Raw genomic sequence first — 57,671 nt, 5'->3', positions numbered from 1 at the left:
GTTTCGGCCGTCTGTACGCCGACAAGATCGAGATCGGTCCCACCGGCATCCCGGTGTACGACTCCATCATCCCGACCATGCTGTCCACCTTGCCCGATATCCTCATCGGCATCGTGATCGTGCTCGTGCTGTCCGCCAGCATGTCCACGCTGTCCTCGCTGGTTCTGACCTCGTCCTCCACGCTGACGCTCGATCTTCTGCAGGGCAACGTGGTGAAGAAGATGAGCGAGCAGAGCAAGCTCGGCTGGATGCGCGTCCTTATCGTGGTGTTCATCATCGTGTCCGCGGCGCTGGCGTTGGTGCAGTACAACTCCTCCATCACGTTCATCGCGCAGCTTATGGGCATCTCCTGGGGTGCGCTGGCCGGCGCGTTCCTCGGCCCATTCCTTTGGGGCCTGTACTCCGGGCGCATCTCCAAAGCGGCCGTGTGGTGCAGCTTCATCGTGGGCGTGTGCCTGACCAGCGGCAACATGGTGCTCACGCTGATGGGTACGCCGCTGATCTCCAGCCCCATCAACTGTGGCGCCTTGGCCATGCTGTTGTCGCTGATCATCGTGCCGGTGGTCAGCCTGTTCACCAAGTCCGTTCCCTTCGAGGTGAACCCACCCAGTCCCGAGGGCGCCATCGACCGCGAATACCAACACGAGTTGGCCGCGGAGCGCAAGGGCGCGGAATAGCCTTTCGATTACGGTTTGCCGTTATGGGTTAGCGAATCGCGCAAAACCGAGTGCCTTCAAGGAAGAGGCGGACGAAGCCTATCGTCTGCCTCTTCCTATATATATAGTTGAGTTCGACGTCCGGGGTTCCGTATCCGCCAGCCAGTGCATAAGGCGATGTGGTTCAGCGAGGGTTCCGTTGCGCGAAACGCCTTCTTCGATGTGGGCTCCGCACTGCTCAAAGTGTCCCCTTTCGGTATACCGGTCTGCCGCTCGATCGGGCGGAGAACCCGCCTCCCGACAACCTATTCCTTTTGTTTCACGTGAAACCCCTCCGGCGGAATCCTAGTGCGGTTCGACCGTTGCGCTTGTATACTGATTCGCAATGGACTTTGAGGACCTTATGGAGAAAGGGAAGGGAAATGGAAGAGGCTTTCGAGCTTATCAGCACCGGCGCTTGGTCCATCGTGCCGCCGTTGCTGGCGTTGGCTCTGGCGCTCATCACCAAAGAGGTGTATTCGTCGCTGACCATCGGCGTGTTCGTCGGCATGGTCATCTACCAGTTCACCCTCAACGGTGTCGGCGTCGATCAGCTGGTCACGGCATTCACCGACGTGCCGAACGCGATGGCGCTGCAAATCGCCGATAACGGGGCGTTGCTGTTGTTCCTTGCGTTGTTGGGCGCGCTGACCGTGGTCATCGCCACGGCGGGCGGCAGCCGCGCTTATGCCGAGTGGGTGTCCACCCATATCAAGAACGCGCGCGCCGCGCAGGTGCTCACCGGCTTGCTGGGCATCATCATCTTCGTCGACGACTACTTCAACTGCTTGACGGTCGGCGCGGTCATGCGCCCCGTGACCGATCGCTTCCATGTCAGCCATGAGAAGCTGGCCTGGATCATCGACTCCACGGCAGCCCCGGTCTGCATCATCGCGCCGGTGTCCTCGTGGGCCGTTGCGGTCGGCGGTTACCTGGGAGACGACGGCTTCACCACGTTCGTGCAGTCCATCCCGTACAACTTCTATGCGCTGCTCACCATCTTCTTCGTGTTCTTCATGCTGATCACGAACAAGAACGATTACGGTCCGATGCGCGCTGCTGAGGCGGAGGCGAAGACCTCCGAGGACGCTGCTGCCGAGGGCGGCAAGCTGTTGGAGAAGCTGTCCACCATGGGCCTTTCCGATCAGGCTGAAGCCGATCCCGACGACCATACGAACCTGGAGTCGGTCGTGACCGAGCAGGCCGATATCGAGCAGTCCGCATCGGCTGCCATCGACGAGTACAAGGGCCTTGACATTTCCGAGAAGGGCAAGGTCTACGACCTGATCGTGCCTATCCTGGTGCTGATCTTCTTCTCGATCCTAGGCATGATGTATACGGGCGGCTTTTTCGAGGGCGTCGACTTCGCCACCGCTGTCGGCGAGAACCCGGTCGGCGGCCTGTGCATCGGCGCTACGGTGGCCCTGTGCGTTGCCGGCGCCATGTTCCTACCGCGCGGCCTGACCACGCTGAGCGGTTTCGTGGAGAGCATTTCCGAGGGCGTGCGCTCCATGGTCGGCGCCATCATGATCCTGGTGCTGGCATGGAGCTTGGGCGGTTGCTGCCGTTACATGCTCGGCACGGGCGACTTTGTGAGCAGCTTCCTGAACAGCCTGGGTGTGAGCTTGGCCATCCTGCCGTGCATCATCTTCCTGGTGGCCGGCTTCATCGGCTTCGCCATGGGTACGAGCTGGGGCACCATTGCGCTGATCCTGCCCATCGTCGTCGGCGTGTTCAACGAGGGCGATCCGCTGTTCCTGGTTGCCGTGGGCGCAACGCTGGCAGGTGCCGTGTATGGCGACCATATCTCGCCGATCTCGGACACCACCATCCTGTCGTCCGCGGGCGCGAAGTGCAACCACCTGCGTCACGTGGCTACGCAGCTGCCGTACGCGACCACCGTTATGCTCGTCTGCTTCGTGTGCTACATCGTCGCCGGCTTCACGGGCAATCCCTGGATTTCCCTGGTGCTGGGCGCGGTGCTCATCGTGGTTGCGGTGAAGATCCTGCACAAGTCCAACATCGGCATGAAGAAATAAACGCCGATGCGCGGCGCAAGCCGCAAAAGTGGCAAGAATGCGAAGAGAGAGGGCTCCATTCGGGGCCCTCTCTCTTTTACTGAACAGCTATTTTCGGAAAAAGCGCGGGGTTTGACTTCACCAGAAGGCCTGCTGATTCAGCCTTGTTTTCGGGTGCGCAAGGTGCTCGTCCTTGCTAGCGGGCATCCCTAGAAGATGTAGCGGCCTACCAATGCTATTGCCGTCCGTTCCTTTCCGCGCCATATTGCCATTTTGCCCGCGTCCGCGTTATGCCGAGAAGATGCGGGGAAGGGGGAGGTCGTGAGGTTCGGTGGGCACGCGGTCGACGCGCTGCTCTTCGAATGCCACACCGGCTACGAAGCAGTCATCACGCAGTTTGGGGAGGAACCGGTCGTAATTCCCGCCGCCGTACCCGAGGCGCATGAGGCTGCTGTCAAAGGCCACCAGGGGGATGACGGCGACGTCGAACAGCTGCTCATCGGCTTCCCGCCAGCCTTGGGCATGCAGGTCGTCAAGCAGGTAAGGGCGAGCGGGGTGGTCGAGGAAGGCGGGCCGCTGTTCGGTCAGGTGGTTCTGCTCGATAGGGAAGAACACCATGTGCGCAGGCGCATCTGGAGCGTCCTTGGCCATGCAGGGCAGAAACACCTCCCAGTCGCGTTCGTATGTCGCAAATAGCAGAGGGTGTACATCGACTTCGCTGGTCATGGGCTCGTAAGCGGCGATGCGCAGCTGCTTGACGGAAGCGCATGAGGGTGTTTCGCCAGCAATTCGGTTGTCTATTTCGGCAAGGAATCGCTCGCAAATCAGACGGCTCTTCTCCTCGCGCAAGGCGGAAGGGATCTGCTTGCGTCGGGCGAGGACCGAAGCCCGCGTATCTTGTTTCAAAGTCATATCATATTCCTTGAAAATGGACGAAATCTCAGCATCGTGTGAAAAAGCATAGCAATAAAGTAGAGGTTTATCGCTTGCGCTAGTATGTAAGCATACTCGTTGGGTCTGGCGATGGCTATGGCAACAACGGGGAAACGAGGCGGCGGCGCACCCAGATGAGGCCCTGACAGGCGGCGCTTCACGGTGCAGCTGGGGACCTGGCGCGCATCGCTTCGCAGTACAGCTGAGGCTCCGGCAGGCTTCGCTTCACCGCCCGAGCATGGGCGCGGAATCGCGATGCACTGGGCTTCATTGCGTTTGCGAAAGCCTCTATAGCAGATGACCAGGGATTTCGTTGACGAAGAAAACAGGGAAGGTGTACATCGTCCGTCCCTGTTTGGAGCATCGAACACGAAATAGGAACGAGGGAAACGGTGCACTTCAAGGCTTCGGTCGAATATGGGATGCGTGCGGTGCTGTATCTAGCGGAAAAGGGCTCGATATGCTCGTCTCGCGAGGTGGCCGATGAGATGTCCATTCCGCGCGATTATCTGATCCAGTTGGCGCAGCTGCTGCGCAACGCCGGGATCATCCATGCGCGCCCAGGCAAAAACGGCGGCTATAGCCTTGCGAAGGACGCTTCCGAAATCAGCATGCTCGACATCTTCAACGCGCTGCAGAACGACCGTCTGCGTTCGGAGCGCAAGGAAGCGGAGGATGCGAGCGATCTGCTGCAGGACATCACTGCTGCATGTTCCGCGGTCGAACGCGAAATGGAGGAGTACATGTCCTCAATCACCCTTCAGAATATGATCGAACGCATCCACGGCAAAGAATCCGACACCGCTTCCGGTTCTACCCGATTCCGAACACCTGCATAACGAGCAGAATCGCGGTGAGCACGGAGACGATGCCTACGGTGACCCAGATGAGCACCTTCGTCACGCGGCCGGACTTGAACTTGCCCATGACGCGCTTATCCGACGAGATCAGCGCCATGAACACCAGCAGCACCGGCAGCACCAGGCCGTTGATGAACTGAGCCATGAGCATGACGCCCATGAGGTCGATGTTCGGAATGAGCACGATCACGGCCGAGAACGCGATGACGAACGTGAAGATGCTCTTGAACAGCGGCGCTTCCTTCCACTTGAAGGACACGCCGGCCTCCCAGCCGAATGCCTCGCAGATGACGAATGCCGTGGTCAGCGGAAGCACGCATGCGGCCAAGAATGATGCGGCGATCAGGCCGATGGCGAACAGGGCCTCGGCATATTTGCCCGCGAACGGCGCCAGCGCGGCAGCCGCGTCGGCGGCGTCGCTGATGACGATTCCCTGCGGATACAGCACAGTGCCCGTGGTGACGATGATGAACCACGCGACCAAGCAAGCAGACACGGTGCCGGAGACCACGTCGACCTTCTGTGTGAACAGCTCGTCGGGTTTGATACCCTTCTCAACCACGTTGCTCTGGTTGAAGAACATCATCCAGGGCGCAATGGTGGTGCCGATCATGGATATGACCAGTGAAACGAAGCTTTGCTGGTACACCACATGGGGAACGATGGTGTTGATAGCCGCATCCTCCCAGTTCGGCTGCGCCAAGAATGCCGCGATCACGTAGGTGAGGAACACCAGCGACAAGATGAGGAACACCTTCTCCACGCGCTTGTAGCTGCCTCCTACGATGAGCAGCCAGACGGCTAACGCGGCGACGGGCACGGCGATGTATTTCGACACGCCGAACATCTCCATGCCCGAGGCGATGCCTGCAAACTCGGAGAACGTGGTGCAAACGTTGCCGATGAGCAGCGCGAGCATGGCTAGCGCCGTGAGCCTGATGCCGAAGGATTCGCGGATGAGCGCGGCGAACCCCTTGCCGGTGACGGCGCCCATCTTTGCGGCGGTCATTTCCACCACGATGAGCAACACGCACATGATAGGGATGACCCACAGCGTGGCGAACCCGAACTGCGCGCCAACGGTCGAGTAGGTTGAGATGCCGCCGGCATCGTTGCCGGCCATGGCCGTGACGATGCCCGGGCCCATGGCGGCCAAGATGAGCAGCAGTTTGCTTTTCTGTTTGTTGGAGCCGCCGGTTTGCTCGAGCGCCTGCTTTTCCGCAAGCTGTTCGGCGGACAGCGTAGCCTCGCCGGTGTGGAAGCTGCTGCGCTCTAACGGGTTATGCGAATCGATGTCGACAATGCGCCCGGTCTTGCCGTTCTGCTTCAAAACCACGGCTTACCTCCAATGGAATCCTGCGATTTGCAGTACGACAAGGGTGTAGAGGATCAAGAAGATCACGGCACCGGTCGCAATGCCTACCCACTTCCAAGCGGAAGTCTTCGTTTTGTCGCTGCTGACGTCGTCCTCGATGGCATCCCAGGCGTCGTCGACGGTGACGATGCCAAGCAGCGTGCCGCGCTCGTCTACGACGGGCATGGCGGTCAGGTCGTACTTGAAGATGTCGGCGGAGACGTCCTCTTCGGTTTCATCCGGCGTTGCGGTGATCAGGTCGTCATACATGCACTTCGACATGGGCGTTTTATCATCGGTGAGCACCAAAGTGCGCAGCGAACAGACGCCAACGAGCTTGTCGTATTCATCCAGCACGTATACGAAGTGGACGGAAGGATGGTCCTCCGGAAGCTCGCGAAGCACCTCGATGGCGTGCCCGACGGTGTCGGTGTCTGCGACTGATACGAACTGCGTGGTCATCATGCCGCCGGCGGTGCCGTCCTTGTAGCCGAGCAGGCGGCGGATCTCCGTTGCGTCTTCCACGCCCATAAGGCGCAGGAGCGTTTCGGCACGCTCGTAGGACAGGTCGCGCACGATGTCGGCTGCGTCGTCCGGGTCCATGTTGCCCAGCACGTTAGCGGCCTGCTTGTTGTCCAAGCTTTCGATGAAGTCGGACTGGTATTCGTCCTCCATCTCCGAGATGGCCTCGGTTGCCTGGGCATCGTCGAGGTGTTCGAACACGTTTGCGCGCTGCTGCGGGTCCAGCTGCTCCAAAATGTCCGCGACGTCGGCGGGGTGCAGCTCGTCCAAGCGCTTATGGGTGATGGATAGCTGCACCTCGGACAGGTCGCGGTCCAGCAGATCCATATAGTTCCACGCGATGATCTGCTCGTCGATCTTCTTGCCAAAGACCTTGGCGACGGAGACCACCGAGCGCTCGATCCAAGGGGCTAGGCCGCGCAGGATGCCGCGGACGCCCACCTCGGCGCCAAGCAAGCGAAGCTGGGAGCCGGATACGGAAAGCTTCAGGTCGTTTACACGCACGACCTTCAGGCCCTGCGTGTCGACGATCTGGCGGTTCATAAGATCGCGTGCGAGCAGCACCTCGTCGGGCTGCAGATAGCTGAAGCGGATATCGTGCGCTTCGACCTGCAAGGTGAGGCCGTCGTCGTCGAATTCGTCGACGTACTTGCGCCATGAGATCATGAACGGTATCTTGCCCGGGCCTTGGAAGGCTAGGCTGGTGATACGCGGAAACACCTCGCCCGTGGAGATGGCGAGGTCAGATACGGTGCCGATTTTCTCACCGGTGCAGTCGACCACCGGTTTTCCCAGCATTTGAGAGAGATAGAGCATGATCAATTCCCTTGCTGTCCATGCTCGCGTTCGGCAGGGGCTTTTACAGGTGCCGGATAATGCTACGTCCGCCATGCGGTAATGGCGTTATGGGCACGTAAAGCTTCTGTCAAACGAGAGCGCGCTGCAGCCTGCTCCTTCGGCTGCCAGCGTAAGGGAGGAGTCGAAGGAAGGCTACATACTGTGAGGTTTCGGTTTTCGAACCTTCAACAGGGTTCCTTTCTTTGGCCTACAAAACAAAAAACCGCATGTGCTCGGTGGAGCCATTGCGGAATTTCAAGCTAAATGGTGCGCCGTGAGGGATTCGAACCCCCGACGTACTGATTCGTAGTCAGTCCCTCTATCCAGCTGAGGTAACGGCGCACATTGTCAAACGCGCTGTAAAATGGTGCGCCGTGAGGGATTCGAACCCCCGACGTACTGATTCGTAGTCAGTCCCTCTATCCAGCTGAGGTAACGGCGCACATCGAAACAGCAACGATTATTATGCGCGTATATCGACAATGAGTCAACACCTAATTTCGGCCAATATCAAATTTTTTGCAATTAGCGATGCTGGGCGCCGGTGCTCACCTGGGCGCGCATTCCGCCCTAAAAACCTGAAAGCTACATGCGATCAGCCCCAGATATAAAGAAAGGACCCCGAGCGGGGTCCTTTCTTTATGAGGCAAACGGGAGACGCTTGCCGTTGGTTTTAGTTGCTGGAACTGCCGCCTCCGTTGGTGTTGGAGCTGGAGCCGCCGCCGTTCGTGCTGTTGTTGCCGGAGCCGCCGTTGGTGGAGTTGTTGTTGCCGGAGCCACCGTTGGTGGAGCTGCCGGAGCCCGTGCTGATGACCAGGTGCACGGTCTTGCCGGGATCGAGCTCGGTGCCGCTGGTGGGCGTCTGGCTGATGACGTTGCCCGAGGAGACGGAGCTGCTGGCCTGGTACTCGGTGGTCACCTTAAAGCCTGCGTTGTTGAGCGTGGTCATGGCGCTGCCTTCGGATTGGCCGACGACGCTGGGAACGCTCACGGCCTTGCTCTCCTTGCCCTTCGACACCACGATGTTGACGGTGCCCTCGGCCTTGAGCTTGCTGCCGCTGGACGGGGTCTGGCTGATGACGAGGCCCTCTTCGACGGTGTCGGAGTACTGCTGGTCGACGGTGACGTAGAAGCCGGCGTTGTTCAGGGTTGCGGTGGCGCTGCTGCGGGTCTGCCCGACGACGTCGGGCACGCTGGTGCCCTCGGAGCCGAGCGACAGGTAGTAGGTGACCACGGTGTCCTTGGCGACCTTGGAACCTGCGGCGACGTCCTGGCGCGCGATGCGGTCCTTCTCAACGCTGTCGGAATATTCCGCGGTACCAGCCTTGTACTTCAAGCCGTTGGCTTGCAGCAGTTTCTTAGCCTCATCTGCGGTTTTACCGACCAGGTCGGGAACCTCTATCTCTTGCGAGCCTTGCGAGACGGTCAGGTTGATGGTGGAGCCCTTCGCCTTCTTTGCCTTGGCCGCGGGGTCCTGGCTGATAACCTTGCCCGAATCGACGCTGTCGGAGTAGGACTGCGTGACGTTGCCCACCTTGAAGCCGGCGGACTGGATGGCGGACTTCGCCTGGTCGAGCGTCTGGCCGGTGACGTCGGGGACTTCGATCTGCTCGCCGGAACCGCTGTTTCCACCCAAGGCGAACGCGGCGATGGCGATAAGCGCGACCACGGCTGCGACGGCGGCCACTATAGCGGCAACCTTCTTGCCCTTCTTCTTCGGCGCCGTGTTGTCCGACATATAGGAATGGTTCTGCGAGCTGCCGCCGTGCTGGTTGGCGCCGCCCACTGCGGGCATGACCGCAGTGCCGTCGGGCATGGGGCCGATGTTGGGCACGTTGCCCATGATCTGCGTTTGCGCGCCGGTGAAGCCCGCGCCCAGGGCAACGGGCCGGCCGGCCAGGTAATCGTTCAGGGCAGAGCGCATGTCCTTGGCGGTTGCGAAGCGCTCCATGGGGTTCTTCGACATGGCCTTGAGGATGATGGCCTCAAGGGAGGGGTCGATTTCAGGGTTGAGCTCGCGCGGCGGCACAGGCTCGTCCTGAACCTGCTTCATGGCGACGCTGACCGCATCGGGGCCGTCGAAGGGCAGCTTGCCCGTGGCGGATTCGTACAGCACGATGCCGAGCGAGTAGATGTCGCTGGCGGCGGTGAGCTCCTTGCCCTGCGCCTGCTCGGGGGAGATATAGTGTGCAGTGCCCAGCACGCTGGAGGTCTGCTCCTTCGTGGAGTTCTTCGCGCGTGCGATGCCGAAGTCCATGACCTTCACGTTGCCGTCGGGCTGCACCATGATGTTTTGCGGCTTGATGTCGCGATGAATGATGTCGAGACCGTGGGCGACGGAGAGCGCCTGACACACCTGGCTGCCGATCTCGGCGACCTTGCGCTGGTTGATGGCGCCGCGCTGGTTGATGGCGGTCTTCAGGTCGGAGCCGCGCACGTATTCCATGACGATGTAGTACGTGCCCTCGTCTTGGCCCCAGTCGTACACGTTGACGATGTAGGGGCTTTGCAGGTTGGCGGCGCTAGCGGCTTCTTGCTTGAAGCGCTGCGTGAAGCTTTCATCTGCGGCATATTGGGGCAGCATGACCTTCACTGCCACCAAACGACCCAAGACGTTGTCTTGTGCGCGGTACACCTCGGCCATGCCGCCGATGCCGATGCGCTCGGTGATTTGGTAGCGGTTGTTGAACACCCTGCCGATCATGTTTCCGGTCACGTTTGAACTCCTTTAGGTCACATGCTGGGCGGAATTTTGAGTAAAACCCATAGTACCCCGCTCAGCATACTTTTTCTATATAAGCCCCTGAACTTCCAAAGCTGTTTGCAAGATGTCATGAGCCTTCTGGGTGCCCACGCCTTCGTCGCCGTCCTCGATGACCACGGCAACCACTACGCCGGCGTTGTCTGCGGGCGCCATGCCCACGAACCAGCTGTCGTTGCTGTTGGCCTTCTCGGCCGTGCCCGTCTTGCCGGCCACTTCCACGCCGTTGATCTGCGCGGCGGTGCCGGTGCCTTGCTTGACAACGCCCTTGAGGATATCGCGGACGCGCTTTGCGGTGTCGGAGCTGATGGAGGTGCGCAGTTTCTCGGGTTGTGCCGTGAAGCTGCGCTGGCCGTTGGCGTTGTACACGCCGTCCACCAGGTAGGGCTTCATTTCCACGCCATCGTTGGCGATGGCGCTTCCCACCATGGCCATCTGCAGCACGGTGGCCTGCGGGCCGGCGGGGCTTTCGTGGTTCATGGGGTTCACCGGCTCGCCGGCGGCGGCCCAGGCGGTCTCCCATTCGGTCATCTCGCTCGGGTCGGCCATAAGCGACGTGTACATGACGATGGGGAAGTCCAGGTCCTGGTTGAACCCGAAGCGCTCGGCGCCCTCCACCAGCTTATCGGCGCCCATCTGCACGCCCAGCTGGCCGTAGACGGTGTTCGCCGACCACCATGTGGCCTGCTCGAGCGTTTGCGTGCCGTAGCTGGTCTTGTTGAAGTTCGACACGGTGGCGTTGCCGATGGTGATGGTTCCCGGGGACGAGAACGTGGTGGACTCGCTTGCCACGTCGTCCTCGATCGCCGTGGCCAAGGTGACCATCTTGAACGTGGAGCCGGGCGCGTACAGCGTGCCCGTGGCGCGGTTGATCAGCGAGGTCTCGGCCGTGCCGGAGTTCGCCTGGGCGATCTCCTGCTCGAAGTCCGCGGCGTCGTAGGTGGGCGCGCTGGCAAGCGCCAGGATGGCTCCGGTCTTCGGGTCCATGACCACCGCTGCGCCCTTGTTGCCGGCAAGCGCGTCCTGCGCAGCCTGCTGGATCTTCGAGTTGATGGTGAGCGTGACGTCGTTGCCGGCGGTGCCCACGCCCGCCATGTCGTTGAGCACGTCGGTCCAGCTGGCGAAGCTCTCCTGGCCCTTCAGGGTTTCGTTGTACGAGGCCTCGATGCCCGAGGTGCCGTACTGCTGCGACACGTAGCCGACCACATGGGTGGCCAGGTCGCCGGCGGGATAGATTCGCTCGTAGCTGCCGTCGTCGTCCACGGCGCTGCGCGCCAGCACGATGCCGTCGTAGGTGGAGATGGTGCCGCGCTCGCTTTTCGCTTCCTTGGCGAGCGTGTGGTTGTTGCCCGGCATGGTCTGGTACGAGTCGGCCTGCACCACCATGATCATGGTGAGGTTCGCCACCAGCAGGGCGAACAGCGCGCTGCACAGCAGCATGCCGTTGGTCAGGCGCTTGCCCAGGCTGATGCGGCCGAGCACGCTGTTGGAGTGCAGGCTGGAGGTGGTGCCGTTGAGCATCTCCGTGCCCACGCCCGTGGCCTCGTCGCCCGCGCGCAACAGGAAGCCCACGATGATGAAGCTGCCCAAAAGCGAGGAGCCGCCCTGGCTGATGAAGGGAAGGGTGAGGCCGGTCAGCGGGATGAGGCGCGTGACGCCGCCCACGATGATGAACGCCTGCAGCACGATCATGCCCGTCAGGCCCACGGCCACGAAGCTGGACACGTCGGACTTCGCGCGCGCCGCAGTCAGGAAGCCGCGGATGGCGAAGCATAGGAACAGCAGCAGCACGCCGGCGGCGCCCAGAAGGCCGATCTCCTCGGCGATGTCGGCGAAGATGAAGTCGCTTTCCACGACGGGGATGGCGTTGAAAGCGTCGGTGCCGCCCGCAAGGCCGTTGCCCAGGCCGACGCCGAACAGGTCGCCGTCGGCGATGGAGTAGAGCGCCTGGCACAGCTGGTAGCCGGTGTTCTGCGCATCGGAGAACGGGTCGAGCCAGGTGTTCACGCGTACCTGAACGTGGCCGAATGCCGCATAGGCGGCAAGTGCACCCACGGTGATCAGACCCAGGCCCACCACCAGGTAGAACTTCTTACCCGTTGCAACGTAGAGCATGAGCAGGAACACGAAGAAGAACACCATGGCGCTGCCCAGGTCCTTTTCGAAGACCACGATGACCATGGCCACGCCCCACATGAGCAGGAGCGGCAACAGCGATCGGATGTCGGGCAGGTGGAACGGGCCCATGCGCACGGTGAACACGGACAGCAGTTCGCGGTTCTCGGCCAGATAACTTGCCATGAACAGCACGATGACGATCTTGGCGATCTCGCCGGGCTGGAAGGAGAACCCGCCGATGTGCAGCCAGATGCGGCTGCCGTAGATCTCCTGGCCAAGGCCGGGGACCATCGGCGAGAGCAGCAAAAGGATGCCCACGAGCATGAGGGTGTATTTGTAGTTGGCGATCTTATCGAGGTTGCGGAACAGCGCCAGCACCACGATCATGCAGGCAACACCCACGAACAGCCAGACCACCTGGCCTTGCGCCATGTTGGGCGCGTCCGTGAACGGCGCGATGCGCGTGATGAAGGCGATGCCGATGCCCGATAGGCCGAACGCCAGGGGCAGTAGGGCAGGGTCAGCGCCGGGTGCGAGCTTGCGCACGGCAAGGTGGGCCACCACGAAGGCGGCGAAGATGCCGATGGGCACGCTGAGCGAATCGACGTTGACCTGCTGGCCCTCGTTGATGGCGATCATGACGAACAGCAGCGCCACGACCGGCGCCGCCACCAGCAGAAGGACGAGTTCTATGTTGCGACGGGACATGATGCGCTACCTCTGCGTTCCCGTGCCGCTTTGCGAGGCGACCGCCGGCGCGTTCGCGGCGGCGTCGTTGGTGGTCGCGGTGGCGCTTGCCTGCGTGGATGCGGCCTGCTCGGAGCCTTCCGGCTTGCTGCGCTGAGTCGCTTCGTCGCGATATTGCTGCACCAGGTCATGCGCGGCGTCCATGTTGTCGACGCGGATGCCCTCCTGCAGGCGCGAGGCCGTGCCCGGCTGCAGGCTGTCGACGCTCACGTCGGTGACTTCTTGTTGCTTATATAAGTGCATGCCCAGGAAATTGGCGGGGATGCCCTCGTAGACGGCAACCTTGCCGTTGTCCTCGCCCAGGTACGCGGTGGTGTGGAGCCACGTGTGCACGCCCCACGCGCCGCCGCCCAGGATGGCCAGGAACAGCACGAGGACCAGCGCCACGGAGAACTTCGTCTTGCGCGCCAGCTTGCGGCGGCGCTTCTCGGCGAATCCGGTGACGTTGGAGACGATGACGGTGACGTTGTCGTGGCCGCCGGCGGCGATTGCCTCGTTGACCAGTTGCGATGCGCAGCGTTGCGGGTCGGGCACGCGTCGCATGACGGCTTCGATCTGCTCGTCCTCGATCATGGACGACAGGCCGTCGGAGCACACGAGCAGGCGGTCGCCGGTTTCGACGTTGATCTCGTACATATCGGGGCGCGTGTTGGGGTCGGACCCGAGCGCGCGCGTGATGACGGAGCGCTGCGGATGATGGCGCGCTTCTTCGGGGGTGAGCTGGCCGGCCTCGATCATGTCGGCCATAAGGCTGTGGTCGCGCGTGAGCTGCTGCAGCTTGCCGTGATGCAGCAGATAGGCGCGTGAGTCGCCGACCTGCGCGATGATGAGGCGCTCGTTTTCCAGCATGCAGGCGGTAAGGGTGGTGCCCATGCCCTCGCGGCCGCGCCCGTCGCGCGCCGCGCGGATGATCTCGTGGTTCGCTTCTTCGACGGCGTGCTCCAGGGCTGCGCCGTCGAGGTCCTTCGGGGCCAGCTCGGCCAGCACGTTCACCGCTATCTCGGAAGCGACCTCGCCTGCGGCGTGGCCGCCCATGCCGTCGGCGACGGCGAACAGCGGCGGGGCCACCACCAGGCTGTCCTCGTTGTGGTCGCGCACGCAGCCGACGTCGGTTCGGCTTCCGAACGTGGTGACGACGCCTCTGCGCGTGCGTTGGGTGGAGCGGTAGGAACGTTTATCACGGGACATTATGCAAACCTCACGCGAATGGCCACGTCGCCCACGTTGACGGTGTCCCCGTTACGCAAGGCGGTGGGCTCGTTGATGAACTGGCCGTTTACGGCCGTGCCATTGGTGGACCCCAGGTCCTCCACGAACAGGTTCTGCCCCATGAGGCTGAACCGGGCATGCCTGCCGGAGACGTAGCCCGCGCCGATGACGATGTCGGCCCCGGGGTTGCGGCCCACGATGACCGGGCCGCGTACCACGATGGATACGCCGCGCAGCTCCTTCGGACCCTTTTCGACCGAAAGGCTCCACGTGCGCTCGCGTTTGCGCTGGCCGCGCACCGCTCCGATGCCGGTTTTCATGATGGCGAACAGGAACAGGTACAGCAGCGCGACGAACAGCAGGCGGATGAGAAGCAGCGCGTAATCGATCACGGGGAATCCTCTCGCTTTCGCTTAGGCCAACGTGAAGACGAAGTTCGTGGACCCCATGGCGATATGATCGCCCTCGTTCAGCGGCTGGCTGGCGACGGCGCGGCCGTTGACGTACGTGCCGTTGGTGGAGCCCAGGTCGGTGATAACCCATGCGCCCTGCGGGCTCAGGGAGATCTCGGCGTGGGTGCGTGACACGTTGATGTCGGGGATGGTGATGTCGTTGCGCGACTCGCGGCCGAGCGTGACGCGGGCGCTTGCCAGGTCGATGGCGCGGTTGGCGGCCGTGTCGATCAGGCGGGCGCGGGAGGCCTGCTGCGGCTGGGCGGGCTGCTGGCCCGGCACGCCGGCGCCGGCGAACATCACGGTGTTGGCAGCCTGCTGGGGTGCCGCCTGCTGCGGCATGGCCTGGGGTCGCGGGGCGGCAGCGGCAGCCTGACCTGCAGCGTAGCCGGCAGCGGCTGCTGCAGGGGCGGCACCGGCGGCATAGGCGTTGAACTGGTCGACCGCACCGGCCGCGGCTTGCTGCGCTGCAGCGTAATCGGGGGCGGCAGCGGGCTGGTCCCAGGATTCCTGCGCGGGAGCCTGATAGCCCTGGGCCTCCCAGCCGTTTCCGGCGGGCATCTGCTGATAGCCCTGGTTGCCGTACTGATCGTATTGGTCGTACTGACCGTATTGATCGTGCTGGTCATATTGGTCGTACTGGTTGAAGCGCTGGTCGGGCATGGCTGCGCCTGCGCGGCCGAACTGCTGCGCAGGGTATGCGGCGGCAGCGCCGTAGCCGGCGTTCGCTCCGCCCAGGCCGTAGCGCTCCATCTCCTCGTTGCGCAGCTGGGAGATGATGGGCGCGGCGACGGCTTCGGCGATGACGTCGAACTTGCCGTGCTTGAGGCCTTCGTCGACGATGAAGCGCACGAGCGGCTGGCCGTCCATGGTCAGGCCCTGCTCGGAGGCCTTCGCGGCCAGGTAGGTTTCCGTTTCACCCGCGAGCGTGGGGTAGTAGCCGAACAGACGGCGGTCGTCGTCGGGGTTGACCAGCACGGTGTAGAGCGTGGGCGCGTACTGCTTGCCGGCGCCGACCATCTTCTCGCGGCGCATCTGCTTTTCGGCCTTCTTGGCGATCTGAACGGGGGAGATGGGGGCGTCGAACATCTTGTCCGCCGTGCCCTCGAACGTGTCCTCCATTTTGCCTTCGAACTTCGAGAAGATGCCCATTACCGCTCCTTGCAACGCTGTTCCATATCATGGCGGCGATAAGCCGCGAATTTACCGATGGTCCATCATGCCACAAACATAATGGCGAGATGGCGTCCTTTATGCAATCGTCATTATATTGTAAGCGGGGAAAGCGGGGAATCGCCAGGTGAAGCGCCGGGAAAGCGGGGGAGGGGGTCTAGGGCGCGGGAGCGGTGCTCGCCGAGGGCGTTCGTTGCCGAAACCCTCGTTTGCACGTGGGGCACTGGTTCTGGGCTGTTCTGCAGGAAAAGAGGGCTTTTCGCGCCGTGGTCTCTGGACTTCTGGGCGGTTTTTCGAGCGCCGTAGCACAATCTTTCAGTAAAACCCCAGGTCGCGAACGCCCAGGTTCTCCGTTTGAGCGTTTTCGGCCTCCGAAACCCCCCAGAACTTGCTTCGAGTGATGGTGGGCGCCGTTCGCGCCGGGCGGGCTTGGCCCCGCGTTGCTCTTGCGCCGCTATTCCGTCGGCTGGGCGTTTTCCACCATGCGCATGAGGTCCTGCTGGCTGTGGACGTCGCACTTGCGGTAGATGTGGCGGATGTGCGTTTTGGCTGTGCCCTCCGAGATGTAGAGTTTCTCCTGGATGTAGGCCGCGTTATGGCCCTTGGCCAGGAAGAATAGGATCTCGGTCTCGCGGCGCGATAGGAGGAACGTGTTCGCCACCGTCTCGCACTTGCCGCGGAAGCGGCCGCCGCCGCGTGCGGGCTCGTTGGGTTTCGCGAAGCGCGCTTCGGCAATCGCCGCGGGTGCGGGGTGGGTTGTTTGCCGTTCGCGCGCGGTGGGCAGGGCGGATGACGTTGCGGTCGAGTCCGCCGCGTCGTCGTTCCCGTTCGTGGTTCCGGCAGGTTGCGCAACCGTCGCGCTTTCGGGTTCGCCTGCGCTTCCAGCTGCCCCTGCGCCCATCGCGACTTCGCCGCCTTCACGCGCGGCGCGGTCCGCGGCGGCGTTGCCGGCTGAAGCGGGAACTTCGCAAGAAGCCGCTTCGGCCTCCCCACGGATAGCGGCCGCGGTGACGGCTGCCGAGGAAGCGTCCGCCAGCACGGATGCTTCGCCTTCTGCTGCCAGGTCGTCCGTCGCCCGTTCGCGCTGCTCGGCGCTCTCGGCCACCCCCTGCTCGAGGGCCTCCATGCCCTTGGAGGCACCGCAGTTGCGCAAACCGGCAGCGCGCTGGGACTCCTCTTTGCGCTCGAAGCTGGCGGACACGGCTTTGACCAGGGGGCACGGCATGATGATCGACTCGATCTCGCGCTCGCGGGGCAGCAGCGCATAGGCGAACACGATGACGAGCAGCAGCAAAACCACCAGTGCCTGCTCGCCGAACGGCAGCAGGTGCGCGTAGCTTGCAAGGGCGACGGGCACGAGCGCGCCGAACATGATGGCGATCGCCAGGATGGCGCGGCCGAGCCCGAACACGAAGATGGGCGACAGGCGGAAGCGTTGCGACAGGTCGGCGAAGAAGATCCACATGAGCGACTCGAAGCATAGGAAGCCCACAAGCATGATCACGCTGGTCAGAGCCGTGTTCTCAGTGCTCGCGAGGGGCATGATGAACACGGTGACGGCGATGAACGGCACGAGGGGCTGGAAGAAGCGGCTCCAGCGGTCGCCGCCGCCGAGCGCCATGATGGTCACGAGCACCAGCACGGTGGCGCAGCCGGCTGCCAGCAGCAGCATCGGCTGCGCGCCCACGCTGGTCTTCATCACGAGGTTCTGCAGCGAGTTCGATCGCAGCATGCCCAGGGCGATGCCGAGCACCAGCACGGGGGCGCCGAAGCGCACAACGAACCTGCCGCGGTTGATGGGCAGCGGTTTGAAGATGGGCACCTCGTCGCGCTCATGAAAGGGCTTGGGCGTTTTCTTCAGCAGAATAGCCAGCTCAAGCAGCGGAACGCAGGCGATCGCGATGGCGGACACGGGGAAGGGCGCATAGTGCAGCACGGTCGCGAACAGGCCGATGGCGATGGAGATGGCGATGGCGGTGTTCAGCACGATCGAGGCGCTGTCGGTGCGGGCGAACGCCGTGCCCCAGTACACGATGAGGATGGCGGAGCCGATGCCGGTCATGATGCCGGACGCCGTTTCCGCCAAGGGGGTTCCGAAGAAGGGAACCGTCAAGAGCAGCAGCGAGCCCACGCACGAAAGCGCGGCGCCGATGCAGAGCAGCTTGCGAGATGTGTACAGCTTCAGGAAGCGCTGGTCGGTGGCTGCGATGAGCAGCATGGCGAATACGTAGACGATGGTTGAGATCAGGTAGGGGACGGTGACGCTGCTGCCGTAGAGCCCTTGGAAGCAGGGCATGGGCCCGAACACCGAGGCGGTGCCGAACATGGTGGCGTACACCCACGCCTGATGCAGGCCGTAGCCGACCGATAGCAAGCTCAGCTCGCCGAATGCGCTCTCGTCGCCGAAGTCGGCATTGAGCGTGATCCTTGGAACGCGTACCCCCATACGCAAACCCCTCCCGGTATTGTATTGTGCATCCTCTTCGCCGTCTATGATACCGGGCGATGGGGGGATGATGCACGCGACTGATGGGGTGATTTTGATGTCACCCTGCTAAAGTCAGGCTATTGAACTGCGGAAATGGAAAAATCATCCCAGGAGGATGATGCTGCGGGAGCGTGTCTGCTTCGCATTGGAGGCGTCTTCGTGCAGCCAAGCGCCATCGGTCTGGCCGAGCGCGTTCGCCGGCCTCGCTCGCCCCCGTGCGCGCTGCGTTCTGCCCGTCGGTTCGATTGCGCACGCGTTCGCAGCTGCGTTCCATCGATCTTGCCGCGCCTGCCCGCGTTCGCTGTTTTGCCGCGCGCGGGCCGGCTGGCCGACCGGCCCGTATGCGCGTCGGGCGCTAGGCCACCTTGATGACCACGTTGTCGTAACGGCTGAGCTGGGTGTCTTCACCCGTGGTGCCCTGACCGTCGTGCGTGGTCTGCGTGCCCGGCTTCTGGGTCTCGGCGGCGTACACGGTTGCCGTGTACTGCTTGCCGGCCAGGTAATCGGCCAGGCTGGTGGCGTTGTAGTCGTGAATGGCCTCAAGGCCGTTCTGGTTCTCGCTGGACATGACATCCTCGTTCAGCAGGTCCTTGACCGTGCTTCCCTCGGGAACGATGACCAGCTCGCTACGGATAGCGCCGCCCTGGGCGGTTTCGTCCAGCACGCACGTGACCTCGTGCACGCCCTTGCTTTCCACCTGGACGCCCTCATCGCTGTGGACGTAGTAGAACGCATAGGCCGGCACGGCGATCATCGCGCACGCGCAGCACGCGACCGCGATGGCAAGAAGCTTCTTGCCCCAAGATACGTTTGCCATTTGAGCCTCCCTTCTCGTAAGAGTCGAGGAATGGAAGCCCCGCTTTCGACAACGTGGTTTGCAGTATACGGGCGCACGGTCGTTCAGGCAACCGATTAACAAGCCTGTGACCTGGGGAAACATGGAATCAGCCCCCGCGTATGATGTCGTCGGCGTCCCGGGCGGCGCGTTGGCGGCGACAACTTCGCCATTTTAGGGTTTGCGGGATGATGGCCCGCTTCCCGCGCTTCCTATAATGGGCGGCAGCGAAGAGGAAACACGCCTGCGACCTGGTGGTTCGCAGGCGATTGGCCGCGCGTTCGAGGTGAACGCCGGCCGGCCCTGCGCCGCGCGCCGGGGCCCGACGTAGAACAGGGGGATTTGCGATGGCCGAAAATCAAATTGCTGATTTGTGGGACGAAGAGGACGAGTTCGACCCGCTGGCCGTGGACGATCTGGAAATCAACCAGGAGGACATGGACGACGACAACCCGCTTGATACGGTGGACTATCCCACCATGCGCAATATGCCCGAGGACATGCAGCGCGAGTCGGTGTACAGCCCCGAGCGCCAGGGCGGTGCCGTGCAGGCCGTGCTGGCTATGCTCGATCACAACCCGGCGCGTCGCCCGGTGCTGGTTTCCATTCTGGGTTGGTGCGAAGGCGGTTGCGTGAACAGCGAGCTTACGGAAAAGGTTGACGCGCTGCAGGCCGACAACCGTTCCGTGTACGGCACCACCACGCTGTGCCGTATGCTGGAGCGCGCCGGAGCGCTTGAGCTGGAGATGCCGGAAACGTCCGAAGAGCGCGAGGACGCGGCCGAGGGCGTTGAGTACCTGGAAATCAAGGAGCGCGTTGACCCCACGTGGCGCACCACCGAGGCCGGCAGCGCCGTGTTCGCCCAGATGACTGATGGTTCGGCGTTCCGCGACATGGTGTTCAACCGCGACGTGAAGTACCTAGAGGTATACCGCGCGGTCATGAACTTCGTGGATGCCGCGCCGCGTTCGAAGGACGACATCGAAACGCTGGTGGACGGGTTCGACGTGGTGAAAAGCCCGCGCCGCTTCGGTGGTCACTTCATTGACATGCTGGAGAAAACCGACGCGCTGCATTGGAAAGATCACTCGTGGCAGCTGACCGACCTGGGACGCAAGATGATCCCCGAGGTTGAGGCCGCGTGTGCGAAGAAGGGGGAGTAACCGATGGCTGAGAACATGGCTGCAGCACCCGCTGCTGGGGAAGAGATGGACCTGGCTGCGCTGATGGATGGCCGAGCTCGTACGTACGGCCTGATGGCGCGCCTGTTTCTGAAGGAAGTTGACAAGGCTGCGCTGACGGAGTTGCAGGGCATGCGCTTCCCGGCCGCCACGAGCAGCGCCAAGGTGGACGAGGGCTACCACATGCTGTACGACTACCTGCGCACCAGCTGGGACGACAGCATCACCGAGCTTGCCATCGACTACGTGCGCACATTCATCGGTCACGGCGTGAACGGCTTTTCTGCGGCGTATCCGTTTGAGAGCGTGTACACCTCCGAGCGTCGTTTGATGATGCAGGAAGCGCGCGCCGAGGTGCTGCAAACGCTGCGCGAGAACAACCTGAAGCGTGGTCGTTGGACCGAGGGCGAGGACCACATTGCCCTTGAGCTGGAGTTTATGCAGCGTATGGCCATGCGCACGGCCGAGGCTCTGCGTGCCGGCGACGAGGACAAGGCCATCGAGAAACTGCGCACGCAGCAGAAGTTCGCGCAGGACCACCTGCTGAACTGGCTGCCCATGATGACCGAAGACATGCGTCGTTTCGCGCGCACCATGTTCTACCAGGGTTTGGCCCAGCTGGTCATGGGCTATGTGGAAGAGGACGCTGACCTGCTGGAAGAGCTGCTGGACAGCGTGGAAGAGGCTGCGTAGTGGCGGCGCGTTGCCGCCGCGTTATAGGAAGCGCTGCGCTGTGCGCGGCGCTGGTTGCTGGGCTCGGCGGGTGCGCCGGGTTCAGCCCTGTTTCGGGGGCGGATGCACAAGGTGGTGCGTCGGCGGGTGTCGAGAAGCAGGCGGCGGAGTTGTCGCTGGTGCACGAGGGTGCGTTGACGGTGGCGTGCCCGTTGGACTGCCTGCCGTATTTTCAGGATGCCAACGGCGTGCAAACGGGGTTCGGCTGCGAGCTGATGGATGCGGTTGCGCAGCGGCTTGACGTTGAAGTTGCCTGGTCGAAGGCAGATTCGGCTGATGCGGCGCTTGCGCGTGCGCAGGTGGCAGGGCAGACCGTTCGTGGTGCGCAGGTGCGGGCCGACGCGGCCATGACGGTGGCGGATGCCGTAAGCGGGCAGGTTGGCAGCGTTGTTGCAGATGACGCGTCGGGCATGGTGCGCGTTCCGTTCGTAGACGTGAGCCAATGCTTGGTGGCAAAGAAGTCTTCCGCTGTTGAAAGCGTTGATGACCTGGGCGGATGTAAGGTCGGCGTGCTTGCAGGCTCACCCGGCGCTGCATGGGCGGCATCTTCGCTTGCTGATGTACAACTAGTTGAGTACAACAACGTGGGTGAGCTGTTTTCGGCGCTGCAGGCGCGTAATGTGGATGCCGTTGTGGCTGATGAGCAGGCCGCGAACTACCACTTGCGCGTGTCGTATGGCGATGAGCATGTGGTGCAGCACATCGAAGGGGCCGACGCGGGCTATGCGCTGGCGTTCGACGCTGACAACGAGGCGCTGGCGCAGGCTGTGGCGCAGGCGCTTTGTGCGATGCGGGAAGATAGTTCCTACCAGCAGCTTTGCGACGCGTGGTTCTCCGAGGCCGACAATTCGCGCGGCAAAGTTGAAGCTCGTACGCCCGAACAGGGTGCCCCCGGTCACGACAAAGGCGGCGGCGTGTAGGCGAAACGCTGCGCGATGGTGTAGGCTAGGGCGCGTTACTGTTTTCGGTTGAAAGGGTTTCGCCATGAGGATATGCGCGTTCGGCTCATCGAGCCGGGATCTGGATGCGCTGTACATCGATGCCGCTTACGAGCTGGGACGCACGTTGGCCGAGCACGGGCACGGCCTGGTGTTCGGGGGCTACGACGTGGGCCTGATGGGCGCGGTGGCGCACGGCGTGGGTGACGCGGGCGGTAGCGTCATAGGCGTCGTCACCGAGGGCCTGAACAAGAAGGGACGCCCCGTGTACCCGTGCACCGAGCTGATCTGCGAATCCGACCTTGCCACCCGTAAGACGCGCATGACCTCGCTGGCCGATGCGTTCGTCACCTTGCCTGGCGGCCTGGGCACGTTCGACGAGTTCTTCGGCATCGTCTCCCAGGTGAAGGCCGGCGAGCTGGATGCGAAGAGCGCCATCCTGAACGTGGGCGGCTATTTCGACCCGCTGGTCGAGATGCTCGACCGCGCGACCGCCACGGGTCTCAACTCTACCGACTGGCGCAGCAACTGCGACGTGTTCGACTCCCCCGAGCCGTTGGCGGCGTGGCTGGAAGCCTAAATAGGTAACGAAACGCTCCCGTTTCCCATAAATACCTGCCTGCATCTAGCACTCGTAGACAAAGAGTGCTAACTTTCTTTGGTAGCAAATATCGTTATGCACGTGCTCAAGGAAGGGGCTCATAGCATGGCTAAGGAAATCGCATACGACAACGAGACGCGCGAGAAGCTTGCGACCGGTGTGGCGAAGCTGGCCGACGCGGTGCGCGTGACCATCGGCCCGAAGGGCCGTTACGTCGGCATCACCAAGAAGGGCGAGCGTCATCCCAACGTCTCCAACGACGGCGCTACCGTTGCTGCGCACGTGGGCGCATACGACCACGTGGAGAAGATGGGCCTGCAGGTGGTCCGCGAGGCAGCAACCGCCGCGAACAACGAGGCTGGCGACGGCACCTCCACGGCAACGCTGCTCGCTGATGCCATCGTGCGTGAGGGCGTGCGCTACGTTACCGCCGGCAATGACCCGCTGGCCCTGCGCCGCGGCATCCAGAAGGCCGCCGACGTCGCATCCGACGAGCTGCTGAAGGCCGCCACGCAGGTGACCACGCGCGAGCAGATGGCCGAGATCGCCACCGTTTCCTCGGGCGACCCCGAGATCGGCGCGAAGATCGCCGAGGCCCTGGACGAGATCGGCCAGGACGGCGTCATCTCCGTTGAGAAGTCCACCAAGTTCGGCATCGACCTGGAAGTCAAGAAGGGCATGCTGTTCGACCGCGGCTTCATCTCCCCGTACATGGCCGACGATATGGGCTCCATGACCGGCGAACTTGAGCAGCCCTACATCCTGATCACCGATCAACGTCTGGCTGACAACTTCAAGGACGTCGTGCCCGTGCTGGAGGAGGTCATGCAGTCCGGCCATCCGCTGCTCATCGTGGCAGACGACGTGCGCGGCGAATCCCTGAACTCCCTGCTCATGAACCGCCAGAAGGGCACGCTCATCAGCGCAGCCGTCATGTGCCCTGGCGCCGAGGAGCGCCGCAAGGCGGAACTGGAGGACATGGCCATCCTCACCGGCGGCGAGGTCATCTCCCCCGAGCGCGGCCTGTCGCTGGCAGACGCCAAGAAGAGCATGCTCGGCCGTGCCGCAAGCGTGCAAATCACGAAGAGCCGCACGCTCATCATCGGCGGCAAGGGCAAGCAGGAGGCCATCGAGAAGCGCTGCGAGGCCATCCGTAACGAGCTGAAGAACCCGCATTCCGACTACGAGCTGGACGTCATGCGCGAGCGCTTGGCGAAGCTGTCCGGCGGCATCGCCGTCATGAGCGTCGGCGCTGCAACCGAGACCGAGATGAACGAGATCCGCAGCCGCATCCAGGACGCCCTGCGCGCAACGCGCTCGGCTGCAAGCCAGGGTCTGCTGGCCGGCGGCGGCGTTGCCCTGATCCAGGCGTCCAAGGCGCTTGACCAGGTGGAAGCCGCCAACGAGGAGGAGCGCTTCGGCGTGGACATCCTGCGCAAGGCGCTCGAGGAGCCCATGCGCGCGCTGTGCAGCAACGCCGGCTATAACGGCGACGTCGAGGTTGCCAAGGCGCTTGAGGCACAGCCCGGCTTCGGTCTGGATTGCGAGACCGGCAAGTACGGCGACATGATCTCCATGGGCGTTGCCGATCCGGCCAAGGTCACCGTCACGGCCCTGCAGGCCGCCGCGTCCGTTGCCTCGCTCATCCTCATCACCAACTGCAGCATCACCGAGGCTGACAAGAAGGATGAGGAAGAGAGGTAGCAGTCGCGCAAGCAGTTACTGCGCTGATCGGGGAAGCAGTTCCCCGACGCGAAGCTTCGGCTTCGCCAGTCCTTTCAAATAGAGCACGCTGAACGGGAGCCCTACGGGGCTCCCGTTTTTATACGGAACGCGAAATCGTATAAAGAAGCGCTCGAAAACGTGCGCTAAGTTATACGAATCCCGGAAATCGTATAAAGTAGATGAGATTCCAGGCCCCTTCTTTATACGAATCGCGAAAACGTATAACTGAAAAGTCGAGGGCGGCGGGGCGGACCCTAAGAAGAAGCAGGGGTAGGGAATCGTGTTCATGCTCATGCAATACGAGACGTTCGGGCTCACGCAGCAGTTCAAGGAAGAGTTCGGAGTAGTGCCGGTGGTCTGGCGGAATCCTTTCGAGTAGGGGTTTGTCGTGTGCAGAAGGTTCACGGTCGTTACATGGGATGAGGTTGCGGAAGTTGTGCGCGAGCTGCAGGCGGATTCGCCTGTGAACGCGCAGCCCGATTGGCCTGCGCGTCCGATGGCTGGTGAAGCCGCGACAGCGCAGGTTGAGCCGGGCGAGGATGCGTTCCCTGGCGCGGGCGTTGACGTAATCGTCCGCGGTCCGGAAAGCCAACTGGCTGTTGAACGTTTGACCTGGGGATTCCCTGTTGAATGGCAGCAACGCCCCGTGTACAACACGCGCTTGGAAACGGCGATGGGGCCGAATCCGGGTATGTGGGAGCAGCCGATCGCGCAGGGTCGCGGCATCGTTGTGACGGGCGGTTTCTTCGAAGCGCATGCGACCCAAACGACACGCAGCCCGAAAACGGGGCGGCGAATCAAGCAGCAGTATCGTTTCGAAAGCGGCGAAGATTCGCCGCTGCTGCTGGCGACGGTATGCGGTCAAGGTCGCTTCTCGGTAGTGACCACGCGCCCGAACGCCAACGTTGCGCCCGTGCACAACCGTATGCCCCTGGCGCTAACGCTCGCCGAGGCGCGTTGGTGGTTGCGTGCGCCGTGGCCCAGCCTGGTGGCCAACTGGCAAAAGCTAGCAAATCGCGAAAGGCTTGCGTTAACGGCGGCCCCAGAGCAACCGCCAGCCCCGGTAACGTTCGGGCAGGGGACGTTGTTTTAAGGCGTGCAACGTTTGCGGGGTGCGAGCTAGAGCTTGCCGCTGCGCAATGAAACTTCGCATTGACCTCTTCTGTCGGATTGCTTGTTGTCGAACGGAGCGGACGCTGGCACAATTGCAGTATGGCTTTGAGCGATGGGAACATATCGACTAAGGTGGAAACGGCGGAAGTGCCGTTTCCATTGACGCGCATTGATGGCTCGATGTGCGTTGATGACTTCCTTCCATACACGAACCTATCGATCGAGCGTGCGTTGCGTTTGATCCCTCTTGAAGATGACCCCGAAAGCCATCGAAACCTGTATGCGTGGTTCATGAATGAAACGGGGAAAGAAGGCGCTCGATTCCATGGCAGCACATTGCCTGGAGTTAAGTTTAAGCATGTGGCGTAGCGTGGGATCCATGTGCCGAGCCGCCACAGGTATGCGGCAACGGTGACGGTTGCCTATAACAGCTTATATAGCGAGAACAACGATGGTACCCGAATCGATTTGGGCGATGGGACATGGGTCTTGTACTACTCGGCCCATCAAAACAATTCCGGCGGAACGACCGACATGCAATGGAATCAAAAGCTGGTGAATTGCTTGATGGATGGCGTTCCCGTTGGTGTGTTCCTTCAGCAGAACTCGTCTTCGAGTTCGTACCTGCGCTTTCTCGCGTTCGTTGAGGAGTTCAATCCCGAGAACGAGTTGTTCACCTTGCACGGGCCCGTTACGCCTAAGACCGAGCATTTGTTTGCGAGTGCGGCGCCGCAAGCCGAAATGAGGGAGTCGGCAACGGTTGACGAGGGGCCTCTATCAAACGAGGCAAGCGATCCCGAAAGCATGGAAGAGGATCGCCGCCGTTTCTCCGTTGCTCGTCGTATGGTGCGTCAAGGGCAGCAAACCTTTAGAAAAGACCTGCTCGAGGCTTATGAGGGGCATTGCGCGGTTACGGGATTCGATACGAACGAGGTGCTGCAAGCAGCGCATATCCTTGATTATCGCGGAACCCAAAGCAATGTTGTGGAGAACGGCATTTTGCTGCGTTCCGATATTCACTTGCTATTTGATAGCTATTTGCTGGGTATTAACCCTGCTTCGATGCGTCTGGAAGCAAGTTCACGGATTTCGGACGGATCATACGCAGATCTTGATGGTGCGCCGCTGTTTTTGCCTAAAGAGAAGGCGTTGCGCCCGAACGAGAATTTCCTTATCGCGAAGTACAAGCGTTTTAAGTGTTGCGTTTGATTCCGAAGTAGTGCCGTGGCGTTTCTCTTAGATGAAAGATGAATGCCGCGCCGTTTTGCCTTTCTTTTGTTTCCCTAGCGATTTCTATCTGCTGTGATCCGTTGATAAGCGGCTGCTCGTCGTGCTTCTCGAGGATCTCCCCATGTCAACTTACGGTTTGCAGATGCCGCAGGGGGAGTAGCCTCGGGCTATGAGTTGGTCTCGGGTGCCGGTGAAGTCCTGCTTGTTTGCGTTTGAGATGTCGCTGGCGGCGGAGCAGTCGGGCTTGTGGAACTTCTTGTTCTTCACGTTCAGGATATAGTCCTGCTGCTCGGATGCGCTTTGGTTGCCGGCGCTGTTGCTGCCGGTTCCGTCGGCGTTGCTGGCGTTGCTCCCGCTGCCGGACCCGTCGCCACTGCCGTTGGCGCTGCTGCTGCCGTCGGCATTGCTCCCGTTGGCGCTTCCCGCTGCTGCCTTATCCGCTCGCGCTGCTGCTGCGGTGGTGATGGTGGCGTTGCCTTTGCTGGTGACCTGCGGGGTTTCGGACGATTCCCAGCTTTCGCCGGTCACGTAGTCGATGGCCACGCCTGGCTCCACGTTGTACACGAACACGTTGAACTGCACGGCTTCGCCGTTGTCCTCGACGGACTTCGCTTCCATCTGAACCCCGCGCGCCACCAGGTCGTTTGCGGCGAACAGCGGGGTGACGCGGTAGAGCACGTGGTTGCCCGTGCTGCGCACATAGTCGCCCACTAGCTCCTCGTAATACAGCATGCCTACTGCATTGAACGTGCGCGTGCCCGTGATCAGGTTCTTCTCGTTGGCGTTTTCCCCGCACAGCTGATGCGCGATCAGGTGGCTGCGGTTATACAGCATGCCGTCGTCGACGAAGCTGTATTTGCGCTGCACCCAGCCGCTCGGGTGCACTTGCGAGATGTCGCCGCGCTTCTCGTTGGATACGGTGTCGGGTCCGATGCGTGCGAAAGCGGTGCCGCAGCGGCCTTCGAAATCCAGGTCGCTGAACTGCATAAACGTTCCGCGCGCCTCGTCCTGTGCCGTAAACCCGGGCATGCCGTGGTTGATATCGATGCACAGCGCGCCGGTATACGCAGGGATGTCGGCGATGGTCGCCTGCGCGGATCGCGCGTCGTCGGAGCCACCGTATGTGCCGGCGCTTCCGTCTGAGCTGCTGATGGAGCTGCCGGATCCAGCGGCGTTATCGCCGATGCTGACGGTACAGCCCGTTGCGGGAAGTGCGAACGAGAACGCCAGCGCCAGGGCGGCTAATGCTGCGGCGATGCGCTGGGGAAGCGAAAGCGTGCGGTTATCTTTCAACGGCGGCCTTTCTGTTGTTGCTTAGGCTGCCGATTGTAGCGAATGGATTTGATGTACCTATGGCGCGCAAGTGCCTGCAATATAATGTGCGCATGACTAAAACGCAGCTGATACTCAATCGATACAAGCCCCTTGCCAAGGCGGGGGTCGGCGGCTTCGGTACGGTGCAGGTGGCATGGGATACGCGCATCCAGCGCAAGGTGGCCATCAAGTGCATCCCCCTATCCGAGGCCGAGTTGTTGCGCGCCGCCCTCCCCGGGGCAGATGCGCTTGATATTTTCCCTGATGAACGCGGCGAAAGCTCGGCTGGTTCTCAAGGCCTCGGCCTAATGGGCGCGCATACGGCGGGTTCCGCGGCATCTTCGGCGACCGCCATCGACCCGGCGGACGTTCCCCCGTGGGAGGATTTGCCGGCAGAAACGGGTTTTGCGGGCTCCGAGGATGCTGGGGTCCTCGACGGCTCCGATGCGCCGGCGGAGCCGACGAGCGCTCCTGCCCGCGAAGTTGGGCCCGGCTTTGAGGGATTCGATCCTGCGGACCCGTCGAGCGCCGATTCATTCCCTAGCCAGCTTTTGCCCGGTCAGTCGGTCAGCCTGACGAATGCGGTCGACCCTGCCAGCCGCCCGCTGGTGCGCACGCTCTCGCGCATCCCTGGATTGGACGAGGCCCGCACGGCGGCCATGCTGTCGGACCCGAGCATCGTCGCGGTGTACGACTTCGAGATCCAGGATTCCACGGCGTACCTGATCATGGAATATGTCGAAGGCATGACGCTCACCGAGCTGTTGCGCGACCACGACGATCGGCTGACGCTCGATGTGGTCGCTGCCGTGTTCGAGGCGGTGGCGCATGCGCTTGAGGTGGCGCATGAGAACGGCGTGCTGCATCTTGATATCAAGCCCGATAACATCCTCATCAACGCATCGGGCCAGGTGAAGGTGACTGATTTCGGTCTGGCGACCTTGGCCGACGCGCAGGGATTCGGCGTGGCTGGCGGCGGCACCATCGGTTACATGCCGCTTGAGCAGATGCGCCAGGAGAACCTTGACGCGCGGTGCGACGAATGGGCGCTCGCGTCGGTGACGTACGAGATGCTGGCGGGCGAGAATCCCTTCTTGGCGCCGAACTTGTTCCAAGCGCAGGAGGCCATCGAGGACGGCGAGCTGGTGCTGCCGTCGCTGTGCTGGGACAACCTTGACCCGGCCGCAGACGACCCCGTCTTCTACGCGTTGGACCCTGAGCGTGAGGAACGCTACGAGTCGGTGGCGGATTTTGCGGAGGAGCTTTCGCCGTTTTTGGGCGACCCGGCGAAGGGTCGTGCGGAGCTGGCCGACATCGTGGCCGGTCCGGATGAGGAAGAGGAGACCGAGCCGCAGCCTCGCGAGCCGGGCATCCCGTTGCGCGATCGCATCACCCCCGAGCTGGTGTTCTTCGGCTCGCATGCGTGCGGCGCGGCGGGGTCGGCGCTGCTGGCGTTTTTGTCGCTGCAGAACATCTCGCAGACCGAAGGGTTTACCAACCCCCTGTTCTGGGGGTTGCTGCTGCTCATCACGCTTGCCGGCGCGCTTCGTCCTCATCTGGGCGCGCTGTTGGGGTTCGTCTCCCTGTCGGCCATGCTGGTGATGTGTGGCGTGCCTGCTGCGGGATGCGTGCTGCTGGCGGGCACCGGCGTATGGTGGTGGTACCTGGGCCGTGCGGGCGACGCGACCGCGAACGCCGCGCTGGCGACGCCGCTTGCCGGTGCGATCGGGTTGGGGCCGCTCGGCCCGTTGGCGGCGGGTTTTGCGCTGCGCCCGGTTGCGGCGATGGCGACCGCGGCGTTCCAAGTGCTATGCGGGTTCATGCTGGCAGGCTTGGGAAGCGCCTCGTTCATGGGGTGGGATATGCTTGCCACCTGGCATTTCTCGACGGCGGCATTCGCAAGCGATGCGGTAATCGACCGGATGGCGGCAATGCTGTTGGACCCGGGCACATGGATCATGGCGGCGAGCTGGGTGCTTGCGGCGGGAGCCTGCGCCCTGCTGCGTTGGCGCCCCACGCGGCTGTTCGCGTCCTTTGGCGTGCTGGCGGGTGCAGCGGTGCTGGTTGCCGGGTTCGTTTTGGCGGCGATTTGCGGGGCTCCTTCCGCATCCGCCTTCACCGATCCTGCCGATGTGGCTTCGTTGGTCGTTTCCTCGGGCATTATGCTGTTCGCCGCCTATCTTCTGCCCGACCCCGAGTATTATGACGAGAGCGACGAATAACTTTCGCCCTTGACGTTAGGACGAAGCGGCGTTGCGGGATAACGCAAGAACGGCCGACGGCGCGGTGCCGCGGCCTTACATGGATAGGAAGGAAACCTATGATCGAGCTTAACGACGATAAGACGTTGTTCTTCTTCGACCGCGATCTTGAGCCGGTGCTGACCGTGAAGTCCGGCGAGACGATTCGCATCCGCACGAAGGACTGCTTCAGCAACCAGCTGACCGGTCCTCAGGACACCATGGATGACCTGGATTGGGACGCCGTCAACCCGGCAACCGGCCCGGTGTTCGTCGAGGGCGCGAAGGCGGGCGGCGCGTTGAAGGTGCGCATCGAGAACATCGAGTTCGACGAGCAGACCTGCTCCGCTACTGGCCAGGACGAAGGCGTGTGCGGCAACCGCTTCACCGAGTGGGCCACGCATTATTGCAAGATCCAGGGCAACACGCTGGCCTGGGATGAGCGCCTGAACATCCCGCTGCGCCCCATGATCGGCGTCATCGGCGTGGCTCCCGAGGGCGAGCCGGTGAACTGCGGCACGCCGGGCAGCCATGGCGGCAACATGGACAACACGGCGATCACCACCGGCGCCACGCTATACTTCCCCGTGGCGGTCGATGGCGCGCTGTTCGGCTGCGGCGACATGCACGCGGCCATGGGCGACGGCGAGGTCAGCGTTTCCGGCGCCGAGGTTGCGGGCTACGCTACCGTCACGCTGACGGCCATGCCCGAGCTGAAGCTGGTGAACCCGCTGATCGAGAACGATACGCATTTCGGCATCATCGTGTCCGCGGAATCGCTGGATGCGGCCGCTGAGCTGGCCGTTCAGCAGATGGTCGACCTGCTGGCTTCTCGCACGAACGAGTCCGAGGCCGATCTGGTCATGCTGCTGTCGCTGGTCGCCGACGTGCAGGTGTGCCAGATGGTGGACCCGCAGAAGACGGTGCGTTTCATGGTGCCGAAGTACGTGCTGGACGCCATCGGCTTCGCGCTGTAGCTGCAAAACGGGAAACGAAGAGCCCGCAAGCGTTGTGCTTGCGGGCTCTTTTGCGTTCGGGCAAAAAAGAAACCGCCCCGCGTATTGGCGTTGCGGGGCGGTTCGGCGGCAGGTGTGAGTGAGTGGCCGCCGCGTGGTTATTCCGAGTCTTCCTCGTCGTCATCGTCGAAGAAGGACCAGTCGTCCTTGCCCTTCGGGCGGTCGACGAACGTTTTGCGGGTGCGACGTTCCATGATGATGCATGCGATAAGGCTGATGACAAGACCCGCACCGATCATAATGCCCATGCCGGCATATGTCTCGAAAAGAAAGTGGTACAGGCCAATCCAATCCATGCTGTTCCTAACGGTTCGCTCGCAAGCGCTCGAAGGCGCGTATTACAAAGCCAAAGTATACTACACCGTTTCCGATCCGGTCGCGCCAAGAATGAAGAACAACCGACGATTAGCAACAAACCGCAAGAGTTCGAAGGTCTCGAGGGCCTGACGGGTCGGGCCTGACGGTTTGCTCGGACGGTTTGGGGACGTAGGACTAAGTGTCCGGTTCGGACACTTAGTCCTACGTCCCCAAACCGTCCGACCTGTCCCCGAACCCAAGCCTTCAGGTTTCGGACAGATAAGCCTCCGTCCCCATGTGTCTGTGGAGGTGGCACCAGCAGGTGTGTTGGGGGTTGCCGAACGCCAGCGGCGAGGGGCGGCTGGTGGTGAGCGTGTTGATGCAGCCTCCGACGTCGATGGGCTCGGCGGTGCGGGCGCTGGCGGCCCCGGGTGCGTTTTGCGTGCCGCAGCTTTCCGCTTGCCACCAGGCTCCTTGCGGCATGACGATGGTTCCGGCGATTACGTCGTCGGTGACGTGCGCGGGAAGGCGCAGCGTACCGAAGCGGTTCGATGCCTCCACCAGGTCGCCGGTCACGATGCCCCGTGCGTCGGCGTCCGCGGGGTTGATCGAGATGACCTGCGGCACGCGCCGCGAAACCGCGGGCACGTTGCCCCATGACGAATGGATGCGCGCGACGCTATGGAAGCCGAACACGCGAAGCGGCTGGTCGCAGGCGGGTTCGGTGTTTGATTCGCTTTTGCGACCGCCTATGGGAAGGCCGGCGTCCGATTCGTATTCCTGGCCGCCTGCGGGAAGGAATGCGCTGGATTCACATCCGTGGCCGTCCTCGCGCAGCTCAGCGTCCGGTTTCTGCGCCCCGTCAGTTGCGGGCCGTTCAACGGCGAACTCCGCCGGGCCCCATTCGGGAACGTAGGTGGGGATGGGCGTGATGGCGCCTTCGTCGGGTGTGCCGCGCAGCGCTTCGGCCGCGACGGCGAGCTGTTCGCTGAACAGCTCGATCTTTCCCGACGGCGTGTCGAGCGGGTGCGCGTCGGGGTCGCTTCGCCAATCGGCCAGCGCCACGAACGGCTCGGCGCAATCGGTGCGCCAAGCAAGCCCTTCCTCGAGCAGCCGGTCGAACGTCGGCAACCCGGTGCTACGTTCGCGGTCGCCCTCGTACAGAAGGCGAATCCATCCGCCTTCTGTACGCCCTTCGGTGAACGCATCTTCGATTCCCCAGCGTTTTGCCAGTTCAACGCATACTTCCCAGGCGCCGCGTCGCTCGAAGCGGGCGCCTAGCTCTCCGGTGCTCGCAGCGATGCGCCGGCCCCAACCGTCGGCATCCATCGCGCTTTCCTGCTCCATGCGGAACAGGTCGGGCAGCACGATGTCGGCGTAGCGGGCGGAGTCGGTGAACTCTACATCGATGTTTAGGATGAGCTCGCATTTCGACGGGTCGCCCAGCACGCGATGCGCACGGTTGACGTCGCCGTGCTGGTTGGTCAGGCAGTTGCCGCCGTGGCATATGATCGCCTTGATGCTGCAGGGAAGGTGTGCGGCGCCATTCTGATGTTGTACGGAATATGTTGCACGGTTGCTATGAGAAGTCTTCTCCAAGCTCGCTTTCGCAGCGAGGGCGAATCCCCTTGCTGCGTCGTTTTCTGTCGGGGCTTCCTGTGTGGAGCCTGGTCCTTCTGCATTACCGCAACTTGCTTCTGGCAGCCCGCGAACGCCCTCGCGTGCGCCTAGCGTCTCGCCGTTCTCGATGGCGTCGAGGAACCGATACGCCGGGATGCGGAAGGGAACAGCGTTCCGGCCTGCGGAAACACGCGTGAGAAAGCCGCCGCCCCAGGCGATGTTCATGCCGTTGTTCGTGCCGGGCAGACCCACCTGCCCGAGCGCCGCGGCCAGCATCATGATCATGCCGCTGGTCATCTCACCGTTGCTGCGACGCTGCGGACCCCAGCCCTGCATGATGAACGCGGGCCGTGCGGTAGCAAGCTGTGAGGCCAGTTCGCGGATGTCGTTTGCGGGGATGCCGGTGATCGCCGCTGCCCACGGAGGCGTCTTCGCCATATGGTCGTAGCCGGTGCCGCGCAGGCAATCCATTACGGAAAGCCCCAGGCCGCGCCGGTGCTCGGGCAATGTCTCGTCGGTGAACCCGATGCAACGCTCGCGCAGGAAATCCCAATCCAGCGCGTTGTGCGTAAACGCAAGCTCGTGCAGGAGCGCGGCTGCCAGCGCACCGTCGGTCCCGGGGTTGATGGGCAGCCAGGAAACGGTTTGCCCGCCTGGCGCGGCATCTGCTGATAGCGTGCCGCCGCAAGCGGGTGTCGCTGGTCGTCCCTTGTGCGTGCTGCTGCCTGTCAACGATGCGCCGCAGACCGCCGACGCCTGCCTCTCGTTCTCGTCGCCGTTTGCGGGCCTTTTGCGCTTGGGAATGGAGCCGTTGCGGCGCGGGTCCACCATCACGATGCGCCCGCCGCGTTCGCCCACCTGCTCGACTACGCGGTCCCAGGCGCCGTGCCAGGTGGCGCGGCCCGTCCCCGTTTCCGCTGGCGAAGCACCGAACACCAGCACGAGCCGCGCATCGGCGGCGGCGTCGAGCTCGCTTCCGCCAGGGTAGAGCGCGCCGGGCCCGTACGTGCTGCGGACCATGGCGTTGATCTGCGGATTCGAATAGTTGTTGTAGTGGTCGAGGAAGCCGCCGAAGCAGTTCATCAGCCGCTCGAACGGGTCGGCGGTGGTGCACGATTGGCCGGTGGTATAGGCCAGGTAGATGGACTCGTTGCCGTGTTCGCGGCGGATACGGGCCAGCTGGTCGGATATCTCGTCAAGCGCTTCGTCCCAGGTCACGCGCTCGAACTGCGCGGAACCGCGCGGCCCGACGCGGCGAAGGGGCCACATGAGGCGGTCGGGGCTGTTCGCCCACGCGCGCATGGACAGCCCGCGGTGGCACGCAGGGGCGGCCTTGTTCGCCGACACGCGTGCAAGCTCGCCGTCGCACAGGTGCAGCTCAAGCGGGCAGCGGCCTGGGCAGTCGATGGCGCAAAACGCCGGTGTGCGGGTTTCGGCGGGGAAAGCGGTGCAGGTTTGCGGTTTGGTTTGCGCTCCGGTTTGCCCCGATGTTTCTCCCGCAGCGCCTTCTACAGCCGCCTCGGCAGCTTCGCTTCCGAAAGAGGAATCGACCGGCTCCACCTTGCGGAACAGCCGGTCGGCTATGTTCGTGATCGTCTTCATGCCCCCATTATCGCCGGTGCCCTTCGCGCTCCGTTGCATGCGCTGGTTATTGCGCCATTATCACATAGCTGCGATCCCGCCGCCTTCGCATGCCGCTCCCGTGAAGGCCCCTTATCGCCCGCGCCGCATGCGCGTTCGCTGCGCTATACTGGGAAACTGCTCTACTACAACCGATTCATAGAAGGGGAGCGCGCAATGCTAGATCTTAAGTTCGTTCGCGAAAACCAGGAAGCCGTCGCCCAGGCGATGAAGAACCGTCATGCTTCATGGGACGCGTCGCGCTTCTCCGAACTTGACGAAGCCCGCCGCGCCGCCATCACCGAGGAGGAGGCTCTGCAGGCCGAGCGCAACGCCACGTCCAAGAGCATCGGTCAGATGATGGCCGCCGGCGAGAAGGACAAGACCGAGGCCGCCAAGGAGCGCGTCCGCGAGATCAACGACCAGCTGGCCGCCGTCTCCGCCAAGCGCGAGGTCGCCGATTCCGAGCTGCACGACATCCTGCTGCGCACGCCGAACATGCCGGCCGACACCACCCCCGTGGGCGATGACGAGAACGACAACCCCGAGGTGCGCCGCTGGGGCACCCCGCGCGACTTCGAGGCCGAGGGCATCCAGATGAAGCCGCACTGGGACCTGGGCGCCGACCTGCACATGCTCGAGCCCGAGCGTGCCGTGAAGCTGGCTGCCAGCCGCTTCGTCCTGCTGCGCGGCCAGGCCGCACGCCTGGAGCGCGCCATCATCAACTTCATGGCCGACACGCACACCAGCCGCGGCTACACCGAGTGGTGGTGCCCGGCCATGGCCAACGCCGACACGCTGACCGGCACCGGCCAGCTGCCCAAGTTCGAGGACGACCTGTTCAAAACCCGTGAGGGCCTCTATCTGATCCCCACGGCCGAGGTGCAGCTGACCAACATCCACTCTGGCGAGGTGCTCGAGGCCTCTGACCTGCCGCTTCACTACTGCGCGTTCACCCCGTGCTTCCGCGAGGAGGCCGGTAGCGCCGGTCGCGACACGCGCGGCCTCATCCGCGTGCACCAGTTCGACAAGGTGGAGATGGTCAAGTACGCCAAGCCCGAGGAAAGCTACGACGAGCTGGAGTCCATGGTCAACGACGCCGAGAACATCCTGCAGCTGCTGGGCCTGCCGTATCGCGTGATCAGCCTGTGCACCGGCGACATCGGGTTCTCCGCCGCCAAGACCTACGACCTGGAGGTCTGGCTGCCCAGCTACGGCGCTTACAAGGAGATCAGCTCCTGCTCCAACTGCGTCGACTTCCAGGCGCGCCGCGCGAACATCAAGTATCGAGACCCCGAGAACTTCAAGGGCTCGCGCTACGTCCACACGCTCAACGGCTCCGGCCTGGCGGTGGGCCGCACCATGGCCGCCATCATGGAGAACTACCAGCAGGCAGACGGCACCATCAAGGTCCCCGAGGTGCTGGTCCCCTACATGGGCGGCGTCGAGGTCATCGGCGACCAGGCGTAAAGCCGGCGCGGCATTCTGAAGGAAAACTGCACGTAGATAAGGTATTTTGCACGTGGTAACGAAACGAAAGCCACCGAAGCAGAATAACGAACAGGGCGCGCCGGGCAAACCGGCGCGCCCTTCCGTTAAGGGCAAGGCGGTCGCCCGTCCCGAGGCGCGTCCCGAGGCGGCTGCGGCGGGGTCGAACGACGCCGCCGCGAGTGCGGCGAAGCAGGCCGGCGCCCAGGTGGCGGCACCGGGCAAGCCCAAGCGGCGCATCGCCATGCCGCAAAGCTCGACGCGCCTGAAGCAGAACCAGGCGGCGAACCAGGCGGCCCCAGCTCAGGCTGGGGAAGCGGGTGCAGCGCAGTCAGCGCGGCAGCCCGCCTCGCGGCCTGCAGGGGCTTCTGCATCGCAACCCGCGCGGCAGCCCGTCGCGCAACCCGCGGGGTCATCCGCTGCGCAGTCTGCTGGACCTTCCGCTCCGCAGCCCACCAGGCCTTCGGTCTCGCAACCGTCGAGGCCTTCCGTGTCGAAACGCGGAACCGGCAAGCCGACGAAGGCGCGCAAGCCGTTGAACGTCCCCTCGGTGCAGCCGGGCGGTGACGGGAACGCCCCGGCGTCCGCGTCCGCCGGGGAATCCGCTGCGCCTGCCGAGCAGGCCTCCACGGCGGAAGGCAAAGGCGCCGCGCTGAAGCGCCGTCTGAAGCGCTTCTCGGTCGCAAAGGCCGAGAAAACCGCTTCCGATCAGGCGAAGCAGATGGAGGGGGCCGTCTCCGAGGCCGATGCCGAGCAAACGAAGGACGCCGCTCGCGCCGCCATTGCCGGCGAGGCCGCCAAGCGCAGGCTGGAGCGCCGGCAGCGCATGCTCAAGCGCGCCGGAGAAGGCGAAGGCGCTGATGCTGCAGGTCAAGGCGTTGCCGAAGGCGATGTCGCGCAAGGCGGGGAAGCCGGCGAGGTGTCGCAGGCCGGCGAAACGGCGCGCAAGCTCCCGTTTAACCTGTCCGAGCTGCACCTGACTTGGCCGGTTGTCGCCGTGCTGGTGGCCATAGCCGTGGTGGTGGTCACGGTGGGCTCGTTCTCGTGGGGTCGCTGGCTTCGCTATGACGACGCTGCCGACTTCCAAGGCGCGTGGTACGCGAACGGTACAACGTCCCTGGTCACGGTCGATGGCCAGGAGATCCATCTGACTAGCGACGTCGCTTACGGCTACACGCTCGACACCGGGGCGAAGACCATCACGTTCACGTTCGGGGACCTGCAGGGGCAGGGGCGCTACCGCTTCTCGGCCGACCGCAGCGAGCTGGTCATCACCGATGGCGACAGGTTCTCGTTCTGGGGCAACCTGTTCAGCGATATCGGCTGGCAGTTCGGCCAGCTCATCACCGGGTTGCAGGGCAAGGAGGTCCCGCGCGAGGAGCCCGTCGACGGCGTGACGGTGCTCGACCGCACGCCGGGCGAAGGCGCCGTGGCGGCGCCGGCAAGTTCGGCCCCGGCCCAGGACGTCGACGCATCCTCCGCGGATGACGCGTCGGGCAACACGGGCAGCGGCGAAGCTTCCAATGGCGAAACCGCTGACGGCGAAGCTGCCGGCGCGGATGCGACGGGCGATTCCGCTGATGGCTCCAGCGGCTCCGGTTCGCAAGGGTTCACCGGCGCGGTGGCCGAGGGCGGCATCGAGTCGGCGGGCAGCAACGCGGTGACCCTCGAGCAGCTGAAAAGCGGGTCGCTGCGATGACGCATGATGGCGCCTGTGCGGACGGGGGCGCTTCGGCGGGCCCTATCCGCGTCGAGCGCATGGAGGTGCGGCGCGGGCACTTGGTGTGTCGGGTGGCGTTCAGCGCCGCACCGCGCACAACTTCGCCCCAGCTGATGTCACGCGTGCTGGCCGAGGTTCCCACGCTTGCCCGGCATGCCTGCGTCAACGAGCGCGGTACCGTGTTCGCCGCGGTCATGGATTGCACCCCGCTGCCGCATTTGCTGGAACATCTAGTGGTTGACCTGCAGGTACGCGCGGAGTCGGGGCGGTGGTTCGCGCTGCCCGGCGCCGCTGCGGGAGCTCCGCCGTCCATGGCGGGCGCAACGCACGATCGCCCTATCGTGGGCACCAGCGAATGGCTGGACGAGGCGGCGGGCATCGCCCGCATAGACGTGAGCTTCGCCGACGACCTGGTGGTCCTAAGGGCCGTGCGGGATTCTGTGGCGTTTCTCAACAAGCTGTTGCGCGGGTAACGCGCAACGTACAGGGAAAGGAGGCCCGAAATGGGCTTGAAGATAGCGGTGATCGCAGGCGGCGCGTTCGAGGCCGAGCGCTCGCTTGCCGCGGCGAACGACGTGATGGCGGCACTGAAGGAGGCCGAGCACGAGCCCGAGCTGTTTCAGGCGGACGGCTCCCTCATCGACGATCTGCTGCGCGCACAGCCCGATGCGGCCATCAGCTGCTTGCGCGGCGGCGATGGCGAATCCGGCGACATCCAGGACGCGCTTTCCGCGATTGGCCTGCCATGCGTGGGCAGCAGCGCGGCGGTGTGCCGCCTCGCCTACGACAAGGTGGCGCTCGCCGAAGCGCTTCAGGCGTATCACAACCTCACGGAGGACCTGGTCACGGCAACGGTTCCGCAAACGTTGACGCTTTCGCGCCGCGCGTTCGAGCTATGGGGCATGGAAGCGGCGCTTTCCCAGGTGGAAAGCCGCTTCCCTGGCAGCTTCCCGCTGTGCGTGAAGCCCGCGTCCGGCAGCTCCGCCCATGGCGTTTCCCGCGTCGAGGACGCCGAGCAGCTGGCCGAGGCGCTGCGCGAGGCCTTGAAGGATTGCGAGCGGGCGCTCGTGCAGCCGTGGGTCGAGGGCGTGCAGCTGAGCGTGCCCGTCATCGGCACGGGTTGGAACGCCTTCGCGCTGCCCCCGGTGGAGATCGTTGCGAAAGAGGGCTGGTACGACGCCGCGGCGCGACAGGCCTCTGACGCCGTCGAGCTGCACGTTCCCGTGCGCAACGCGTCGCTGTCCCCGAGCGAGGCAGACGCCCAGGCCATCCGCGCCGAGATCGAGCGCGCGGTGCTGGAAACCTATCGTGCTCTGGGCATGCGCGACTGCGGCTGCATCGACCTGATTTGGGACGGCGCGCAGGCCATCATCTTGGAAGCCGTGGCGAACCCGTGCTTCTCCGCTGAGGCCCCGTTCGCACAGGCGGCCAAGGCTGCGGGCCTTACGTTGCCCAATCTTCTCAACGAGCTGGTCGAAAGCGCGCTGGACGCGTAAACCGCCGATAACGGGGGCCTTTTGGGCCCCCGATTTTTATCCGGGCCCTTCGCAATCTAACAAGAAGGCAACCTTTTTCTGCAGGTATTGGAAAGTCGGCGAGTCCTTGTCGGCTTGCTCGTATAATGGCAGCACAGATGATCGTCCCGCATATTTAGGAGGCCGTGATGAGCAACAAACTTGGTATCTTTCTCGCAGGTGGAGCCGTTGGTGCCGTGGCGGCTTTGCTGTGCGCTCCCCGTACGGGCCAGGAAGCCCGCACCATGGTGGCCGAAAAGGTGAACGAGGCGTGGGGCCAGGCGCAGAGCATCAGCTCCGACGCCGGCGTGAACGCCCAGCAGGTGTACCAGAGCGCCGCAGCTCGCGGCCAGGAGGTCGTCTCCTCCGTGCAGGCCAAGGGCCAGGAAGTGGCCGGTCAGGCCGCTGCCCGCGTGCGGGAGGTGGCCAGCAACCTGAAGCCGTCCTTCACCCAGGACAACGACGAGCTGCGCGACAAGATCGAGGCGGCGCGTCAGCGCATCGCTTCCCAGGTGGCCAAGAACGCCGAGGAAACCGGCCAGGTGGCCGAGGAAGTCGTCGAGGCCGTGGCCGAGGCTGTCGAGCCCGCTGCGGAAACGGTCGCCGAGGCAGCTGAGCAGGCCGAGGAGCCGAAGGCCGAATAGCATCCTGTTCCAATCATGATACCGAAGCGGCGTGTCCGGCCCTAGGCAGGTTTCGGCGCGCCGCTTCATGCTGTATAAGGGGATTTTCATGGCAAGCAAACTCATCACCACCCATGAGCTGACCGGCACGCGCGTTCTGGGCGGCAAGAAGGGCACGAAGCGCATCGGCAAGATCCGCCGCTTCGTGTTCCACCCGAAGGAGAAACGCGTCATCGGCTTCGTGGTGAAGCGCCCCGACCTGCTATGGATGTTCCATCGCGCCGACGTGTTCGTCCCCATCGACGGCTACGACCTGGTGGACGGCCGCGTCATCATGCGCCCCGATGCCGCCGCAAGCGGCAAGGCCTATTGCAAGAAAGAAGGTCTGAACTGGGACGACTGCGTGCTGTGGGTAGGCCTTCCCGTTATGAGCGAGGACGGTGAGTCCTACGGCATCGTGGGCAACGTCACGTTCAACCGCCTTACGGGCACGGTGGATTGCTTCGAAACCGACAACGGCGCAACGTCGAACGCCCTGCTGGGCAAGCGCACCATCCCCGCCGACATGGTGCGTGGCTTCAAACGCGGTATGGGCGCCGCGCTGGCTAACATGGGCGCCGAGGGTATGGAGGGCGAAGAGGTGCAGCTTGGCGCCATGCTCGTTTCCCCCCAGGTGGCCGACCTGAACAGCGAGGGCGGCGTGGCTGAGAAGGCGGGTGCCGCCACTGCCGTCGCCGTCGACAAGGTGCAAACCACCGTCGACAAGGCGAAACCCGTGGTCAGCAAGGCGGCCGTGGCAACCGGCGAGGCGGTCAACAAGGGCGCGTACGCCACGGGCAAGCAGATCAGCAAGTCCAAGCACATGTTCCGGGATTTCAAGGCAGAGTACGACAAGGCCGTGGCTCCTTCGGATGGGCAGAAGGCCGCTTCCACAAGCAAGGCATCTTCTTCGAGCAAGGCCTCAAGCGCTAAGAAGAAGGCGGCCCCGAAAAAGAAGAACATGTTCGCCGCGTTCAAAGACGAGTACGACAAGGCACGAAACGGCGACTAAGCCGGAAAGCGAAGTGGGCTAATTGAAGCGCAAGGAAGCAAGAGCTCAATCGAACACTCGCAAAAGGGGCGCCGTCAAGCGCAAGAACAAGGCGGCCCGTAAGAAGAAGCGCGAGCAAAGGCAGCATCAGGGCCTTCGCGAGCGCGCGCATGAGCGCAAGGAAGAGCTGCAACAGAAAGCCAACGAGGAAACGCAGGTGCGCGGCAAGCCTGTGCGCCGCGGCGATATCTTCAAGATCGTGGGCCTGGCGGCGTTCGTCGGCATCGTAAGCCTGGTCAGCTGGTTGGTGTGGCCCTACATCCACATGATGTTCGAGCCCGGCGGCATCGACCAGGTCATCGATAGCGTGCGCAACGCCGGCCCCATGGGATTCCTCATCCTGTTTGCGCTGCAGTTTCTGCAGATCGTGGTGGCGTTCATCCCCGGCGAGGCCACGCAGATGGCCGCCGGCATGCTCTACGGTCCCTGGATCGGCGGCTTAGTCATCTTGTTGGGCAGCATCTTGTCGAGCGCGTTTGTGTTCATGGTGGTGCATCGCCTGGGCGCGCCGTTCGTGAAGGATATGGTGTCCGAGAAGTGGATGGATAAGTTCGATCGTTTCGAGCGGTCCGGCAAGCTGGAGCTCATCGTGTTCGTGCTGTTCCTCATTCCCGGCATGCCGAAGGACATCTTCACGTACCTGGTGCCGTTGACCGATATGCGCATGCGCACGTTCCTGCTGCTGTCCAACATCGGCCGCATCCCGGGCATCTTGGTGTCCACGTACGCGGCAAGCGGCCTGGTAGATGGAAACGTGTGGCAGAGCATCGTCATACTCGCGGTGCTGGCCGTGGTCGCGGTGGTGTGCGTGATTTTCCGCGAGCAGCTGATGGGCGTGGTCGAGAAGTTGGGAAAGAAAAGGTAAGGGAAACGCTATGGATCCGATGAACGAACGCAGCGCAGCCGACGAGCTGGCCGCCGCCGAGGCGGAGCTGAAGGCCGCGCAGGAACGTCTCGACGCAGCACGTCTGCGCATGACGTCCGAACAACCGCAGCCATACGCGCAGCCTGCGGACGCGCCCGTTGATTCGCAGGGGGCGCAATCGCAGCCGCAGCCGTATGCTCAGGCGCAGCAGGTGTCGTATGCCGCTCAGCCGGCTCAGCCGGCATCGTTTGGCTCGCAACCGCAGTCCCAGCAGCCGACTCAACCGACTGCTGCCTGGCAGCCCGATGCGCAACAGGCGCAGGGCCAGCCCTACGTGCAGCAACCCGGCGCCCAGCAGCCGGCCCAGCCGTACGCCGCGCCGCAGCAAGGGTCGCCGTACGCGCAACCTCAGCCGCAAGCGCAGGCGACCCAGCAGCCGTATGGGGCGCAGCCGGGCTACGGGTCCGTGCCGCCGCAGAACCCGTACGGTCAGCAGGCGCAATACGGGTACCAACAGCCCTACGTCGCGCCCGCGGTCGGCGAAAAGGACCATGTGGCGGCAGGCTTGCTCGCGCTGTTCCTGGGCTGGCTCGGCGTGCACAAGTTCTACTTGGGCTACAACACCTCGGGCTTCATCATGCTGGGCACGTCCATCCTCGGCGGCATCCTCACGCTGTCGGTGGCGTCATGGGCTATTTGGGTCATCGCCATCGTCGAGGGCATTTTCTATCTCTCGAAGTCCCAAACCGAATTCGAGCAGATGTACGTCATCAACAAACGAGAATGGTTTTAACCGTTCCGCTTGCCTGTCGGCAAGCGGACTTACTCGACGCTGCGGGTCCCTGCGGCACGCTGTCTCGCCAACCGTTCCGCTTACCTGCCGGCAAGCGGATTGACTCGACGCTGCGGGGCCCCGTGGCACGCCATCTAGCCTTTCAGCTGCACAAGCATGGCCCGAAGGCCAATGCTTGCTTGCTTCAAGGCGATATGACGCACCACGGGGCCCCTCGCTGACTTTGTTGGCATCCCTGAGGTTTTCGCTTTCCGTCCCCGAGGTCACTGGGGGAGGTGCTATGGCGAACGCTCCTTGCGCCTGGCGTCCTCAGCGGTGGGAAAGGTCCGGCGAGTGGTGGCTTGCCGGGTTGGTCGCGGCTTTTTTCCGTGGATAGGCGCGGCGGGGTTGCCGCTTCGTTAAAATGAACCCAGACATGCGGCGCGTGCTGCGCCGTTTTTCTTGGAACTTGCATCCTATAAGGAGGAACATCATGCCCAAGATCACTCGCGACCAGGTGAAGGTACCTGCCGACGTCCTGGCAGACGTCCGCGAGACGTACGTCGACAACTACATGAAGGCAACCCGTGGCACGGGCCGTCTCATGCTGTTCGCGTGCGACCAGAAGGTTGAGCACCTGAACAAGGACTTCTACGGCGAGGGCATCGACATCGCCGATGCCGAGCCGGAGCATCTCTTCAAGATCGGCGATCAGGGCGTGTGCGGCGTTTTGGCTGGCCAGCGTGGTCTTATCGCGCAGTATGCCGCCGACTACCCCAACATCAACTACCTGGTGAAGATGAACTCCAAGACCAACCTGGTCAAGACCGCTCAGGAAGATCCGTACAGCCCGCAGCTGTACGACCTGGAGGCCGTGCTCGCCATGCGCGACAACGGCGTGAACATCGTGGGCCTGGGCTACACCATCTACCTGGGCAGCGAGTACGAGTCCACCATGCTGGCCGAGGCCGGCGAGCTCATCGCCGCCGCCCATGCCAACGGCCTGTTGGTCGTGCTGTGGATCTACCCGCGCGGCAAGGCTGTCACCGCTGAGAAGGATCCGGACCTGATCGCCGGCGCCGCCGGCGTCGCGCTATGCCTGGGTGCCGACTTCGTGAAGGTCAACCCGCCCAAGCCCGAGGGCGACGACAAGCGCACGGCCGCCGAGGCTCTGAAGGTCGCCTCCATGGCCGCAGGCCGCACCGGCCTGGTTTGCGCCGGCGGTTCCACCGTTGACGCCGAGACGTTCCTGACCCAGCTGCACGACCAGATCCACGTGGGCGGCGCAGACGGCAACGCCACCGGCCGCAACATCCACCAGCGCAGCCTGGACGAGGCTGTCCGCCTGACTAAGGCCATCAGCGCCATCACGCTGGCCGACTACACCGTTGCCGACGCCCTGAAGGTGTTCAACGGTGAGGCCGACTTCGCTTGGGAGGACTAACAGTCCAGCCTAATCGAAGGCAAAACCGATAACGTTGCTGCAAGCGTCCCTGCCGAATCGGCACGGCTTGCGGGCAGGTGGGCCGTTGGTCCCCGACAACGGATAACCAAAAGCCCGGAAGGTTCGCCTTCCGGGCTTTTTGCGTTCACCGGGTTTTGTGCATATGCGCAAAACACTTCGATTTCCAATGTTTGCCATGAATGCTTTTCATCATTATTTTGGAAAATGTGTACCTTTTCGGTCTTTGAAATCCTACTAAAGCACTACAATGAAAAAGCACGCAAGACGCGGAGCTAGGCAAGATGCTGAAGGAGTTTGCGGGTTTTTGAGCGATCGAACGGCTATTCAGGCAAGTGTCAAAGGCACCGGCCATCCAGTCGAACAGACGGATGCTTCGGGAAAATCCAGGTGCAAGGCGGAGGAACAGGCCGCCGTGCGCGTTGGGGAGCCAGCCCTTCGGTCCGAGGAGCAACCCTCCCGGGCAAAGGACGAAAAACACTTGATGCTGAAGCGCATTCTCGCTGCACACGAGCAATGGTTCGATGTGCGACGGGGATACGAGTACGCCGGCCGCATCTTCCCCGGGTATGCCGAGTTCCATTCCTATGGCGAAAAGTACGTGCTGGTCAAAAGCGCGAAGCTATGGGAAGTCGACACGCATGAGTATCTGTTCTTCGTTCTCGCCGATGCCCTGGACGAAACTCAGGTGCGCGATCTTGTGTCGTTCATGGAACATGATGGGCTCAAAAAGGTGGTTCCCAAGCCGAACCATATGTCCTCGGCCATATCCCTGGTGATCGTTGCGGATTCCTGCACCCAGGAAGCGGCGAAGGCGGTGCGCAAAACGCGCTTCCGCAAGAACTTCGCCCTGGGTATCCGCGGCTGGGCCGACCTTCGGGTGGCCATCGCCGACCTCTCTGCGAACCGCGTGATAACGAACGCGGCGGGCAAGCAGCTGAAAACCACGTTGGAGGCAAACCTGCTGCCGCGTTCCTAGCAACGGAAACGCAAAACAGAAGAGGGTTCCATGAACGCATTGCTTATCCTCCTTGTTGCTGCGGTCGTCTTGGTCATCGGCTATATCTTCTATGGCGGATGGCTGGCGAAGCAATGGGGGGTCGATCCTAAGAATCCGACTCCGGCGCACGAACTGGAAGACGGCGTGGACTACGTTCCCGCGCCACCGTACGTGGTGCTGGGTCATCATTTCTCGTCCATCGCCGGCGCCGGCCCCATCAACGGCCCCATCCAGGCGGCCGTGTTCGGCTGGGTGCCCGTGCTGTTGTGGGTGCTCATTGGCGGCATCTTCTTCGGCGCCATGCACGACTTCGGCAGCTTGTTCGCGTCGCTGCGCCATAAGGGCCAGACGCTGGCGGTCGTGGTCGCCGAGAACATCGACAACACGGCGAAGAAGCTGTTCTGCATCTTCGCATACCTGACGTTGCTGCTGGTGGTGGCCGCATTCGCCTCCATCGTGGCGAACACGTTCGCCGTGGTGCCCGACCTGGACGGCACGAAGGCGGCCACGAACCTGGCCAACCAGCAGACGGCCATGATCTCGGTGATCTTCATCGGCGTCGCCGTCGTCTACGGCATCCTCACGCGCGGCCGCAACATCCCCGGCCCGGTGAACATCGCCTCCGCCATCGTGCTGATCGTCATCATGGTGGCCATCGGCTACAACCTGCCGCTCATGGGCATCTCCCTGTCGCTGGATTACAACACGTGGATGATCATTCTGGGCGTGTACATCCTGATCGCGTCGGTCGCCCCTGTGTGGATCCTGCTGCAGCCTCGCGACTACCTGTCCAGCTACCTGCTGTACGGCATGATCTTGCTGGCCGTCATCGGCATCGTGGGCGCATCTCTCACGGGTGCTGCCACGAACCTGCAGATCCCCGCGTTCACCGGCTTCGTCGCCACGAACGCCGCGTTCGATGCCTCCACGGGCCAGGCCCTCGTCGACCAGGCCGGCAAGGCCATTACGAACAAGGCCGCCGCTTCGGGCTTCCTGTTCCCGGCGCTGTTCATCACCATCGCCTGCGGCGCCATCTCCGGCTTCCATAGCCTGGTCGCCTCCGGCACCACGTCCAAGCAGCTGGACAGGGAAGCGGAAGCGCAGCCCATCGGCTACGGCGGCATGCTCATCGAGTGTCTGCTGGCAGCCATCTCGCTGTGCGCCGTCGGCTTCGTGTGGAGCAAGTACGCCGCGGGCGGCTACGCCTCCCCGACCGCCGTCTTCGCCGACGGCCTGTCCCAGATGCTCGCATGCATCCCCGGCCTGGCCGATGTGCAGGGCTTGGCATATGCGCTGCTCATCCTGGCCGTTTCCGCGTTCTGTCTGACCTCGCTCGACACCGCCACCCGCCTGGCCCGCTACATGTTCCAGGAACTGTGGACCCCCGTCGACGTGAAGCACGAGGATCTGACGGGCGTGCGCAAGGTCATGGCGAACCCCTATGTCGCCACCATCGTCACCGTGGTCATCGGCGTGTTCCTGGGCATGACCGGCTACACCATCATCTGGCCGCTGTTCGGCGCTGCCAACCAGCTACTGGCCGCCCTGGCGCTGCTGGCCGTGTGCGCATGGCTGGGCAACGCGGGCCGCAACAACAAGATGTTCTTCGTGCCCATGGGCTTCATGCTGGCCGCCACGCTCACGTCGCTGGGCATCACGTTCTACCAGAAGACCCTGCTCATCATGAAGGGCGGCGACACCTTCGCCCCCGCCGTGCAGGCATTGCTGGCCGTGCTGCTGTTCGTGTTGGCCGTGGTGCTGGCCGTCAAGGGAGTGAAGACCATCGTGGCAACCGCCAAGCGTAACGCCGCGTAAGCCGGTGCTTCGCTAAAGGGAAGGCCACGCGACCCTGCGCCTTCTGAGATCCAAAACCCCGTCGCAGCCTTGGTTGCGGCGGGGGTTTTGCGTTACGGGGCGTATGGGGCGAAGGGGGCAGCTCACAATGGGGAAGCGGGTGAACGGTTTCGCGGGGTTTGCCGGTTGGTAGCGTAGCCTCCTCGGGACTCTCCTACGGCGTGCGATATTGCGCGCGGGGCGTGGCGGGGGGGGGGGCTGCTCCCAGAAAAGCTTCGTGAGGCCGACGCGGGATTGCGTGCCGGTCTTCTGGTAGAGCGAGGTCAGGTGCCGCTGGAGCACGCGCAGGGAGATGCCCATGTCCGCGGCCACACGCTTGAGCGGGCGCTCGTCGGCGGTGACGGCGGCAAGTACCTCGGTCTCGCGCGGCGTGAGCGAGAAGCGGCCGGCGAAATCCGCAAGGTGGGTTTCGGGGTCGATGGCGGCGTCGTCTGCGGAAGGCGCGGTGCTGGGTGCCGGGCGTTCCGTGGTCTCCGGGAGCCCGTTAGCTGCTCTTTGAGCAGATGCGTTGCTGCCATCGGGGTCGGGCGTGGCGTTGTCGGCAGCAGGCGCGTGTTCGCTGACCTCCGCTTGACCAGGCGTGAAATTGCCTGCGGAGCCAGGCACGCCGGCTTGCTGCCCAACACACCCTGCGGCTTCGTCGCCCCTCGGGCGTGGATGCAGGTCCAGCATGCCGGCGACGAAGAGCAGCGCGTTGATGCCGATGATCAGGGGAATCAGGAGCACGACTACGGCCACGGGGCTCGTCAAATCGATTACCAGCAGCGCGGGTGCGCCGATTGCGATGGCGGTCACGTTGTTGAGCGCCCGCCCCATGCTGCACCATAGGTCGGGGGCGCGCAGGAACTGCGCTATCCAGATGAACACCGTGGTGTAGAACGTCATGAACACGCCTGCGCCCAGGAAGTAGACGACTTCCCCGATGACGTACGGCCCGCCTGCCTCAACCCCGAGCATCGCACCGACCGAGAGCAGCATCATCCAGAACATGACGATGCCCAGGTAACGCGCCCGGTGCATGTCGAACAGCACGCCGCCGGCAAAGCCTCCGATGGCCATCAGGATGCGGGGCGTCACGTTGGTGTATTGGCTGGTCCAGGGCGAGTCGATGTCTATAAAGGTGTAGAGCGTGTTGAACAGCACGGAGAACAGCAGCACCAAGGCGAAGATCACGATGACGGCGGTGCGAGGGGTCATATGGTCGAGGCGCCATCCGGCGAGCTCGCTGCATTCGAGGTGATTTCCCCCGCGTTGTTCCCGCTGTGCGGAAAAGTCCGCGAGCGCGCATCGGGGCGGCCATATGCGCGCATTGATCGCACCCAGGGCGATGATGCCCGCGGAAAGCACGGCGGCCTCGATCAGATGATTCGACGTGAATTCGAGCAAGGGGATCTGCGCGAGCACGCCGAGCGCGTGGCTGCCCCCGATCAGCGTTGCGAATCGCGCGATGCTGCGCGACCTTGCGCACGTTGCCCAGTACGCGGTGGCGCCGGCGAGCCCGATAAGGAAGAACCCACCCGCACCCGTGCACGCGATCGCCAGCGGCGAGGATGCGAAAGCGACGCCGACAAGGCACGCGACCCCAAGGACGGTGACGGTTCCCATGAACACCGGTCGGCCTTTTTCGCCGACAAGACGGTTCTTGAGGGGAAAGGCCAGCAGGCCCAGGGTGCTGGCGCCTTGGATGGGGAGCTGCGAGAGGAAGGGACCGTGCCCTCCGTGTTGAGCTAGGTTGGCTTGGAAGAACAGCGTCGACTCAAGGAACACGAAGAAGAACAACGCAAGTGCGCAAAACAGCAGTCTATTTTCACGTTTCGCGTCGCCCATCGCGCCCCTCCTTCCAGGTGTGTCCGCCCCCTTTTCTTCATTGTATCCCGTGTCGCGTTGCCATCGTTTTTCAATTTTTCCGAAGGGGTTAACTTTGGCCGCGAGTTTCTCGGGGAGCGTCCGTAGCTTGGCCATTTTGTCCAGGGGGTCGTTTATACGACCCCCTGACGCCCATCCGTCTATCTGCGAAAACAAATCGTCTAAGTCTCGCGTTCGTAAATACGGCGTGGTTCCGCGTACCCCCTTTGGCAATGATGTTTGCAGGAGGTGCAGCGGCTCGATACCGCTTGCACTGCTGGCGCGATGCGCGGTTACGGGCTGTGCGCGCGTTCGGCGATCGGCAGGGGATGCCGATCATCGGCGGGCGCGATGGCATGGGAGGATTGTGCGGGAAGGAGCGGCCCATGAAGACGTCAGGGTGCCGGAAAAGCCCGAGTGCGCGCGTATGCAAGCGCAAGGGGATACGGAAAGCCGCGATGCGGTGGAAGGAGGCGAGGACATGAAATCGACGAAGCGTTTCAAGGCAGCGTTAGCCGCCGTGCTGGTGCTTGCGTTGTCGCCGCTGTTCGGCGGCGCGGCGTTCGCGGAAGACTCGTCGGCGGCAACGTACAGCGGTAACAAGACCGCCGTCACGGACCCCTCGACCATTTGGGATTGGTCGGGGCTTATCAAGAGCGACACGTCGAGCGTCGGGCGTATCTGGACCGACAAGACCGTGTCAGATGGCGAGATCAGCAAGAACGGCGTCACCATATCAAAAGAGAATGGCGCGGATTTCCTGACCGCGCTCACGGCGTTGTCGTCCACCTCTAACCTGTCCGATACGGCGACCACGCCGCTCGATATCGTTCTGGTGCTCGACGCATCCGGGTCGATGGATAACGCCATGGGCGGCGGCGATGACACAAAGCGCATCACTGCGCTCAAGAGCGCAGCGAACTCGTTCATCGATGAGATAGCCAAGCAGAATGCGACGGTCAAGGATGCCGCCAAGCAGCATCAGGTCGCTATCGTGAAGTTCGCCGGAAGCAAGACCAACAAGGTAGGCAACGACACGTATCGCGATGGCGGGTATCGGTACAACTATAGCCAGGTGATGAAGACGCTGGCTCCGTGCACCAGTGATACGAAAGGCGCCTTCTCGTCCCAGGTGAACGCCATCGAACCCGCCGGCGCAACGAATGCCGCCGCAGGCTTGGAGCTTGCTAAGGGTCAGGCTTCTGGTCGTTCCGATGCCAAGAAGGTCGTCATCTTCTTTACCGACGGCACGCCAACGACCCAGAGCAATTTCTCTCCGGAGGTCGCCTCGAGCGCCGTTGGGCACGCTAAGGATATGAAGGATGCGGGTGCTGCGGTGTACTCCATCGGCATCTTCGAGGGCGCAGATCCGGCCAATTATCCTGATCCCGATGACGTTTCCAATGAGAACAAGTTCATGCATGCCGTGTCGAGCAACTACCCGTCTGCGACGTATTCATATGAGAAAACGAGTTGGTTGTCGGGCGAATACAAATGGAGCTTCGGCGACCGCGCGAAGGGCTCCGACGGCAAAGACGCCGCGTTCTACAAGAGCGCGACCAACGCCGACGAGTTGAAGCGCGTGTTCGACGACATCTCCAAGGAGATCTCGACGGGCGCCGGCTATCCGACGGAGACGAGCGAAGGCTTCGAGCACGAGACCGGCTACATCACCTTTGATGATCAGCTGGGCGATTACATGCAGGTCACCGACCTGTCCAAGCTCGTGTACAACGGAACGGTGTACGGCTGCAAGTCCAAGACCACGGACAAGACCACGGACGGAAGCGTCGACACGTACCATTTCAGCGGCGACGTGCATTCCGGCCTGGCTGCTGCCGACCTGAAGGACGTCGTGATCACCGTCACGCGTTCGGACGATGCTGCGGTGGGCGACAAGGTGCAGGTGAAGGTGCCCGCGTCCTTGATCCCGCTGCGCAACTTCGCAATCGATCTGGCGAAGGATACCATGAGCGTCTCGAACACCACGCCGATCTCGGTGCTGTACTCCTCCGGCGTGAAGCCGGCGGCGCTCGATTTGCTGGAGAGCCCCGATGACGCCATGAAGGCATATATGGAGAAGAACACCGACCCCGCAACGGGCAAGGTGAACTTCTATGCCAACAAGTGGACCGGCAAGGAAACGGGCGACGTGGTCGCCACGTTCGAGCCGGCAGCGGGCAATAGCTACTATTACTTCACGCAGGACACGCCTATCTACACCGATGAGGCGTGCACTATTCCTGCGAAGTCGGTAGAGAAAGGCTCTACGTACTACTACAAGCACAGCTACTACGCCATGGACGGCGGCAAACCCGTTGCGAAGACCGAGCATGTGTCCTTCCCGGGCGACGCCGCTGAGAAGGTCGAGGGCTCCGTCGGCAAGGATTCCACGGGCGCCTGCTACTTCAAGTCCGGCACGCCGCGTTTGACCTACATCAATGAACTGCACAAGGTCAAGGAAGAGAACCGCACAGACACGGCCGCGGACGTTCTGAACCCGAAGTGGAGCGGCATTGAGCAGTCCTCCGCACAAACGCTTATCAACGCTTATCTGGGCAATAACGGCAAGCTGAGCGTCGATGTGCCCGGCACGCTGACGGTGGCGAAGCAGCTGCAGCTGCCCGACGGGTACAACGCGGCTGATTTCGCGGACGAATCCTTCGAGTTTACTATCGCCATGCAAGATGCCGCCGGCAAGAGCTTTAACGCCGTGGTGAAGAACGCGAACGGCGAGCAGCAAGGTGATAAGTTCGTGCTGGCGTTCGGACAGAACGGCGAGGCGAAGCATTCCCTGAAGCCGGGCGAGACCCTGTATGTGTACGGGCTTTCCGCAGGCTGGGACTATAAGGTAAGCGAGACGCCACGCGACGGCTTCACCGCAGAGGCCGCCGATGCGGAGGGTCAGATTGCTGCCGGGGAAACGAGCGCGGTAACGTACAAGAACACGTACGCCGCATCCGGCACGCTGGATGGCGAGACGTACCTCAAGGGCGAGAAGGTGCTGACCGGACGCGCTTGGCTTGAAACCGACGAGTTCACGTTCATTCTGAAGGATGCCGACACGTCCGTTGAGGCGCCGATGCCGCCGACCGACACCCTGGGCGAGACGCGTGTCAAGGTAACGCAGCCGTATGGCACTCCAGCTGATACAAAGGTGCACTTCCAGTTCCAGGACATCAGCTACACGAAGCCGGGCACGTACACGTATGAGATTTGGGAGTCCGAGGCGCTCAGCACTTTGAATCCCGGCGTGAGCGCATCCCAGGCGTTGTACCAGGTCGTCGTGACGGTAACCGACAAGGACCACAATGGTACGCTGACGGTGGAGTCTAAGATGACGAAGCTGGTAGGCGATGACGGCGTGAAATATGAGAAGCCGCAGCCCATCGAGGACGATACGGCGAAGTTCGTGAACGAGTACAACACCTCTGAGGTGAAGTGGACTCCCAGCGGCACGAAGACGTATACGGATGCGACAGGCGAGAACCCCCTTAAGCCGGGCATGTTCCACGTGATCGCCTGCACGGACAACCCTGATGCGCCGTTGCCCCAAGGCGAAGGCGCGATGCGTGTCGATCACGAGTGGGGCGGCAAGATGTGGTATGGCGCCCTGACCGCGGTCGAGGCAGGCGGCGGCATCGCGTTCCCGCAGGCGACGTTCACGTTCGGGAATCTCGATCCCGAAACGCTCGACGCCACCTTCGAGTACAAGATCGTCGAGGTGGTCAAGGTCGGCGATACGTGGCGTGCCGTGCGAGATGTCCTGGCGGACAAGACCTTCGACCCGGCCGGCATGGTGTACGACCAGACGGTGTGGACCGTGAAGGTGACCATCGCGGACGTTGGTGGCACGCTTGAATTGAGCGCCAAGTACTACAAGAACAATAGCGAAGAGCCGATTACCGGCGCCATGTTCAGTTTCGATAACTCGTACAAACCCGATTCCGCTAAGCTCAAGGGCGATACGGCGATTCACGGCACCAAGGTGCTGACCGGCCGCGATATGGCGGAAGGCGAGACGTTCGGCTTCAAATTGAGCGCGGCGGATAAGGCTACGCAGGAGGCCGTTGAAGACGGCAGCATCGTCATTCCGAAGGGTGCCGAAGAAGCCGTGGTGAGCGGCGCGAAGGCGGGCGATGAGACTAGGTTCTCCTTTGGCGAGATGACGTTCAAGAAGCCCGGCACGTATTCGTTCGCGGTGCAGGAGGATAAGTACTGCGGCAACGATCTTGATGCAGCGGGCACCGCAACCGGCGGCATCGTGTTCGATCGCCATGTGCACAAGGTAACGGTCGAGGTGACCGATGGCCATACGGGCAAGCTGGTCGCCGCGGTAAGCTACAACAACGGGCCGGCGAAGTTCGAGAACAAGTACGAGCAGAATGCGCAGTTCTCCGGCATCACCGTCCAGAAGACGCTGAACGGCCGCGATATGGCAGCCGATGAGTTCTCCTTCAGCATCCATGGCGTGAAATCCGATACCGTGTCTGCGGAAGATGCCGAAGCCCGCTTGGCAGATTCCGACCGCAGCTTCACCAGCGCTGCGCGTGCCGATGGCGTCGCGTGCGAGATGGCGAAGATGAACGGCGTCGCGTTCACGCAGGCCGATGTCGGCAAGACGTTCGCATACGAAGTGCGCGAGGTTGTGCCCGCCGATGCTAAGCCCGGCATTTCCTACGACAACAGCGTGCATACGCTCGAGATCGCAGTGGGCATGAGCGGAGATGCCGACAAGCATCTGACGCTGACCACCAAGCTGGATGGGAAGGTCGTCGATTCCGCGACCGTGGCGTTCGTGAACGGCTATCAGGCAACCCCGACCAGCTACGACACCGCCACCGCCGGTCTGAGCAAGGTGCTCGAGGGCCGCGATTGGATTGACTCCGACGAGTTCACGTTCGAGTTGAAGGCGCTCGATGGCGGTCCGCTGCCCAAGGATGCCGCGGGCAACGATGTGACCAGCGCGACGGTGACCAAGGCGAACGCGGGGAGCTTCGGATTCGGCACGATCGAGTTCACGTCCGACATGCTGAAGGATACGCCCGACCATAAGCGCACGTTCACCTACGAGGTGCGCGAGGTCGTGCCCGCCGACGGCCATAAGCTGCCGGGTGTCCAGTACGACGACAACGTGGCCACCATCAAGGTGACGGTGTCCGATGACGGTTCCGGCATGCTCAAGGCCTCTGCAGTTGCGGAGAACACCAGGTTCGTGAACCGCTACGCAGCTGAAATCGATTACACGGCGGCGGGTGGCTTGAACGTGGCCAAGACCCTGACCGGCCGCGATATGGCCGAGGGTCAGTTCACCATCAAGGTGACCCCTGGCGACGAGGCGTCGGCGTATGCGCTGGGCCTGCCGCTGGAAGGCGCCGAGATCGCCATGCCCGCAGCCGCCGATGGCGTGCAAGCCGTGAAGTCCGCGCTGGGCGAGCAGCACGTGGTGCTGCGTCAGAGCGACGTGGGCAAGACGTACACCTATAAGGTGGTCGAGGTGGTAGGCGAAAAGGTTAACGGCTACACCTACGACACGACGGAGTACACGGTAACGGTGACGGTCGAGGACAACCCGGAGAAGGCCGCGTTGACGGTCAAGACCGTGGTGGCCGGACCTAAGGGCGACAAGACGTACGTGTACGGCGCAGATCCGTCTGCTGCCGGCACAGGTCCTGCGGTGGTTCCCTTCGCCAACACGTATGCCGCCTCTACCGACAACCCGGGCGGTGCGGCCGCTCAGGTGACGGCGACCAAGGCGCTCACGGGACGTCCGCTTTCCGCCGGTGAGTTCATCTTCGCGGTGAAGTACGCAACGGGCGGGGACGACCTGCGGACGGCCAAGAACGCGGCCGATGGCACCGTGACGTTCGACGGCCTTCACTACACCACCGAGATGCTTGAGGGCCTGGTGCAGGACGGCAACGCTTACAAGACCTCCGAACAAGGGAACATCTCGTGGACGGTGAGCTACCTGGCTTACGAGAAGACCGACGGCCTGGCTGGCCAGGGCATCACGCCGCAGACGCAGCCGATCCCGTTCACGGTGACGGTCGTCGATAACGGCGATGGCTCGCTTACGGCAACGGCGAACCTTGGCAATGGCCTGAAGTTCGAGAACACGTACTCCACGGGCGGTCCGGTGCAGGTGGGCCTGTCCGGCGTCAAGATGCTGCAGGCGGCACCCGGGCTTGACCCAGCCTCCATCGAGGGTAAGTTCACCTTCACGGTGACCTCCGACGATGCGGCCGCTCCCATGCCCGATCGCACCACCGCCAAGAACACGGCGGACGGCAACGTGGACTTCGGCTCCATCAAGTTCACGTTGGACGATCTCAACCGCGCCCTGGGCGTGAACGGCCAGACGGCCGCCGCGGATGCCGACAAGGCTGAAGCGGATGCCGCGAAGGCCGCTGATCAGGCAGTGCCGGCCAAGGAAGCCGACCAGGCTGCCGATGCTGCGAAGGCTGTTGCCGACGCTGACAAGGCCGCCGCGGATGCGGACAACGCTTCCGCCCAGGCGGCCGACGAGGGCGACAAGCCCGCCGCCGACGAGGGTGACAAGCTCGCGGCAGGCGACGAGCAGCGTGCGGGCGCCGTAGCGGCTCCCGGTGCCGCCAGCGGCACGGTCGACGTGGTCGCTCCCGGCAACCAGCCGGCCGACCAGCCGGCGAACCCGGAGCCCGAGTCCGGCAAGCCGCGTTCCCACGTGTTCACCTATAAGGTGACGGAGAGCGGTTCCGTGCCCGGCGTGACCAACGACGCCGCGGCGACCAAGACGGTCAGCTTCAAGGTGACCGACGACGGCGTCGGCAAGCTGACGGTCGAGCGCCAGGGCGATGCGACGAGCCCGGCGTTCTCCTTCGCCAACACCTACACGGTGGATCCCGCTAACTCTAGCGTGACCGATCAGATGACGATGACCAAGACGCTGACGGGTCGCGATATGGCTGCCGGCGAGTTCGCGTTCGAGCTGCTCGAGGGCGAAGATGTGGTGGCGACCGGCGTTAACGCCGCCGACGGCAGCGTGGCGCTGAGCGCGGTGAAGTACACGCAGCCCGGCACGCACCGCTACACGTTGCACGAGGTCGGGGGCGGCACCGTCGCCAACGGCGTGACGTACGACGGCGCGACGTACACCGTGGTCACCACGGTGAAGGACAACGGCGACGGCACGCTCAGCGTGGCCCATGCGCTGGAAGGCGCGCGCGAGGCGACCTTCGCCAACGCCTACCAGGCGACGTCCACGACCGTGACCATCGGCGCCTCCAAGACGCTGGTGGGCAAGAACCTTGAAGACGGGCAGTTCACGTTCGTGCTGACCGCGGCCGACGGCACCGAGCTGAAGGCGAAGAACGCCGCCGATGGCAAGATCGCCTTCCCAGCACTGACGTTCGACAAGCCCGGCACGTACGAGTTCGCGCTCACCGAGCTCGACGATGCGCAGGCGAACGTGACGTACGACAAGCGTGCGTACAAGGTGACCGTGACGGTAGTCGATGACGGGCTCGGCCACTTGAACGCAACGGTGGCGGGCGATGCCGACGTGCTCGCGTTCACGAACACCTACGCCGAGCCTCCGGCGCCCGCGCAGCCCACGCAGCCTGGCGGCAAGACTTTCACGCCGCGCGGGCCGATCGGCAAGGTGCTGACGCAGACGGGCGACGACGAGCTTGCCCTGGTCCTGCCGCTTGCGGCAGTGGCCCTGGCGGGTGCGGCGTCCATCGTGGCGCTGTGCATCATGCGTCGTCGCGATAAGCGCTAGCGCAGCCGTTCCCGGCGAAGGTCGGATACGGGAAAACCTGCCGTCGCACCTGCGTAGGGCGACGGCGGGATACAAGAAGAGGGCCGGATCGATCCGGCCCTCTTCGCGTTTCGCTATGCTGTGCGTTGTTGCCGTCTCGCGGCGCTGCGTTGCGAGACGGCTGCTGCTCCGTGTGGAGCTGCCCTGCAACGCAGCGTCGCGCGCTGTCACAGCAGCTCTGCGCCACTGACCTGCGGCTTCGTTGCGCGACGTTGCCGTTGTTACACGGGCTTCACCTCGACGCCGGCCTCGGTCAGCGCGGTGCGGATCTTGCCGGCGAACTCGAGAGCGTGCACGTTGTCGCCGTGGATGCAGATGGTATCGGGCTTCACGGCGATCAGCTTGCCTGATGCCGACTCGATGGCGCCTTCCTTCACGGCGCGCACCACGCGCGCCACGGCGAAGTCCTCGTCGGTGATGACGGCGTTGGGAAGCTTGCGCGACACCAGCAGGCCCTCGTCGGTGTAGTTGCGGTCGGCGAAGAGCTCCTGCGCGGTGCGGATGCCCTCCGCCTGGCCTGCGCGGATGAGCTCGCTGTTCGCCAGGCCCACCAGCACCAGGTCCAGGTTGGCATCGTGCACGGCGGCGGCCACGGCGCGGGCAAGCTCCGGGTCCACGGCGGCGCGGTTGTACAGCTGGCCGTGCGGCTTCACGTGATGCATGCGCGCGCCGGCGGCGTGGCAGAAGGCCTGCAGCGCGCCGATCTGATACAGGATGTAGTCATAGGCCTCGTCGGGCGACATGGCGATGTCGCGGCGGCCGAAACCCTGCAGGTCGGGATAGCCCGGGTGGGCGCCCACGGCCACGCCCGCCTCGGCGGCGAGCTTGACGGTGCGGCGCATGACCGCCGGGTCGCCGGCGTGCATTCCGCACGCCACGTTGACGCTGGAAACCAGCGGGATGACCTGATCGTCAAGCCCGAGCGTGTATCGCCCGAAGCTTTCCCCCAGGTCGGAGTTGAGATCGATGCTCGGCATGTTCAAACACTTCCATTTCCATATACATGAG

Annotated in this window: 40 protein-coding genes and 2 tRNA genes (1 of these 42 running past the window's edge); 25 read left to right on the top strand and 17 right to left on the bottom strand. The window is 63.2% G+C overall.

Annotation, left to right across the window (positions count from 1 at the left end):
* Positions 1 to 677 carry the end of a sodium:solute symporter family protein gene (locus DW178_RS01660; protein ID WP_118349391.1) on the top strand. 877 nt of this gene lie to the left of the window's left edge, so the window shows 677 of its 1,554 coding nt (coding positions 878-1,554); its start codon lies off the left edge, out of view; it ends in the stop codon at positions 675 to 677.
* Between the two features lie 401 nt (positions 678 to 1,078).
* Positions 1,079 to 2,734 carry a Na+/H+ antiporter NhaC family protein gene (locus DW178_RS01655; RefSeq protein WP_118349390.1) on the top strand — a complete coding sequence of 552 codons (1,656 nt, stop codon included), beginning with the start codon at positions 1,079 to 1,081 and terminating at the stop codon, positions 2,732 to 2,734.
* A gap of 267 nt (positions 2,735 to 3,001) precedes the next feature.
* Here DW178_RS01655 and DW178_RS01650 read toward each other — a convergent pair whose 3' ends face one another.
* Entirely contained in the window at positions 3,002 to 3,625 is a 624-nt protein-coding gene (locus DW178_RS01650) for a 5-formyltetrahydrofolate cyclo-ligase (protein WP_118349389.1), read from the bottom strand.
* 413 nt (positions 3,626 to 4,038) lie between these two features.
* Between DW178_RS01650 and DW178_RS01645 the strand changes: the two genes are divergently transcribed.
* Positions 4,039 to 4,485 (top strand): Rrf2 family transcriptional regulator, encoded by a 447-nt coding sequence (locus tag DW178_RS01645; protein ID WP_118349388.1) that lies wholly within the window; start codon positions 4,039 to 4,041, stop codon positions 4,483 to 4,485.
* Here DW178_RS01645 and DW178_RS01640 read toward each other — a convergent pair.
* From DW178_RS01640 to DW178_RS01590, 11 genes are all read right to left on the bottom strand, one after another.
* The gene (locus DW178_RS01640; protein WP_286168455.1) at positions 4,460 to 5,842 is read right to left on the bottom strand and encodes an NRAMP family divalent metal transporter; all 1,383 of its coding nucleotides are present in this window, start codon (positions 5,840 to 5,842) and stop codon (positions 4,460 to 4,462) included. The genes DW178_RS01645 and DW178_RS01640 overlap by 26 nt on opposite strands.
* Before the next feature lie 3 nt (positions 5,843 to 5,845).
* Positions 5,846 to 7,198 (bottom strand): magnesium transporter MgtE N-terminal domain-containing protein, encoded by a 1,353-nt coding sequence (locus DW178_RS01635; RefSeq protein ID WP_118349387.1) that lies wholly within the window; start codon positions 7,196 to 7,198, stop codon positions 5,846 to 5,848.
* A gap of 286 nt (positions 7,199 to 7,484) precedes the next feature.
* A tRNA-Arg gene (locus DW178_RS01630) sits at positions 7,485 to 7,561 on the bottom strand.
* 23 nt (positions 7,562 to 7,584) lie between these two features.
* A tRNA-Arg gene (locus DW178_RS01625) sits at positions 7,585 to 7,661 on the bottom strand.
* A gap of 231 nt (positions 7,662 to 7,892) precedes the next feature.
* Positions 7,893 to 9,923 (bottom strand): Stk1 family PASTA domain-containing Ser/Thr kinase, encoded by a 2,031-nt coding sequence (gene pknB, locus DW178_RS01620; protein ID WP_118349445.1) that lies wholly within the window; start codon positions 9,921 to 9,923, stop codon positions 7,893 to 7,895.
* An 87-nt stretch (positions 9,924 to 10,010) separates the two neighbouring features.
* On the bottom strand, positions 10,011 to 12,806 hold the full coding sequence (locus DW178_RS01615) for an FtsW/RodA/SpoVE family cell cycle protein (protein WP_118349386.1): 2,796 nt from the start codon (positions 12,804 to 12,806) through the stop codon (positions 10,011 to 10,013).
* 6 nt (positions 12,807 to 12,812) lie between these two features.
* Positions 12,813 to 14,033 carry a Stp1/IreP family PP2C-type Ser/Thr phosphatase gene (locus DW178_RS01610; RefSeq protein WP_118349385.1) on the bottom strand — a complete coding sequence of 407 codons (1,221 nt, stop codon included), beginning with the start codon at positions 14,031 to 14,033 and terminating at the stop codon, positions 12,813 to 12,815.
* Positions 14,033 to 14,446 (bottom strand): FHA domain-containing protein, encoded by a 414-nt coding sequence (locus DW178_RS01605; protein WP_042432199.1) that lies wholly within the window; start codon positions 14,444 to 14,446, stop codon positions 14,033 to 14,035. Before DW178_RS01605 ends, DW178_RS01610 begins: the two co-directional genes overlap by 1 nt.
* Positions 14,447 to 14,467: 21 nt before the next feature.
* Positions 14,468 to 15,658, bottom strand: a complete 1,191-nt coding sequence (locus DW178_RS01600; RefSeq protein ID WP_118349384.1) for an FHA domain-containing protein — start codon at positions 15,656 to 15,658, stop codon at positions 14,468 to 14,470.
* A gap of 475 nt (positions 15,659 to 16,133) precedes the next feature.
* Positions 16,134 to 18,125 (bottom strand): LuxR family transcriptional regulator, encoded by a 1,992-nt coding sequence (locus tag DW178_RS01595; protein WP_118349383.1) that lies wholly within the window; start codon positions 18,123 to 18,125, stop codon positions 16,134 to 16,136.
* A gap of 397 nt (positions 18,126 to 18,522) precedes the next feature.
* Positions 18,523 to 18,984: a hypothetical protein gene (locus tag DW178_RS01590; protein WP_118349382.1), complete on the bottom strand. Its 462-nt coding sequence runs from the start codon at positions 18,982 to 18,984 to the stop codon at positions 18,523 to 18,525.
* 365 nt (positions 18,985 to 19,349) lie between these two features.
* Here DW178_RS01590 and DW178_RS01585 point away from each other — a divergent pair, with 365 nt between their 5' ends.
* From DW178_RS01585 to DW178_RS01550, 8 genes are all read left to right on the top strand, one after another.
* Positions 19,350 to 20,165 (top strand): hypothetical protein, encoded by an 816-nt coding sequence (locus tag DW178_RS01585; protein ID WP_118349381.1) that lies wholly within the window; start codon positions 19,350 to 19,352, stop codon positions 20,163 to 20,165.
* A gap of 3 nt (positions 20,166 to 20,168) precedes the next feature.
* The gene (locus DW178_RS01580; protein WP_286168451.1) at positions 20,169 to 20,876 is read left to right on the top strand and encodes a TorD/DmsD family molecular chaperone; all 708 of its coding nucleotides are present in this window, start codon (positions 20,169 to 20,171) and stop codon (positions 20,874 to 20,876) included.
* Positions 20,876 to 21,835, top strand: a complete 960-nt coding sequence (locus DW178_RS01575) for a substrate-binding periplasmic protein (RefSeq protein WP_118349380.1) — start codon at positions 20,876 to 20,878, stop codon at positions 21,833 to 21,835. Before DW178_RS01580 ends, DW178_RS01575 begins: the two co-directional genes overlap by 1 nt.
* A 64-nt stretch (positions 21,836 to 21,899) precedes the next feature.
* The gene (locus tag DW178_RS01570) at positions 21,900 to 22,433 is read left to right on the top strand and encodes an LOG family protein (protein ID WP_118349379.1); all 534 of its coding nucleotides are present in this window, start codon (positions 21,900 to 21,902) and stop codon (positions 22,431 to 22,433) included.
* Positions 22,434 to 22,559: 126 nt separating this feature from the next.
* On the top strand, positions 22,560 to 24,158 hold the full coding sequence (groL, locus tag DW178_RS01565; RefSeq protein ID WP_118349378.1) for a chaperonin GroEL: 1,599 nt from the start codon (positions 22,560 to 22,562) through the stop codon (positions 24,156 to 24,158).
* 457 nt (positions 24,159 to 24,615) lie between these two features.
* Positions 24,616 to 25,272: an SOS response-associated peptidase family protein gene (locus tag DW178_RS01560; RefSeq protein ID WP_502695379.1), complete on the top strand. Its 657-nt coding sequence runs from the start codon at positions 24,616 to 24,618 to the stop codon at positions 25,270 to 25,272.
* 59 nt (positions 25,273 to 25,331) lie between these two features.
* Positions 25,332 to 25,661 carry a hypothetical protein gene (locus DW178_RS01555; RefSeq protein ID WP_158573963.1) on the top strand — a complete coding sequence of 110 codons (330 nt, stop codon included), beginning with the start codon at positions 25,332 to 25,334 and terminating at the stop codon, positions 25,659 to 25,661.
* Positions 25,662 to 25,781: 120 nt separating this feature from the next.
* Positions 25,782 to 26,501, top strand: coding sequence for an HNH endonuclease (locus DW178_RS01550; protein WP_118349375.1), 720 nt, complete (start codon positions 25,782 to 25,784; stop codon positions 26,499 to 26,501).
* A 150-nt stretch (positions 26,502 to 26,651) separates the two neighbouring features.
* On the opposite strand, the gene DW178_RS01545 is transcribed toward DW178_RS01550, so the two are convergent.
* Positions 26,652 to 27,815 (bottom strand): DNA/RNA non-specific endonuclease, encoded by a 1,164-nt coding sequence (locus DW178_RS01545; RefSeq protein ID WP_118349374.1) that lies wholly within the window; start codon positions 27,813 to 27,815, stop codon positions 26,652 to 26,654.
* 92 nt (positions 27,816 to 27,907) lie between these two features.
* Between DW178_RS01545 and DW178_RS01535 the strand changes: the two genes are divergently transcribed.
* Positions 27,908 to 30,058, top strand: coding sequence for a serine/threonine-protein kinase (locus DW178_RS01535; protein ID WP_286168450.1), 2,151 nt, complete (start codon positions 27,908 to 27,910; stop codon positions 30,056 to 30,058).
* Between the two features lie 98 nt (positions 30,059 to 30,156).
* Positions 30,157 to 31,053, top strand: a complete 897-nt coding sequence (locus DW178_RS01530; protein ID WP_118349373.1) for an acetamidase/formamidase family protein — start codon at positions 30,157 to 30,159, stop codon at positions 31,051 to 31,053.
* Between the two features lie 137 nt (positions 31,054 to 31,190).
* On the opposite strand, the gene DW178_RS01525 is transcribed toward DW178_RS01530, so the two are convergent.
* Both DW178_RS01525 and DW178_RS01520 read right to left on the bottom strand, forming a co-directional pair.
* The gene (locus DW178_RS01525) at positions 31,191 to 31,388 is read right to left on the bottom strand and encodes a DUF6724 family protein (RefSeq protein ID WP_042432175.1); all 198 of its coding nucleotides are present in this window, start codon (positions 31,386 to 31,388) and stop codon (positions 31,191 to 31,193) included.
* 265 nt (positions 31,389 to 31,653) lie between these two features.
* Positions 31,654 to 34,611: a molybdopterin-dependent oxidoreductase gene (locus DW178_RS01520; RefSeq protein WP_158573961.1), complete on the bottom strand. Its 2,958-nt coding sequence runs from the start codon at positions 34,609 to 34,611 to the stop codon at positions 31,654 to 31,656.
* Between the two features lie 195 nt (positions 34,612 to 34,806).
* Here DW178_RS01520 and serS point away from each other — a divergent pair, with 195 nt between their 5' ends.
* The 11 genes from serS to DW178_RS01465 all read left to right on the top strand — a co-directional run bounded on the left by serS (position 34,807) and on the right by DW178_RS01465 (position 46,978).
* Positions 34,807 to 36,099 carry a serine--tRNA ligase gene (gene serS / locus DW178_RS01515; protein WP_118349371.1) on the top strand — a complete coding sequence of 431 codons (1,293 nt, stop codon included), beginning with the start codon at positions 34,807 to 34,809 and terminating at the stop codon, positions 36,097 to 36,099.
* A gap of 52 nt (positions 36,100 to 36,151) precedes the next feature.
* Positions 36,152 to 37,816: a hypothetical protein gene (locus DW178_RS01510; protein ID WP_147363787.1), complete on the top strand. Its 1,665-nt coding sequence runs from the start codon at positions 36,152 to 36,154 to the stop codon at positions 37,814 to 37,816.
* Positions 37,813 to 38,310: a cyanophycin synthetase family protein gene (locus tag DW178_RS01505; protein WP_118349369.1), complete on the top strand. Its 498-nt coding sequence runs from the start codon at positions 37,813 to 37,815 to the stop codon at positions 38,308 to 38,310. Before DW178_RS01510 ends, DW178_RS01505 begins: the two co-directional genes overlap by 4 nt.
* A gap of 30 nt (positions 38,311 to 38,340) precedes the next feature.
* Positions 38,341 to 39,333 (top strand): D-alanine--D-alanine ligase family protein, encoded by a 993-nt coding sequence (locus tag DW178_RS01500; RefSeq protein WP_118349368.1) that lies wholly within the window; start codon positions 38,341 to 38,343, stop codon positions 39,331 to 39,333.
* Between the two features lie 167 nt (positions 39,334 to 39,500).
* The gene (locus DW178_RS01495) at positions 39,501 to 39,995 is read left to right on the top strand and encodes a YtxH domain-containing protein (protein ID WP_118349367.1); all 495 of its coding nucleotides are present in this window, start codon (positions 39,501 to 39,503) and stop codon (positions 39,993 to 39,995) included.
* A gap of 88 nt (positions 39,996 to 40,083) precedes the next feature.
* Positions 40,084 to 41,025 (top strand): PRC-barrel domain-containing protein, encoded by a 942-nt coding sequence (locus tag DW178_RS01490; protein ID WP_118349366.1) that lies wholly within the window; start codon positions 40,084 to 40,086, stop codon positions 41,023 to 41,025.
* Positions 41,026 to 41,047: 22 nt separating this feature from the next.
* Entirely contained in the window at positions 41,048 to 41,929 is an 882-nt protein-coding gene (locus DW178_RS01485) for a TVP38/TMEM64 family protein (protein ID WP_286168449.1), read from the top strand.
* A gap of 10 nt (positions 41,930 to 41,939) precedes the next feature.
* Positions 41,940 to 42,722: a TM2 domain-containing protein gene (locus tag DW178_RS01480; RefSeq protein ID WP_118349365.1), complete on the top strand. Its 783-nt coding sequence runs from the start codon at positions 41,940 to 41,942 to the stop codon at positions 42,720 to 42,722.
* A 472-nt stretch (positions 42,723 to 43,194) separates the two neighbouring features.
* Positions 43,195 to 44,145 carry a beta/alpha barrel domain-containing protein gene (locus tag DW178_RS01475; protein ID WP_042432161.1) on the top strand — a complete coding sequence of 317 codons (951 nt, stop codon included), beginning with the start codon at positions 43,195 to 43,197 and terminating at the stop codon, positions 44,143 to 44,145.
* Between the two features lie 502 nt (positions 44,146 to 44,647).
* Positions 44,648 to 45,142, top strand: a complete 495-nt coding sequence (locus DW178_RS01470; protein WP_118349364.1) for a DUF8052 family protein — start codon at positions 44,648 to 44,650, stop codon at positions 45,140 to 45,142.
* 30 nt (positions 45,143 to 45,172) lie between these two features.
* On the top strand, positions 45,173 to 46,978 hold the full coding sequence (locus DW178_RS01465) for a carbon starvation CstA family protein (RefSeq protein WP_118349363.1): 1,806 nt from the start codon (positions 45,173 to 45,175) through the stop codon (positions 46,976 to 46,978).
* Positions 46,979 to 46,990: 12 nt separating this feature from the next.
* Here DW178_RS01465 and DW178_RS01460 read toward each other — a convergent pair whose 3' ends face one another.
* Positions 46,991 to 48,844: a LuxR C-terminal-related transcriptional regulator gene (locus DW178_RS01460; protein WP_158573959.1), complete on the bottom strand. Its 1,854-nt coding sequence runs from the start codon at positions 48,842 to 48,844 to the stop codon at positions 46,991 to 46,993.
* 499 nt (positions 48,845 to 49,343) lie between these two features.
* Here DW178_RS01460 and DW178_RS01455 point away from each other — a divergent pair, with 499 nt between their 5' ends.
* Positions 49,344 to 56,624: a Spy0128 family protein gene (locus DW178_RS01455; protein ID WP_158573957.1), complete on the top strand. Its 7,281-nt coding sequence runs from the start codon at positions 49,344 to 49,346 to the stop codon at positions 56,622 to 56,624.
* 260 nt (positions 56,625 to 56,884) lie between these two features.
* On the opposite strand, the gene DW178_RS01450 is transcribed toward DW178_RS01455, so the two are convergent.
* Complete coding sequence (locus DW178_RS01450; protein ID WP_118349360.1) at positions 56,885 to 57,640, bottom strand: LamB/YcsF family protein; 756 nt, start codon at positions 57,638 to 57,640, stop codon at positions 56,885 to 56,887.
* Positions 57,641 to 57,671 lie beyond the last annotated feature (31 nt).

The organism is Eggerthella sp. AM16-19, from assembly GCF_003474385.1.
Taxonomy (GTDB): Bacteria; Actinomycetota; Coriobacteriia; order Coriobacteriales; family Eggerthellaceae; genus Senegalimassilia.
Note: the sequence above shows the minus strand (reverse complement) of the source record. Positions and strands in the feature narration are given on the sequence as shown.

Bases quoted from the DNA above. Each gene is read 5' to 3' on its own strand.
- DW178_RS01655 (WP_118349390.1), top strand. From the start codon at position 1,079: ATGGAAGAGGCTTTCGAGCTTATCAGCACCGGCGCTTGGTCCATCGTG.
- DW178_RS01650 (WP_118349389.1), bottom strand. From the start codon at position 3,625: ATGACTTTGAAACAAGATACGCGGGCTTCGGTCCTCGCCCGACGCAAG.
- DW178_RS01635 (WP_118349387.1), bottom strand. From the start codon at position 7,198: ATGCTCTATCTCTCTCAAATGCTGGGAAAACCGGTGGTCGACTGCACC.
- pknB (WP_118349445.1), bottom strand. From the start codon at position 9,923: ATGATCGGCAGGGTGTTCAACAACCGCTACCAAATCACCGAGCGCATC.
- DW178_RS01615 (WP_118349386.1), bottom strand. From the start codon at position 12,806: ATGTCCCGTCGCAACATAGAACTCGTCCTTCTGCTGGTGGCGGCGCCG.
- DW178_RS01610 (WP_118349385.1), bottom strand. From the start codon at position 14,033: ATGTCCCGTGATAAACGTTCCTACCGCTCCACCCAACGCACGCGCAGA.
- DW178_RS01600 (WP_118349384.1), bottom strand. From the start codon at position 15,658: ATGGGCATCTTCTCGAAGTTCGAAGGCAAAATGGAGGACACGTTCGAG.
- DW178_RS01595 (WP_118349383.1), bottom strand. From the start codon at position 18,125: ATGGGGGTACGCGTTCCAAGGATCACGCTCAATGCCGACTTCGGCGAC.
- DW178_RS01590 (WP_118349382.1), bottom strand. From the start codon at position 18,984: ATGGCAAACGTATCTTGGGGCAAGAAGCTTCTTGCCATCGCGGTCGCG.
- DW178_RS01585 (WP_118349381.1), top strand. From the start codon at position 19,350: ATGGCCGAAAATCAAATTGCTGATTTGTGGGACGAAGAGGACGAGTTC.
- DW178_RS01580 (WP_286168451.1), top strand. From the start codon at position 20,169: ATGGCTGAGAACATGGCTGCAGCACCCGCTGCTGGGGAAGAGATGGAC.
- DW178_RS01570 (WP_118349379.1), top strand. From the start codon at position 21,900: ATGAGGATATGCGCGTTCGGCTCATCGAGCCGGGATCTGGATGCGCTG.
- groL (WP_118349378.1), top strand. From the start codon at position 22,560: ATGGCTAAGGAAATCGCATACGACAACGAGACGCGCGAGAAGCTTGCG.
- DW178_RS01535 (WP_286168450.1), top strand. From the start codon at position 27,908: ATGACTAAAACGCAGCTGATACTCAATCGATACAAGCCCCTTGCCAAG.
- DW178_RS01530 (WP_118349373.1), top strand. From the start codon at position 30,157: ATGATCGAGCTTAACGACGATAAGACGTTGTTCTTCTTCGACCGCGAT.
- DW178_RS01525 (WP_042432175.1), bottom strand. From the start codon at position 31,388: ATGGATTGGATTGGCCTGTACCACTTTCTTTTCGAGACATATGCCGGC.
- DW178_RS01520 (WP_158573961.1), bottom strand. From the start codon at position 34,611: ATGAAGACGATCACGAACATAGCCGACCGGCTGTTCCGCAAGGTGGAG.
- serS (WP_118349371.1), top strand. From the start codon at position 34,807: ATGCTAGATCTTAAGTTCGTTCGCGAAAACCAGGAAGCCGTCGCCCAG.
- DW178_RS01505 (WP_118349369.1), top strand. From the start codon at position 37,813: ATGACGCATGATGGCGCCTGTGCGGACGGGGGCGCTTCGGCGGGCCCT.
- DW178_RS01500 (WP_118349368.1), top strand. From the start codon at position 38,341: ATGGGCTTGAAGATAGCGGTGATCGCAGGCGGCGCGTTCGAGGCCGAG.
- DW178_RS01495 (WP_118349367.1), top strand. From the start codon at position 39,501: ATGAGCAACAAACTTGGTATCTTTCTCGCAGGTGGAGCCGTTGGTGCC.
- DW178_RS01490 (WP_118349366.1), top strand. From the start codon at position 40,084: ATGGCAAGCAAACTCATCACCACCCATGAGCTGACCGGCACGCGCGTT.
- DW178_RS01480 (WP_118349365.1), top strand. From the start codon at position 41,940: ATGGATCCGATGAACGAACGCAGCGCAGCCGACGAGCTGGCCGCCGCC.
- DW178_RS01475 (WP_042432161.1), top strand. From the start codon at position 43,195: ATGCCCAAGATCACTCGCGACCAGGTGAAGGTACCTGCCGACGTCCTG.
- DW178_RS01470 (WP_118349364.1), top strand. From the start codon at position 44,648: ATGCTGAAGCGCATTCTCGCTGCACACGAGCAATGGTTCGATGTGCGA.
- DW178_RS01465 (WP_118349363.1), top strand. From the start codon at position 45,173: ATGAACGCATTGCTTATCCTCCTTGTTGCTGCGGTCGTCTTGGTCATC.
- DW178_RS01460 (WP_158573959.1), bottom strand. From the start codon at position 48,844: ATGGGCGACGCGAAACGTGAAAATAGACTGCTGTTTTGCGCACTTGCG.
- DW178_RS01455 (WP_158573957.1), top strand. From the start codon at position 49,344: ATGAAATCGACGAAGCGTTTCAAGGCAGCGTTAGCCGCCGTGCTGGTG.
- DW178_RS01450 (WP_118349360.1), bottom strand. From the start codon at position 57,640: ATGCCGAGCATCGATCTCAACTCCGACCTGGGGGAAAGCTTCGGGCGA.